This window comes from Aliivibrio sp. S2TY2 (assembly GCF_028765525.1).
Classification (GTDB): Bacteria; Pseudomonadota; Gammaproteobacteria; order Enterobacterales; family Vibrionaceae; genus Aliivibrio; species Aliivibrio finisterrensis_A.
Genome location: NZ_JARACS010000007.1, coordinates 115,344 through 173,014, shown reverse-complemented (window position 1 = coordinate 173,014; position 57,671 = coordinate 115,344). Strand labels below are relative to the sequence as shown.

Here is a 57,671-nt window from a genome sequence, read left to right as displayed (position 1 = left end):
ATCGCCAACAGCAACCATGATCTCAGTTACTTCAACTTCATCACCGCCGATATCTGGAACGTTTACTTCTTTCTCAACAGATACTGCTGGAGCCGCTGCAACTGGTGCTGCTACCGCTTGAGGAGCTGCAGCAGGTGCTGAACCTGCAACTTCAAAGATCATCACAAGAGAACCAGTAGATACTGAATCACCAGAAGCGATTTTGATTTCTTTCACTGTACCAGCGAATGGCGCAGGTACTTCCATCGATGCTTTGTCGCCTTCAACAGTTAAAAGAGATTGCTCTTCTTCTACTGTATCGCCAACAGCAACCATGATTTCAGTTACTTCAACTTCATCACCGCCGATATCTGGAACGTGAACTTCTTTAAGCTCGGCAACTGATGCAGCAGCAGGAGCAGCTACTGGAGCCGCTTCAACTACTGGAGCAGCAGGTGCCGCAGCACCCTCTGCTTCAAAGAGCATGATAAGAGAACCTGTTGTTACTGAATCGCCTTCAGAGATTTTTATCTCTTTAACGATACCCGCTTGAGACGCAGGAACTTCCATTGAAGCTTTATCGCCTTCAACAGTGATCAGTGACTGCTCTTCTTCAACTCGGTCACCGACCTTAACTAGAATCTCAGTTACTTCAACCTCATCTGCACCGATGTCAGGTACATTAATTTCGATTGTCATTGTTTGTTTCCTTAATTAATGGAAGTCTTATGCGTATTGCGGGTTAGTTTTTTCTGTGTCGATATTGAATTTAGCAATAGCTTCTGTAACAACAGATTTCTCAATATCACCACGTTTCACTAATTCAGTTAGAGCAGCAACAACTACGTAGCCTGCGTTAACTTCGAAGTGACGACGTAGGTTCTCACGGCTGTCTGAACGACCAAAACCATCAGTACCAAGTACTTTGTAAGATTCAGTTGGCATAAATGCACGTACTTGTTCAGCGTAGTTCTTCATGTAATCTGTCGCAGCGATTGCTGGTTCGTTACCAAGAACAGTTGTGATGTACGGTACTTTCGCTTCTGCTTCTGGGTGTAGCATGTTGTAACGCTCTGCATCTTGACCGTCACGAGTTAGTTCGTTGAACGATGTTACAGAGAATATATCAGACGCTACGCCGTACTCTTCACTTAGGATTTGTGCCGCTTTACGTACTTCGTTCATGATAGTACCAGAGCTCATTAACTGAACTTTAGCTTTAGCACCAGCGTGAGATTCAAGCTTGTAGATACCTTTACGGATGCCTTCTTCTGCGCCTTCTGGCATTGCTGGCATTGCGTAGTTTTCATTCATTACTGTTAGGTAGTAGTAAATGTTTTCTTGGTTCTCACCATACATACGACGGATACCGTCTTGCATGATTACCGCTAGCTCGTAAGCAAACGTTGGGTCATAAGAAATACAGTTAGGAACTGTGTTTGCCATGATGTGTGAGTGACCATCTTCGTGTTGTAGACCTTCACCGTTTAGCGTTGTACGACCAGCAGTAGCACCTAATAGGAAACCACGTGCTTGTTGGTCACCCGCTAACCATGCCATGTCACCAATACGTTGGAAACCGAACATTGAGTAGTAGATGTAGAATGGGATCATTGGAAGATCGTTAGTGCTGTATGATGTTGCAGCAGCAACCCAAGACGCCATTGAACCTAATTCGTTGATACCTTCTTGAAGAACTTGGCCTGATGTTGCTTCTTTGTAGTAAGAAACAATGCCTTTATCTTCAGGAGTGTATGCCTGACCGTGTGGATTGTAGATACCAATCTGACGGAACAGACCTTCCATACCGAATGTACGCGCTTCATCACAGATGATAGGAACAATGTTTTTACCGATGTTCTTATTTTTCAGTAGGATATTTAACGTACGAACGTAAGCCATCGTTGTAGAGATGTCACGTTTTTGCTCACCTAGTAGGGGAGCAAACTCTTCAAGTTCAGGCACTTTAAATTCTTGAGTGAACTTAGGTAGACGCTTAGGCGTGTAACCTTGTAGTGCTTTACGACGAGCGTGTAAGTATTCGTATTCAGCAGAACCTTCTTCTAGTTTTAAGTAAGGAAGTTCAGCTACTTTCTCATCAGAAAGAATGTCTTGTAGACCTAGACGATCACGTAGGTATTGTACGTGAGTCATGTCCATTTTCTTAACACCGTGTGCGATGTTTTTGCCTTCTGCAGCATCACCCATGCCGTAACCTTTAACTGTTTTAGCTAGGATTACTGTAGGTTTACCACCTGTTTCTTTTGCATTATTAAATGCAGCAAACAGTTTAGAAGAATCATGACCACCACGCTTCAATTCGAAGATTTGATCGTCAGTCATGTCAGCGACTAATGCAGCTGTTTCTGGGTACTTACCAAAGAAGTGCTCACGTACGTATGCGCCATCTTTAGATTTAAATGTTTGGTAGTCACCATCGATAGTTTCATTCATTAGTTGAAGAAGCTTACCAGTCGTGTCTTTAGCTAGTAGAGAATCCCAGTTGCTACCCCAGATAACTTTAACAACGTTCCAACCTGCGCCTTTGAATAGACCTTCAAGTTCTTGGATGATGCTACCGTTACCCATTACTGGGCCGTCTAGACGCTGTAGGTTACAGTTGATTAGGAAACATAGGTTGTCCAGTTTTTCACGCGCAGCGAAAGAAATTGCACCACGAGATTCTGGCTCATCCATCTCACCATCACCTAAGAAAGCGTATACACGTTGAGCTGAAGTGTCTTTAAGACCACGACCATCAAGGTACTTAAGGAAACGCGCTTGATAGATAGCAGAAATTGGACCAAGACCCATAGATACCGTAGGGAACTGCCAGAATTCAGGCATTAGTTTAGGGTGCGGGTATGAAGGAATACCTTTACCATCAACTTCTTGACGGAAGTTATCCAGTTGCTCTTCAGTTAAGCGGCCTTCAACGAATGCACGAGAGTAGATACCTGGAGAGATATGACCTTGGTAATAAACTAAATCACCACCATCTTTCTCATTAGGAGCTCGGAAGAAGTGGTTGAAACATACTTCGTAGAATGCAGCAGCAGATTGGTAAGATGCCATGTGGCCACCTAGATCCAAATCTTTCTTAGAAGCACGTAGAACGATCATGATAGCGTTCCAACGAATAATTGAACGGATACGACGCTCAAGAGTAACATCACCTGGGTACGCAGGTTCTTGCGTTGCAGGGATGGTATTGATGTAGTTAGTATTGATACCTGTAGCCATATCAACACCATCTAAACGAGCTTTATCAAGAACTTGCTCTAATAGATACTGGGCGCGTTCAACACCCTCTTCACGTACAACTGACTCAAGTGCTTCTAACCAATCTTGAGTTTCTAGTGCATCAACGTCATGCTTCATGTCAGACATGCGAGCTATCCTTTTATTTGTTGGTTCAAATAGGGTGACAATGAAATGGACCGAATTAATCCATATCATTACTTTGTTGAATTCGACGAAGCGAGCACTCTCTACGGCTCTCCTCTTTTGTCAATTCCAACAATGTTTCTTCAATATAAGCAAGATGTGAGTGCGACGCCAAACGAGCCTCTTCAGGCTTCCCTGACACTATCGCTTCTACAATCTCCGCTCTATGCTCTCTTACCTTTTCTACCACCGATTCACGACGATTTAATAGGGTAAAATTTTGTAATACATTTTGTTCAAGCAAAGGCTCCAGGCTACGTACCATGTGAAGTAATACCACATTGTGCGCTGATTCTGTCACCGTTATAAGATAGTTCATAACAGCGGAAGCTTCCGCTTTAATATCCCCATCTTGTTGTGCTTGCTGGATTAAATAATGTGACTCTTTAATCCGCTTAAAATCTTCGTCATTACCACGTAAAGCAGCGTAATAAGCTGAAATACCTTCCAGCGCATGGCGCGATTCGAGTAAATCAAATTGTGTTTCAGGATGCGTCGCTAATAAATCTAACAACGGCTCTGAAAAACTTTGCCATAAGCCCTTATTAACAAAAGTGCCACCACCTTGGCGACGAGTTAATAAATGCTTCGCTTCTAAACGTTGTATCGCCTCCCTAACTGAGGGGCGAGAGACATCAAACTGTTTCGCTAACTCTCTTTCTGCTGGTAATTTCTGACCTGGGGAAAGAGTTCCTTCTAAAATCAGCCGTTCAAGCTCTTGCTCGATTACATCAGACAGCTTTGGCTGACGTATCCTTTGATATGTCATCGTAGCTCGACCTAATTTAAGTTGATTACTTCTCACATTACCGTGAGTCATTCGTCACTTTAAATAATTGGTATTACCAATTTAATTTGAGAGGCAATTTATCATTAAAAAAGGGAATTTGTCTAGATAAAAGTTGATTTGAATCATGGAACAGAGTTGATTTACACCTTTAATTAACATTACGAAAACATGGTGTTTATAATTGGTATGACCAATTGGATTTTCACAATAAATAAAACCGCTTCAAAATTAAGAAAAAACAATAAAAAATCATACCGCTAACTCCTTCTATTTCCTTAACTTATGGTATTTATCCCAATTAAATGAAAGGCCAGGATCACTCTTTCTAAACGGGGCAATATACTGGTGACCTGTAATTCTTTCATCTCTTATCAATGGGTAAGCGCCTTGTAGCACGTTTGTTACGGCAGCCAGGCTTTCATATTGTTCTTGCGTGTATGCCGTAAAATCAGTGCCTTCTAACTCAATACCAATACTAAAATCATTACAACGTGAACGACCTGCAAATGAAGATGCCCCTGCATGCCAAGCCCTTGCATTAAATGGGACAAATTGAATGACGCTACCATCTCGTCTAATTAGGCAATGAGCTGATACTCTAAACTGATAAATAACGCTAAAGAATGGGTGTTCATTAGGATCTAACGTTCCTGTAAATAACTGCTCTATATACGGCCCGCCAAATTGCCCTGGTGGCAAACTGATATTATGGACAACCAATAATGAAATATCTTTATCATCAGGACGCTCGTCATAAAATGGTGAGACGACATGATTTGCTTCATTAAGCCAATGATCTGTTGATAAAGTGAATATCATCATTTATTCCCGTTCAAATTAAACTAATCTTTGTATCTTATGATGAAATTCTGCTCTAGCGCGAGTATTATTGTCGCCATAATCCTATTTCACACATTCAATGGACCTTACCATGATCAAAACCCATGATAGCGCCTCTCGCCTTGAGTATTTAAAACAACAGCTTCCCGCAGAAATCACTCGTGCGGTTTCTGACACATTACGTGAGGATTTAGGCGGTACATTAGAGGTAAGTACAGATATCACAGCAAGTTTAATCGCTGAAGATACGCACTCTGTAGCGACCATCATCACTCGTGAACATGGTGTGTTTTGTGGAAAAATGTGGGCCGATGAAGTCTTTAAACAACTAGGCGGTACCGTTTCTATTGAATGGCATGTAGAAGATGGTGATAAGGTAGAGCCAAACCAAACGCTTTGTACGTTAACAGGCCCAGCTCGCACACTATTAACCGGTGAGCGTAATGCAATGAACTTTATTCAAACCCTATCTGGGTGCTCAACCGTAACAGCAACCTACGCTGAAAAAATTGCACACACCAAATGCCGCCTGCTTGATACTCGTAAAACCATTCCGGGTTTACGCAGTGCATTAAAATATGCTGTCGCTTGTGGCGGTGGTTTCAATCACCGTATTGGCGTATTTGATGCCTACTTAATTAAAGAGAATCACATCATCGCGTGTGGCGGAATTGAAAAAGCGATTTCAACAGCAAAAGAACTTAACCCTGGTAAACCAGTAGAAGTGGAAACTGAAAGTTTAGAAGAACTGCAACAAGCGATTAATGCAGGGGCTGACATTATCATGCTCGATAACTTCACCACTGACATGATGCGTGAAGCAGTAAAAATTAACGCTGGTCGTGCCGCACTAGAAAACTCTGGTAATGTCACTTTAGATACGATTGCTGAGTTTGCAGAAACAGGGGTTGATTACATCTCTGTTGGCGCACTAACAAAACACCTTAAAGCCATGGATTTATCGATGCGTTTTAAGTAAATAGTCGTATTATCAATAAACAAAAAGTCAGCAACTTGCTGGCTTTTTTTTATTACACAATCCCCCTCTTATATCTTTGATATTATTCACATAATTAACAACTCACCCAACAAGTTGAATAAATGTATTTAAATTAAGACTTGCGATCGGAAGCAAGGTTTAATTTATAACTTTTTGAAGTGAATCGTATTTGATTTTTTACGTTTACATTCATCACATTACAAACTTGTTACTCACTCGAAAGCCTCTCTTTTCTTTCTATCATATATCTCTATTCGTTTTACTATTTTACCCATTAAATAAAACATGAATCATCCCTGATTCATCTTGGAGAGAAATATGAAAAAGCGTCAAGGACAGAAAGGCTTTACCCTAATTGAATTAATGATTGTAGTTGCTGTAATTGGGGTGTTGTCAGCAATTGCTGTTCCGCAATATCAAAATTACGTTAAAAAATCTGAATTAGGGGCAGCTCTAGCAACAATAACCGCTTTAAAAGTAAATGTAGAAGATAGCATTGCAACCAATGGTCAGTTCCCTACAGTTGCTACTGGTGATATGGCTTCCAAATTAGGAGCATCAACAACAATTCTTGGTGTTTTAAGCACTGAAACAGGCGCTACAAGCTCTGCCGGACAAATAATCATAACTTTGGGTTCAGAAACTCAAAACAGTTCTCAAAAGTTAGCAATATCTAGAAATGATACAGGTTCTTGGAAATGTGTAACGGATATTGTTTCTTCTGCATCAGCAACATTTCCGAAAGGCTGTATTAATGGAAACATCTTACCATAATGCACACCAACCTTGCCTCTATCTTGCGTCAAGCTGAGTTAATCAGCGCGACGCAAGAAAGCAGCATCATAGAGTCAGTTAAAGCAGAAACGTACACCGTGCCTTCTGCTCTTTTAGCTCAGGGGATCTTTACTCCTGATGAACTGGTCAGTCACCTTGCTCAAATCTTTGGGCTTGAGGTGATCAATGTGACCCAATTTGATTACGCTGCCACTTGTCAAAAACTGGGGCTTCGCGATCTCATTACTCGTTACCAAGCCCTTCCTGTCAGTTATGACAATTGCACCATTCGTCTTGCTGTTGCCGATCCTAGTATTGCGCAAATAGAAGATGATTTTCGCTTTACCAGCGGAAAGCAAATTGAATTAATGCTTGCCGAACAAGGGCAGATCCAAGCTGCTATTCGTCGTGTCTACGGCGTTGGATTATCTGCAAGCAATAGCCAACATAAAGAGATAACTCAAGATGAGCTAGCTTCACTGGTTGATGTGTCACTTGATGAGATAAGCGCCACAGAAGATCTCAGCCAAGACGATGCCCCTGTCACTCGTTTTATTAACCAAATTTTATTAGAAGCGGTCCGAAAAGGGGTTTCAGATATTCATTTTGAGCCCTACGAAGAAAGCTACCGTGTGCGTTTTCGTTGCGATGGGATCTTAGTAGAGAACAGCTCACCCTCTTCACATTTAAGTCGCCGTCTTTCTGCTCGCTTAAAGATCATGGCTAAACTTGATATTGCAGAGCGCCGCTTACCACAAGATGGTCGTATAAAGCTCAAATTGAATAATGACATATCCATCGATATGCGTGTCTCTTCACTTCCCACGCTATGGGGAGAAAAAATTGTTTTACGTCTGCTAGATAGCAGCGCAGCAAGTTTAGATATTGATAAATTAGGCTACAGCGACAAACAAAAAGAGCTTTATCTTAACGCATTAAAACGCCCCCAAGGGATGATATTAATGACTGGTCCTACAGGCAGCGGCAAAACCGTCTCTCTCTACTCTGGTTTAAACATTTTAAATACCACCGAAAAAAACATATCCACCGCTGAAGATCCGGTTGAGATTAATCTTAATGGGGTAAACCAAGTACAAGTCGCACCTAAAATCGGTTTTACTTTTGCCCATGCCTTACGCTCTTTTTTACGACAAGATCCAGACATCGTCATGGTAGGGGAAATTAGAGATCTTGAAACAGCAGAAATCGCAGTAAAAGCAGCCCAAACAGGACACTTAGTGCTGTCTACCTTACACACTAATTCCGCAGCAGAAACCGTCGTTCGCTTAGGCAATATGGGAATAGAGAACTTCAACCTTGCCTCTTCTCTTAGCTTAATTATCGCCCAACGCTTAGCAAGAAGACTTTGCCCTCACTGTAAAGAGATTGACAACCTCAGCTCAGAAACAAGAGAAGAGTATGGAATCGATTTATTAAGTACTGTTTTTAAAGCTCGGCTTGAGGGCTGTAATGAATGTACTCATGGGTACTCAGGCCGTATTGGTATTTATGAAGTTATGCCTTTCACTCGAGAACTGTCTATTGCGATCCTTAAAGGAGCAACGGTAAGACAAATAGAACAAATCGCGGTTAACCAAGGCATGGATAATCTTGCAACCTCAGGCATAAAACGTCTTGAAGATGGCACGACAAGCTTACAAGAGCTTACTCGTGTTCTTTACTTTTAATTCTTAAGTAAGTCATTTCTCATGCTAAAACAAAAAACAAAAATAAAAACGCAGACCCTACATAATTTCCAATGGCGTGGCATCAATAACACGGGGAAAAAAGTATCAGGGAAATTACTTGCCCTTACCGAAATAGAAGTCAGGGCAAAGCTCAATGAGCAAAGCATTCAAATAAAGAAAATTAAAAAGCGCAGAATTTCTAGCTTAGAAAAAATGAAACACACCGTTAAACGAAAAGACATCACCCTTTTCACTCGCCAGTTAGCGACAATGCTTAGTGCGGGTGTTCCTATCGTTCAATCATTGCAACTCATCGCTGAAAACAATATTAAAGCTGAAATGAAATCCATACTCAATCAAGTCTGTTTATCAATAGAGGCGGGAACTCAACTTTCAAAAGCACTCGCTACCAGTTGCTCTCATTTTGATTCTTTTTATATTGATTTAGTCGCGACAGGAGAAGAGACAGGCAGTTTATCGCACGCCTTTTCTCGTTTAGCGGAATACCGAGAAAAGAGTGAAGCATTACGAGCAAAAGTCGTCAAAGCGATGATATACCCGACCATGGTTTTTTCTATCGCGATTGCGGTTACCGTTTTAATGCTGGTGTTTGTTATTCCAGAATTTGAGGCCATTTTTAAAGGGTTTGGCGCCGCACTGCCTTGGTTTACCCAGCAAGTTGTCAATGCTTCTCATTTTCTGCAAAATTATGGTTTTTGGATTATCTTAACCTTACTATTACTGACAGCCTCACTGCGTTTATTAAGCAAAAAATCTTATGCCTTTCGTCGGTTTATCAATCGACATTGTTTGCAGATCCCGATCATCGGTCCGGTACTGTCTAAAGCCGCTATCGCTAAATTTAGTCGAACATTAGCCACCAGTTTTAGTTCAGGATTGCCTATTTTGCATAGCTTACAAACCACCAGTAAAACCGCTGGAAACCTTTATTATCAAGAAGCCATACAATCAGTACAGCAGAATACCGCGGCAGGAATGCCCCTCTATTTAGCCATGCGCCACACCCAAGCCTTTCCTGAAATGGTATTGCAAATGGTCATGATTGGTGAAGAATCGGGAAAATTAGACGATATGTTGAACAAAGTAGCATTTGTATATGAAGATGATGTTGATAATACCGTTGATAATTTAGGAAAAATTCTTGAGCCCTTTATTATTCTCTTCTTAGGGATAATGATCGGTGGTTTAGTTGTATCAATGTACTTGCCTATCTTTAATCTAATGAGTGTGATTGGTTAAAAAATAAAGAGTAGAACCGTAAATAAAGACTCTTCACTACTTCATTTTTGGGAATTCTGATACCATCAGCCCTATATACTTAATCTCATTTTGGACGTCCTTTCATGGCTGTTTTTGATTACTACCCTTGGCTTTTTCCTCTCTTTGCTACTCTATTTGGTTTATTGGTTGGTAGCTTTCTCAATGTGGTGATTTATCGCCTCCCTATTATGATGGAGAGAGAGTGGAAAAAAGAGTGTATTGATTGCTTTCCGGACTTAACGTCAAAGAATAAGCCAGAGAAAACGGAAGAAACATTTAACTTAAGTGTTCCTCGTTCTCGTTGCCCAAAATGCAATACTCAAATTAAATTTTATGACAACATCCCTGTCATTAGCTGGTTATTATTAAGGGGTAAGTGCCGTCAATGCAGTAATCCGATCAGTTTTCGCTATCCTGCAATTGAATTACTCTCAGGAGCCATGTGCTTTACGGTTTCTTATCTATTTCCTTTTTCTTACTTTGCCATTGCCGCGGTTATATTTACCTTGGTGCTTATCGCCCTAACATTTATCGATATAGACACCATGCTACTGCCGGATCAAATCACTTTACCTTTATTATGGTCAGGTCTTTATTTAGCCTTAGTGGGTTGGAGTCCGGTAAGTTTAACCGATGCAGTCATTGGTGCGATGGCTGGCTACCTTATTTTATGGTCAATTTATTGGGGCTTTAAATTACTTACTGGCAAGGAAGGCATGGGATATGGGGACTTTAAATTACTCGCTGCACTTGGTGCTTGGCTCGGTTGGCAGCAATTGCCTTTAGTTGTTTTACTTTCTTCTGTTGTCGGTGCGATCATTGGTATTGCAATGTTAAGTGCTCAGAAGAAAGGGCTAGATAAAGCCATCCCATTCGGCCCTTACTTAGCCATTGCTGGTTGGATTTGCTTACTGTGGGGACAACAAATTGGACAATGGTATTTCACTACAATCTTAGGCTTTCCATTATGAGTTATGTCGTTGCTATTACCGGCGGAATTGGCAGTGGGAAAACCACGGTCGCCAATACTTTTCAAAACAATCACGGGATTTCTATTGTTGATGCCGATATCATTGCTCGTGAAGTCGTAGAACCAAATACCAAAGGCTTAATGTCGATTACAGAGCATTTTGGGCCGTCCATTTTATTACCAAACGGACAGTTAAATCGAGCAGAGCTAAGACAGCGTATTTTTTCAAATCCAACCGAGAAAGAATGGCTGAATAATTTACTTCATCCACTGATAAGAGAGCAAATGCAGCATCAGCTTTCATTATCAACCTCCTGCTACACCTTATTGGTTGTTCCGCTATTGGTTGAAAATCAATTGCAATATTTAGCAAATCGCGTGCTTGTTGTTGATGTTTTGGAGCAAACTCAAATTAATCGAACGGCAAATCGTGATAAAGTAAATATAGAACAAATTAAAGCGGTTCTTGCTTCACAGGCCTCACGAGAAGAGCGATTAGCCATTGCTGATGATGTAATCAAGAATGATCACACTATTTACGATTTAGACAGTGAAATAGCTCTGCTACATAATAAATATCTGTTATTGTCTCAAACATCTATAAATAAAGAACATTAATAACAACTATGAATGGATCAGCTATGCAAAGGTTTGAACACCCTTTAAATGAAAGGACTCGAATTTATTTACGAATTGAATCTCTATTTCGTAAACTTGGGCATTCTGCTGATCTAACTCAGCCATTTGAGTATCAAGTTTTCTTTAGTTCTCTTTTTAATATGCTTGATATTTTAGAGCAGGTGCAAGTCAAAGCCGAACTGGGTAAAGATTTAGAAAAACTTCGTCTGCAATATCGCGCTTGGATGGATATCGAAGGTGTTGACCAATCAGCGTTACTTTCTGTTTTAGAGCAAATTAGTCAGGTTCATTATAACCTAATGCAAACAACTCGACCTGGCCACTCTTTAAAAGAAGATCGCTTTCTATCTGCATTAAAACAACGATTTTTTATTCCAGGTGGCGATTGCTGCTTTGATTTACCTGCACTTCACCATTGGTTACACCTTCCTTTAGAAGTTCGTTGCCGAAATACACATAACTGGATGTCTCAATTACTTTCTCTCTCTGATGCGTTGTCATTATGGCTACGATTAACACGAGAAACCGCACGTTTCGAGCCACAAATTGCACGTAATGGCTTTATGCAAAGTGAGATGGAAAATGCAAACTTACTGCGCTTAGAAATACCTATTGAGCAAGGGGTTTATCCAATGATTTCTGGGCATAAGAGCCGTTTTGCGTTACGATTTATGTCTTTTGAAACCAATAAGAATTGCGAAAAAGACATTGAGTTTACGCTTGCTGTCTGTTGAGGAACCCATGTCAGAATCAAACAACATTCAACCAACTATTGTTAAATGCCCAACATGCCAAGCTGCTGTTACTTGGAACGAAGAAAGTCAATTTCGTCCTTTCTGTAGCAAAAAATGCCAAATGATTGATTTTGGTGAATGGGCTGATGAAGAAAAATCGATTCCTGGCGCTCCAGACATGTCAGATTCTGATGGTTGGTCTGAAGACCAATACTAATTCCAATAAAAAAGCGATCATCCGGATCGCTTTTTTTATATCGACTTAAACGATATGGCTTATGATTAACTAAACAGCTCAATGACTTTATTTAATACGGGTACATTCGCTTCAGGAAAATCATAGCCTTTAAGCTCTGAAATTGATACCCATAACCCTTCTTGCCCTTCTTTTCCATAAGGCAGATCCTCAAACTGGGTCACAGTGAAAAAATCAAAGTAGAGTGATTTATCAGGGTAATCGTGATTTAGCGATTCAAATAAATCGAGTTCTGTTGAGTTAATACCAATCTCTTCATACAACTCTCTAATAAGCGCCTGCTCTGCACTTTCACCAACTTCAACCTTACCACCAGGAAACTCCCAAAAGCCTCCTTTATGCGCTTTATCTGGGCGTTTAGTAATAAAGACTTGGTTCTTTTCTGCATTTAAAATGATTGCTGCAACTATATGTAATCGCTTCATGTATAGCCTTTCCTATCTCTATATCACGCTTATAAAAAAGCCGCTAAATGATAGCGGCTTTTATTTTTCAATTAATATCAATAACAGTAAGTATTAGCTAGATCTTACCGTGACATTGTTTGTATTTCTTACCAGAGCCGCATGGGCAAGGTTCATTTCGACCCACTTTGCGCTCATCTCGAACTACTGGTGTGTGGTTTTCATCTGACGATTCACCATCATCTAATTGGTTTTCAGCATTCTGGTGTTGAAGTTGCTGGCGACGAGCTGCTGCTTCTGCTTGTTGGCGACGCTGCTCTTCCATACGCTCTACATCTTCTTGTTGCTGCACGCGTACTTTACTTAAAATAGAGACAACATCATATTTTAACGTATCTAGCAGGCCTTCAAACAACTCAAACGACTCACGCTTGTACTCTTGTTTCGGGTTTTTCTGAGCGTAACCACGTAAATGAATACCTTGGCGTAGATGATCCATCGCAGCTAAGTGCTCTTTCCATAACCCATCAAGTGTTTGTAGCATAACTGCTTTTTCAAAGTTACGCAGAACCGATTCGCCTACTGACTCTTCTTTCTCTTTGTAAACTTGAATTGAAGCTTCAATGATCTTCTCACGTAAGTTATCTTCGTGAAGTTTATCATCGCTATCCAACCACTCTTGCAATGGAAGATCTAAATCAAAATCAGCACGTAGACGAGTCGTTAGACCTTCTACGTCCCACATTTCTTCAAGAGATTGAGGTGGAATATATTGACCAAATAACCCTTCAAGAACTTCTTGACGGTTATAACCGATCATTTCACTGATATCATCAACGTTCATTAACTCATCACGCAGTTCGTAAACGACTTTACGTTGATCGTTAGCAACATCATCGTATTCAAGTAATTGCTTACGAATGTCGAAGTTACGGCCTTCAACTTTACGCTGCGCGTTCTCAATTGCTTTTGTTACCCATGGATGTTCAATCGCTTCACCTTCTTCCATACCTAGCTTTTTCATCATGCTAGATACGCGATCCGATGCAAAGATACGCATTAAAGCATCTTCCATTGATAGATAAAAACGTGAAGAACCCGCATCACCTTGACGACCAGCACGACCACGTAATTGGTTATCAATACGGCGAGATTCATGACGCTCTGTACCAATAATATGAAGACCGCCAGCAGCAAGAACAGCGTCATGCGCTTCTTTCCATGTAGCCTTTAATGCTTTGATTTGCTCTTCTGTTGGATCTGACAGTTTTGCAACCTCTGCCTGCCAGCTACCACCTAAAACAATATCTGTACCACGACCAGCCATGTTAGTTGCAATAGTTACCGCACTTGATGTACCTGCATTTGCAACGATGTCTGCTTCTTTTTCATGGAATTTAGCATTAAGTACATTATGCTTAATTTTTGCTTTTTTCAGTGCATTTGAAAGCAGTTCTGATTTCTCGATTGAAACGGTACCAACAAGTACAGGTTGACCACGCTCAGAACAACCTTTGATATCTTCAATGATTGCAGCAAATTTCTCGGCTTCAGTCATGTAGACCAAATCACCCATATCATTACGTGCCATCGGACGGTTTGTTGGTATAACTACCGTATCTAGGCCGTAAATAGATTGGAATTCAAATGCTTCGGTATCAGCAGTACCTGTCATGCCTGACAGTTTATCGTACAGACGGAAGAAGTTTTGGAACGTAATAGAAGCCAATGTTTGGTTTTCGTTCTGAATTTTCACCCCTTCTTTTGCTTCAACAGCTTGGTGTAAACCTTCAGACCAACGACGACCCGGCATTGTACGGCCAGTATGTTCATCTACAATGATAACTTCATCGTCTTTTACGATGTAATCAACGTCTTTTTCAAATAACACATGCGCGCGTAAAGCGGCATTAATATGATGAAGTAGGCTAATGTTTGCTGGAGAGTACAGAGTATCTTCTTGCTCCATCAAGCCTGCATCTTTTAGAAGTTGCTCAACAAATTCTTGACCATTTTCTGTTAGGTGCGTTTGTTTTCCCTTTTCATCTAGCGTGTAGTGGCCTTCACCACGATATTCTTCGCTATCTTCTTCATCTTGTTTTACAAGTTGAGGAATTAGGGTGTTGATTCGTGTATATAATTCAGAGCTATCTTCAGCAGGACCTGAAATGATAAGAGGAGTACGAGCTTCATCGATTAAGATTGAATCCACTTCATCGACTACTGCAAAATAGCGCTCACGTTGAACACGGTCTTCCGCACGGAAAGCCATATTGTCACGTAGATAATCGAAACCAAACTCGTTATTTGTACCATATAAAATATCACATAAATACGCTTGCTTTTTCTCAGGTGGAGCCATGTTTGGTACGTTAACACCAACCGTCATTCCTAAGAATTCAAAAAGTTCACGGTTTGTTTCAGCATCACGCTTTGCAAGATAATCATTTACAGTAACAACATGAACACCTTTTCCTGTCAGTGCGTTCAAATAACATGGTAGTGTTGCTGTTAATGTTTTACCTTCACCAGTACGCATCTCTGCGATTTGGCTATTGTTTAGCACCATGCCACCAATCATTTGAACATCAAAATGGCGCATGCCATACAAACGTTTTGATGCTTCACGAACCGTTGCAAATGCTTCTGGTAGTAAATTGTCTAATTCTTCGCCTTGTTCTAGACGTGCACGGAACTCGATTGTTTTCGCTTTCAATTCTTCGTCTTGTAATGATTCGAATTGCGGCTCAAGCTTATTAATTTGATCTACGATTTTACGTAGTTTGCGTAATGTTCGATCATTACGGCTACCGATAACTTTTGTTAGAATTTTAGAAAACATGATTCCGTTGCTTCTCTTTATCTCTTGATCATTACTGATCGGTTTATTCTGAAATGTGAATCAATCGCCTAGAGAATGTACTCTAAGAAAAATACTTCTTTATATACTTATCTTATGGGGATCAGCCCTTGATTTTTCAAGGCCTACTCTGATTCTTGTGTTGCTAGTCATCATAAGTAATAATTAACAAAGTATAAGCGATATCGTTAAGCAATCCTAAGTTAAATCCGTAGAGTTTGATTTCAATTCTGAAAAATTCAGATCTAATTGGCATTTATGACTTTTTCTTTGATAAAACCCTATTAAATAACGCCCTTGTTGTGAGAATTCCTGATGATGCGAGACCACAGACCCCAACCTGCAAATGATTTTTTTAATAATACCCGCTTTAAAGATCTGCAAGAAAAAGCGATTATTTTATCTAAGCTGTCGCATGTACTAAAAGATGCGCTACCTAAAGGGTGTGAAGATCATTGCCGTGTGGCAAATTATCGCCAAGGATCTTTAGTGATCGAGGTATCGAGCAGCGTTTGGGCAACTCGGATTAATTATGAAAGAATCTCTATTTTATCGGCTTTTCGAAAACATGGTTTACCAGGGCTTTCTAACTTAGAAGTAAAGATCAACCCTGATCTCGCTCGATCTTTTGTCGGTGAAAAACCGGCCGTTTATAAATCAGAGAAACAAGCAAAACGCGAGCTATCTGCAGCGGCGGCAAGCGCATTAGAAATGGTCGCAGAAACTGCCTCTCCTAAATTAAAAAAACGCTTAGAAAGCCTAGCTGCATTAGCGAATAAGAAGTAAGAAGTAAGAAGTAAGAAGTAAGAAGTAAGAAGTAAGAAGTAAGAAGTAAGAATATATTAGATATAAAAAAGCCAAGCAAACTGCTTGGCTTTTTTAATTTGATGATGGTCTAGGCAAGTACCATTCCTGGCTGCATAAATGCAACAGGTGACTCTTGCTCATCTTCAATGGTTGTCCACTCCCATGCTTCTTGATCTGCAAGAACAGCACGAAGTAACTGATTATTCAGAGCATGACCTGATTTATAAGCGCTTAATTCACCCAAGATACTATGACCACACATATATAGGTCGCCTACAGCATCTAGAACTTTATGCGTTACAAATTCATTATCAAAACGTAACCCGTCTTCATTTAGAATACGGTAATCATCTAGTACGATTGCACAATCAAAACTACCACCTAAACATAGGTTTTGTGATTGTAAGTACTCAATATCACGCATAAACCCGAAAGTTCGAGCTCGAGAGATATCTTTGATGAACGATTGGCTTGAAAAATCAAACACTAATTTTTGATCATCAGAATCAATCGCAGGGTGATTGAAGTCAATAGTGAAATCTAAACGGAAGCCGTTATATGGACGAATTTCCGCCCACTTATCACCATCTTCAATGCGAACAGGTTTCTTAATACGAATGAATTTCTTCGCTGTATTAAGTTCTTCAATACCCGCAGATTGTAAAAGATAAACAAAAGGACTTGCGCTGCCATCCATAATAGGAATTTCAGGAGCATCAACTTCAATAACAACGTTATCAATGCCCATGCCTGCTAGTGCAGCATTTAAGTGCTCAACCGTTGAGATTCTTACGCCTTCATCATTAACTAACGCTGTACATAACATAGTATCGCGTACTGACTCTGGGTCCGCAGGGAAATCTACTGGTGGATTAAGGTCTGTACGACGATAAATAACACCTGTATTTGCAGCTGCTGGACGAAGAGTAAGCGTAACTTTACGGCCTGAGTGTAAACCCACGCCTGTCATTTGTACGATACTTTTCAGTGTACGTTGTCTGATCATATGCTCATCTCAACTATAAATATGCTTGATTTCAAACCAATTCTAAGAACTGGTCTGACATTTTAGCACACAAATTTCTATAAAACCAAATCGTTTGATGATTAATTAGTCAGCTTGACGTCGTAGAAACGCAGGGATATCCAAATAATCTTCTTTTTGATCTGGTTTAGCTTGTGCTGCACCCGCATTTTGTACACCAGCTGCTGGTGACGTTGATGATGCAGCAGGTTTAGTTGCTTGCACATTTTGTGCCGCTTTCTCTACTGTTGGTTCAACAACTGCGGCTTTTGGCTGTACAGGTGTTTGAACAACAGGTTGTGCTGCTGGTGCCGGTGTTGCCACTGGTTGAGCCGGTGCTGCTGCTTTATTTGTCACTAACGTGATTTCAGGCTTTTTTTCAGTGCCGATACCTGTAGCAACAACGGTAACACGGATCTCATCAGTCATATCAGGGTCAAGAGACGTACCAATAACTACCGTTGCGTTATCTGATGCGAATGCTTTAACTGTATTACCAACAGTTTCAAATTCATCAAGACGCATATCTAGACCAGCAGTGATGTTTACAAGAACGCCACGCGCACCAGCAAGATCGATATCTTCAAGTAATGGACTTGAAATCGCTTCTTCCGCTGCTTGTTCAGCACGATCTTCACCCACTGCGATACCACTACCCATCATTGCATGTCCCATTTCAGACATAACAGTGCGAACATCGGCGAAATCGACGTTGATCATACCAGGACGAGTAATCAGCTCAGCAATACCCTGAACCGCATTACGTAGAACATCATTCGCTTTTGCAAATGCTTCTAGTAAAGTGATGCCACGACCTAAAACTTTTAATAGCTTTTCGTTTGGAATCGTAATTAACGAGTCAACGTGTTTTGATAGCTCTTCAATGCCTTGCTCAGCAAAAGCAAGACGTTTACGGCCCTCAAAACTAAATGGTTTTGTAACAACAGCAACGGTTAGAATGTTTAGCTCTTTTGCTACTTCAGCAATAATTGGTGCCGCACCAGTACCAGTACCGCCACCCATACCCGCTGCGATAAATACCATATCGGCACCAGCAAGTACTTCTTTAAGTGCTTCACGATCTTCTAGAGCAGCATCACGACCTACTTGCGGGTTTGCACCAGCACCTAAGCCTTTTGTGATGTCTCCACCAATCTGAATTACTGTATTTACACTTGTCTTGCGAAGTGCTTGAGCATCAGTATTTACACTGATGAATTCAACCCCTTCAATTGACTCACGTACCATGTGCTCGATAGCATTACCGCCACCGCCACCTACACCAACAACTTTAATTACTGCGTCGTCGGACATTTCCATCATCGGCTCAAACATCTGTTCTCTCCGTTTCTTCCTGTTCGCTTCAGGTTAAAACTCTTTTAGTATCCAATTTTTAAATTTCTTTATTACGGTTGTGAAAGATTGGTGCTTACTTGGCACATAATCTTCATCGTCATGCAGCTGACTTTCTTTACCGTAATGTAAAAGTCCTACCGCTGTTGCTTGATAAGGTTCTTTTACATAATCAGTTAGGCCCGCAACCTCTAAAGGTTGACCTATCCTAACCTGAGTCTGGAAAACACGCTCAGCGCAATCTACCAAACCTTCAATCTGCGACCCACCACCAGTTAATACGATACCAGCAGCAAGGTGATGCTTTGTTCCTTCAGCGCGTAATTTATCTTGAATTGCAAGAATACGCTGGTTTACAAGGCCTAGCAGTTCAGAATACCTCGGTTCGATAACTTCCGCTAGCATTCTTCGCTGTAAACTTCTTGATGGTCGACCACCAACACTTGGAACATTGACCGTTTCATCACGATTAATGTGCTCACTAATGGCACAACCGTATTTAACTTTTAATTTTTCAGCATCGTTAAAAGGCGTACCAAAAGCATAAGCAATATCACTGGTTACTGCGTTACCGGCATAAGGAAGTACTTCAGCATGGCGCAATGAGCCATCAGTCCAAATGGCAATATCCATCGTACCTGCACCAATATCAACAACACAAACCCCAAGATCACGCTCATCTTCGGTAATAACAGCATTACTTGATGCTAATCCTGAGAATATAACATGCTCAACTTTCAAGCCACAACGCTCTACTGCTTTTACGATGTTACGCGCCATATCATTATGACAAGTAATAAGGTGAACACTTACTTCCATTCTCATTCCCGATAATCCAATAGGATTTCGAATGCCTTTTTGCACATCAATAGAGAACTCTTGAGGTATCACATGCAAGGTGCGTTGTTCATCACCAATCTTTACTGATTTTGCTGTATGAATAACACTGTCCATGTCATCTTGAGTTACTTCTTCTTCAGAAATAGACCCCATTCCTTTCTCTATTTGGCTGGCTATATGCTTACCAGATAAAGAAATAAACACGGAGGTAATGGTGCATTCAGCCATCAATTCGGCTTGATCAATCGCTCTTTGAACCGATTTGACTACCGATTCAAGATCGTTCACACCACCTTTATCCATTCCTCTTGAGGGACATGAACCAGAGCCAATAACGCTCACTTGGCCATCAGGTAAAACTTCACCAACTAACGCTGATACTTTGTTTGTACCGATATCTAAACCAACAATAATACTGCCTTCTGGCGTTTTACTCATGTCAATTCTCTTCTTTAATCTTCAACATCATCAGGCTTCCACCCAACGGCAGCACCTGTATCGTAACGAAGATCTATATAATCTATCGAATTCTTTTTATTTGTTAATTGCTTATATAGAGCAACAAAACGATTGACTCTTTCTTCTCTGGCATCACGACCAAGCTCTAGTCGTATACCGTTATCTAAAACAACTTGCCAAGACAATCTGTCTGTCAATGCGACGCTGCGAACCGTAATATTTAACGGGGCAAATTGCTTTTGTAACTGATGCCAAAAGGCAAGCACTTCTTTACTGCTCGTTTCTGGTCCAAATAAAGCGGGTTTTGGCTCTAATAAATCGCTCATTGGCGCATTAAATACAACGCCCTCAGGATTAACAATAACGCTGTTATTCCAAGTTGCTTCAGGTTGGTGCTCAACAACGAACACTTTAATCGTTTCAGGCCACTGCTTACGAACAGAAACTTGGGCGATCCAAGGCAAAGACAATAATGCATCTTGCAATTTATTCACATCTTGGGTCATAAACGTCCCAATAGAATCCATTGAATCAATGGCTTCTCGAATATCATCTGCCGTAATGTGTTTTAATTGACCTTGAATAATCATATGAGATAAAGGCAATCTGTCTTCATCTGTCATCCAACTCACTGTTGAGATAACAAGCCATAATGAAATAATTACGACTAAAGAAAGAAAGAGCCCACCAGGAAGGTGTTTTCTTAATTTTTCTTTATCAAATGAAGTATTCATTTTGATCGTCTTAATCATATTCTTTCACAACAGAGCCAATATATAACGCCATCTACAATAAACTAAACCAATTTATTATACTTTAATGGCGATAAAACAAATTTCATCTAATAAGTATAGGGCTCAAAGTCCCTCTATCCCAACTTCTAATAGGATATTATTAATACAATAAGGATTCTATCTCATTATTCGTATTTTTATTAGAAGTTCTAACTAATTAAACAATAATTATCCAAACTCACGCATAGTTTCAATATTTAATTTCATTGAAGCTAATTGCTTTGCTAATTTACCTACATCTCCAGCACCTTGAGTAAGCACGAGATCACCTTCTTGGATCACATTTGCCAACACTGGAGGTAATGCATCAATATTTGGTACAAAGATAGGATCAATTTTTCCTCGACCACGAATGGTTCGGCACAGTGATCTTCCATCTGCCCCTGCTATTGGGGTTTCACCAGCAGAATACACATCAAGCATGATTAATACGTCAACATTATCCAATACATTGGCAAAATCATCATATAAATCACGAGTTCGGCTATAACGGTGCGGTTGAAAAATCATAACAAGGCGCTTTTCAGCCCAGCCAGCACGCGCTGCTTTAATCGTTACATCAACTTCTGTCGGATGGTGACCATAATCATCCACTAACATTGCCGAGCCATTACCTGTTTCGAACTCTCCAAGTTGGTCAAAACGACGCCCTGCACCTTCGAAGTTTAAAAGTGCAGATAGAATCGCTTCATCTTCTACTTCTTCTTCTGTTGCTACGGCAATAGCTGCGGTTGCATTCAGCGCATTATGCTTACCTGGAATGTTTAAAATAATATCTAAATCAGTACGATCTTTTCTCTGTACCGTAAAGAAACTCTGCTGACCAACTTGACGATAATTAATTAAACGCACATCAGCATCTTCTGAAAAACCATAGGTAATCACTTGACGACTGACTCGCGGTAATAACTCTCTAACCACATTATCGTCAATGCACATTACCGCTTGACCATAGAATGGTAAGTTATGAAGAAAATCAATAAACGTTTGTTTTAATACTTCAAAGTCACCACCATAAGTATCCATGTGGTCAGCTTCAATATTGGTAACAATACTTACCATAGGTTGTAAGTGTAAGAATGACGCGTCACTCTCATCCGCTTCTGCAATTAAGAATCGACTAGAACCTAAGCGTGCATTTGTACCTGCATTTTTCACCAAGCCGCCATTTACAAACGTTGGATCTAACCCTGCTTCTGAATAAATCTGCGTGGTTAATGCTGTTGTTGTCGTTTTTCCGTGCGTACCTGCAACCGCAATACCGTGACGGTAGCGCATAAGTTCCGCTAACATTTCAGCACGACGGATAACAGGGATACGATGTTCTTTTGCTGCAACAATTTCAGGGTTCGTTGGATCAATTGCTGTAGATACAACCACTACACTGGCTTTTTCTACATTACTTGCTTGATGTCCAAAAAAGATCGTCGCTCCTTTTTGAGCTAGACGAACCGTAACTGTATTCTCAGCCATATCTGAACCGCTAATGTTATAGCCTTCGTTTAGAAGTACTTCAGCAATACCACTCATGCCCGCACCGCCAATGCCGACAAAGTGAATGCATTCAACTCGGCGCATTTCAGGGATCATGGTTCTAATTTCAGCTAATTGCAGTTTCTGATCTTTTATCATTCTAAATCTCAATTCTTTTATTTTGCGAGGTCTTTAATCGCATTGGCAACACGTACATCGGCGTCAATAATCGCAGCCTTACGTGCATTACATGCCATTTCTACTAATTCTTTTCGTTCTAAACCGTTCAGTGTATCAACCAAACCTTGAACTGTTAAATCTTGTTGTTCAATCATTTGCGCTGCGCCACACTGTACGAGATGATCTGCGTTTAATGCTTGTTGGCGATCTTTATGCATAAAAGGAATAAATACAGAACCAACCCCAGCTGCCGAAACTTCAGATACCGTTAATGCACCCGAACGACAAACTAATACATCAGCCCATGCGTAAGCTTCTGCTACATCATCAATGAACTCTGTCACTTTAGCATCTGAAATACCGCTATCCTTATAAGCTTGATTTACAGTTTCTTGATTACCTTTACCTGCTTGATGCCAAATTTCAATAGCATGATTTAGCTGGGGTAACGCTTCTGGTAAGGTTGTATTTAGAATGCGAGCACCTTGACTTCCCCCCATCACTAACAAACGAATAGGGCCAGATCGCTCTGCAAATCTTTCTTTTGGATGAGGCAATTGGCATACATCTTCACGTACAGGATTTCCGACGACCTCAGCATTTGGGAATGCTCCTGGAAACGCCTGAAAAACCCGTTTTGCAATTTTAGATAACCATTGATTGGTTAACCCTGCAACGGCATTTTGTTCATGCAATACCACTGGAATGCCAGATAACCATGCAGCAATACCACCTGGTCCACTTACATAGCCACCCATGCCAAGAACAACATCAGGCTGCCACGCTTTAATGTGTTTTTTTGCTTGAGAAATTGCACCTAAAATCTGAAACGGTGCGGCAAGCAATTTTTTTATACCTTGCCCACGCAACCCTTTTACTTTAATAAAGTCGATTTCAATACCATGTTTTGGTACTAAATCCGCCTCCATTCTGTCTTCTGTTCCTAGCCAACGAATTTCCCAACCTTCACTTTGAAGTTGCTTCGCTACGGCTAAACCAGGAAACACGTGCCCACCAGTCCCACCAGCCATCACTAATAAACGTTTATTTTTGTTCTTCATTTTCGCTCCGTGGAGGCTCGTTTTCTAAAAAGACCCGACATTCATGATCAATTCGAATAAGCAGCGACACCGCTATCGACATAATAATTAAACTGGAACCACCATAACTGATGAGTGGCAACGTTAACCCTTTGGTTGGAACAATACCCGCCGCTGCACCTACGTTTACCAAAGTCTGGAAAGCAAACCAAATACCAATACCAAAAGCTAAGAATCCACCAAAACGCTGGTCATGCTGCAAGCATTTACGTCCAATAACTAACGCTTTTAGTACTAACGCAAAAATTAATACTAAAACAAGAGTAACACCTACAAACCCTAATTCTTCTGCAATAACCGCAAAAACAAAGTCAGTATGCGCTTCTGGTAAGTACTCTAGCTTCTGAATTGAGTTACCAAGACCTTCCCCAAACCAACCTCCTCGCCCAAAAGCCATCAGAGATTGAGTCAGCTGATAACCACTACCAAATGGATCTTGCCACGGGTCTAAAAAAGAGGTGACACGACGCATACGATAAGGTTCTGCAATGATCAAAACAATCACTAACGAAATACCACTCATTACAAGTGCGATAAATTGCCATAACTTAGCTCCAGCAATAAATAACATTCCAATGGTAGTAACAAACATTACAATTGTTGTTCCTAAATCAGGTTGCAATAGTAAGAAGAAAGCAAGACCGATAAGAACAACTAAAGGCTTTACAAAGCCTTTAAAGCTATCGCGAACTTCGCCGTGACGACGTACTAAGTAACCAGAGATAAAGACAAATAAAGACAGTTTTGCAACCTCTGCGGGTTGTAAGTTAAAAATGCCTAAAGGCAGCCAACGAGCGGCACCATTTACAGATTTACCCACCACTAAAACAGCGGCCAATAATGCAAATGAAATAAACAGTAGCAACATACTGTATTTCAACCAATCATCCAGTTTAATGCGTAATACTACTGATGAGGCACCAAGCGCTAAACATACAAATAACATATGTCGCATCATAAAATGAAATGGCTGATCCGTTAAACGCGTACTAATAGGAAAAGAGGCTGAACCAACCATTACCAATCCAGTAAGCATCAAACCAAGTGCAATCCAAACCAACTGACGATCAAACATGACTTTAGGTGATGGAGTTAAACACCAGTCTTGAACTGGAGATGCCCATTGTTTAATACGATCAATTATCAAAATTAACTCTCAGCTGAATACTGTTTTGCTAGTTGAGTGAAAGCATCACCTCTAGCCATGAAATTTGCGTACTGATCAAAACTTGCACACGCAGGAGAAAGCATCACCATATCGCCTGCATTTAGTGTTGGAAAAAGGGATGCTAATGCTTCATCCATAGTTTGGAATAAGCCAGAGCGTGGATCTAATGGAATAAATTGGGGACCATCTTCTCCAAAACAATACATCATTAAATCAAGCACTTTTAATACCGGAGAGAGCTCTGAAAAATCAGCACCTTTACCAACGCCACCAACCAATAGGTGCAGCTTTCCATCTATGTTTAAACCAGATAATGCGGCTAACGTACTTGCCACATTGGTCGCCTTTGAATCATTAACCCAACGAATACCGCCATTATCAGCGACAACCTGACATCTATGTGTCAATCCATTGTAAGTTCTTAATGTATCGAGTGTAGATTTAATATTAATGCCCACGGCATCAAGTAAAGCGATAGCGACTAAGGCGTTTGCTATGTTATGTTTTCCAACTAACCCTAATTCACTCGCTGCAATAATTGGCGCTGAGTCTTTTGCCAAATACTCAATGCCATCTTTTTCAATGCAGCCATAATCACCTTGATCAAACCCAAAACTTTTTACTGTTTTTTCAACATCAGGGTAAGTTTGTTTATCGTCACGATTAACAATACCTACCTCTGCATGATCAAAGATACGCAGCTTAGCTTGACGATAATCAGCCATGCCTTGATAGCGGTCCATATGATCTTCAGATAAGTTCAAAAATGCAGCCGCTTTCAGTTTTAATGTAGAGGTTGTTTCAAGTTGGAAGCTCGAAAGCTCAAGAACATAAAGTTCTGCATCTTGCTCTAGTAAATCAAGAGCTGCAAAACCAATATTTCCACCAACGGCTGTTTTTACCCCAGCCGCTTTTGCCATTTCTCCGGTGAGATCAGTCACCGTACTTTTGCCATTAGAACCGGTGATTGCAATAACAGGTGCATTCACAGCCCAAGCAAATAACTCGATGTCACCAACAATTTGAATCCCTTTATCAATCGCAGGTATAAGTTGAGGTGAAGCTAAGGCGATTCCAGGGTTAGTAACAATCAGATCAGCATTAATCAGCCAATCTTGTTGCCACCCTCCTGAATGCAGTTCTACATTTTTAGGCAATTGGTCATGGCCTGGTGGTGTATCACGAGTATCAATCACTTTAATTGTTAACGCTTCAGGCTGTCTCAGTAAATGCTTAACAACAGACAAACCTGTCATGCCTAAGCCAACCACTACAACATTTTTCACACCACCAAAACCACTCATATTAACGTACCTTCAATGTCGCTAATGCGATAAGAACCAATAACATAGAAATAATCCAGAAACGCACAATAACGCGAGGCTCTGGCCAGCCTTTTAACTCATAATGGTGATGGATTGGTGCCATACGGAAGATACGCTGGCCACGTAGTTTATATGAACCTACTTGAAGAATTACCGATAAGGTTTCAACAACGAATACACCACCCATGATAACCAATAGGAACTCTTGACGAACTAACACCGCAATCGTACCTAATGCGCCACCAAGCGCTAATGAACCTACATCGCCCATAAATACTTGTGCTGGGTATGTGTTAAACCATAAGAAACCAAAACCTGCACCAACAATCGCAGCACACACAACCACCAATTCACTTGCTTGTGGGATGTGTGGAATATGTAAGTAATTCGCAAACTGTACATTACCAGTAGCCCATGCAATAAAGGCAAAACCAGCAGCAACGAATACCGTAGGCATGATAGCTAAACCATCAAGACCATCGGTTAAGTTCACCGCATTACTTGTACCCACAATAACAAAATAAGTCAGAAGGATATAAGCAAGGCCAAGTTGAGGCATTATTTCTTTAAAGAAAGGAACCACTAACTGTGTTGCAGCCGTATCTTTACCGTAAGCATATAAAGCAAAAGCAACCACTAACGCAATTGCTGACTGCCAAAAGTACTTCCAACGAGCAATCAAACCATCGGTGTTTTTACGAACAACTTTACGATAGTCATCAACAAAACCAACGGCGCCATAGCCTAACAATACAAACATCACTGCCCATACATAAGGGTTTGTCAGATCTGCCCACAAAAACACAGTCACCGTAATCGCAGTAAGAATCATGATACCGCCCATGGTTGGTGTACCACGTTTACTGAAATGCGATTCAGGACCGTCATCACGTACAACTTGACCGATTTGTAGGTTCTGTAACCATTTAATTAATTTCGGCCCCATCCAAAGAGAAATGGTTAATGCTGTGATAATACTTAAAATGGCTCTAAAGCTTAAATATTCAAATAGGCGGAAAAATGGAAAATATTGCTCTAGAAAATTGGATAACCAAATAATCATTATTGACACTCCTTAAGAGCAGAAACCACTTCGCTCATTCGTGAACTGTTGGCACCTTTAACTAGCACGGTAACCTCATTATGTTTAATAGATTGTAATTCTTTAAGTAAGTAGGCGTTCAAATCAGAACGCGTTTCAAAATGGCGGCCATTACATAGCTCACTGATCACTTTTGTGTCATCACCAAATGTCACTACTTGCTCAAATTGATATGGGGCAGCATATTCCCCAACTTCACGATGAAGTGCAAGGCTTTCTTCACCTAGCTCTGCCATATTACCTAAAACAAGCCAACGCTGGCCTTCGAACCCACCCAGTAAATCCACTGCAGCCTTCATTGCTGGAACACTGGCATTGTAAGTATCATCAATAACCTTCAAACCAGAGCCTAACGTTTCAACGGCTACGCGCCCTTTTACGCTACCCAACTGTTGTAGTCCTTGTTGAATATCATCTAGTGACACGTTAGCTTGAGTAGCTAAAGCCGCAGCAGCAACTGCATTGACTACATTATGCTTGCCAATAATGCCTAAAGAAACCTGAGTACTTCCTTGAGGTGTATTGATTTGAAAGCTTGGTTCACCCATGCCATTTATTTCAATATTTGAAGCATAAAAATCGGCACTAGAGTTACTCATAGCAAAACTAACGACTTGTTTACCTTCAAATAGCGAAGACCATTTTGGTAGGCCATTGCTATCTAAATTATAAATAGCGGTTCCGTTTTCTTGTAGCCCTTCAAAAATCTCACCCTTTGCTTTCGCTACCCCTTCAATTGAACCAAACCCTTCTAAATGCGCTGCCGCGATATTATTAACCAGAGCAACATTGGGTTGAGCTAATTGAGTTGTGTATGAGATTTCATTTTGATGATTTGCACCCAATTCGATAACGGCAAAATCATTACTTGGTTGAGAACGTAATAACGTTAACGGAACGCCGATCTCATTATTAAAGTTTCCAGCGGTTGCCAACACCTCACCAGTGCGAGTCAAAATAGAAGCGAGCATCTCTTTTACTGTGGTTTTGCCACAACTGCCTGTTAAGGCAAACGTAAAAGTATGACAAACCTGATGTACGTGTTTCGCCATTAAGCCTAGCGCTTTTTGCGTATCAGAAACAATCACCTGAGGAAGTGATGTATCAACTTCTTTTGATACAAGAAGCGCGGTGGAACCTTGCTCTTGTACTGCGGGAATAAAATCATGAGCATCAAAGCGTTCACCGATAAGAGCAACAAAAAGCCCTTGAGCCTCAATATGTCGGCTGTCTGTTGATACTGATGATATTTGACAATCCGTCCCAACTAAATGTCCATCACACGCTTTTGCTATTTCACTAAGTAACATCGTTATCATGCTTGTAACCCTAATAATTTTTGTGCCGTTTCACGATCTGAGTAATGAACGGTCTTATCGGCTAACACCTGATAATCTTCGTGACCTTTACCTGCGAGTAAAATGATATCGCTTTCATTCGCTTGAGATAGTGCGAACTGACAGGCTTCAAAACGATCATGAATAACATGTGCTGATTCTGGTGTTTTTAACCCAGCTAACATGTCATTAGTAATTAAACTCGGATCTTCTGAACGAGGGTTATCATCACTAAGAATAACCACATCCGCTTGTTTCTCAGCAATACTTGCCATCATTGGTCGTTTACCAGTATCTCTATCGCCACCACAGCCGAAAATACACCACAACTTACCTTCGCAGTGAACACGTAATGCTTGCAACGCTTTATCTAAAGCATCAGGCGTATGCGCGTAATCCACTACGACTTTGGCTTTATTATCTGCAGTAAACAGTTCCATTCTGCCAATAACCGCATTCAACTGAGGTGCTGTTTGAGCTAAAGCATTGATGTCATAACCAAGAGAAAGAAGTGTAGCGAAAGCAACGAGAATATTGCTTGCGTTAAATGCTCCAATTAAAGGCACTGAAAAAGCAACATTTCCCCAATCTGAAGAAACGGAAAGTTGAATGCCTTCGGTTGAATAAACAACCGATGTCGCAAATACCTTCTTACCAGAATGAAAAGATAGGCTTTCTTCATTTAAAGAAACGGCGACGGCATGAGGCATCTCTTTTAGCCATTGGCAACCCACTTGATCATCCGCATTGATGATTGAGTGTTTTGGTCTATGAGAAGTAAATAATAACTTTTTAGCTTCAGCATAATTTGCCATATCACCATGGTAATCAAGATGGTCACGGCTTAAGTTCGTAAATACGGCAGCATCAAAAGATAACGCATTAACACGCCCTTGAACTAAACCATGAGACGACACTTCTAATGCCGTCAGTTTAGCTCCGATATTTTCAAGCTCAGTCAGCGTTTGTTGGATTTCAATTGGACTACCTGTTGTATTCAAGGCAGGTTTAAGGTCCGACAATAAACCATTACCCGTAGTCCCCATCACAGCAGCTGGTCGATTTAATAAAGTCGTCCATTGCGCAATGATCTGAGAAATCGTCGTTTTACCATTAGTACCTGTAATACCGACGAGTTGCATGCTTCTCTTATCCGCTTGATAAAAAGCTCCTGCAATCGCACTTAACTTCGTATAAAGAGAATCAATATAGACAACAACAGCGTTATCAATAATCTTTACTGTACCAGTAATATTCTCTTCATCCGCGTCAGCAATAACCGCAACAGCACCTTGTTCAATTGCTGATGAAATAAATTGGCGACCATCCACTGCATGGCCTTTAATTGCTACAAATAAACAGCCAGGAGATACTTGGCGACTGTCCAATGTCATAGATGAAATTGCCACAGATTGATTTAACTCGCACCACGGCAACAGTAATTCAGATAACTGCATCATCACTTTCCTAATTCAATACATCGATATGTTTTACGGTACTTTCATCTGGCGCTACATTTAAAATTTGTAGTGCATCTTTCATTACTTGACCAAAGATCGGTGCCGCAACTTGACCAGCATAATACTCATCACCCTGCGGTTGGTTTACGATAGTGACGAGAGCGATTCGAGGGTTGCTTACTGGTGCTACACCCGCTGTCACCGTCATGTATTCATCACTGTAACCACCACGAACTGCTTTTCGTGAAGTACCTGTTTTTGCTGCAACTCGATATCCAGGAACAGCAGCTCTTGTTGCTGTGCCTCCTGGTTGAGTTACGGTTTCCATCATCTCTAATACGGCTTTCGCATGTTGACGGTTAACCACTTGCTTACCCGGAGTTGGACCGGTTGTTTTCAAAATTGAAAGCGGTCTATATTCGCCATAAGCACCTAATGTTGCATAGGCGTGTGCTAACTGAATTGGCGTAACAGAAAGACCATAGCCAAACGCTAGCGTCGCAATTTCAAAATCAGACCAACGACGACGGTCAGGGAAAATACCGGTAGCTTCACCGATTAAATTTAAACCAGATGGATCAGCAAGACCAACCGCCGCATACTCGGCTAATAATTCTTGTAATGGCATTCCCAACGCTAAATGCGCAACACCGATGTTACTTGATTTCTTCAAAATAGTGGTTAAATCCGCTTTACCCACTTTCGAGCTATCACGAACACGACTGCCGCCAATACGCATGATGCCATTGCCGGTATCAATGACCGTATCTAAGTTCGCTGTTCCACCATCTAAAGCGGCTAATACTACAAAAGGTTTTACCGTAGAGCCTGGTTCTAACGTATCGGTAATAACACGGTTACGCATTCTAAAGCTTTGTAACTGTTCACGATTATTCGGGTTGTAAGATGGTGCATTTACCATTGCAAGTACTTCACCCGTCTTAATATCGATCATAACAACTGAGCCAGACATTGCTCTAAAGTCAGATACCGCTTGTTTAATTGCGCGATAAGCTATCGCTTGTAAACGCTGATCGATACTTAGGGTTAATGGTTTACCTTCTTGCTTCTCTTTTAGAGAAATATTTTCAACCACGCGACCATAACGGTCTTTACGTACGGTTCTACGACCCGGTTCTCCCGTTAGCCAGCCATCATAACTGCGCTCTACCCCTTCCAAACCATGACTATCAATACCTGTTACACCAATAACATGCGCACTGATCTCACCACTTGGGTAATAACGACGTGATTCTGCTTTTAAGCCGATACCCGCTAATTTTAATTTACGAATATAAGCGGCAACCGCTGGAGATATTTGACGTTGAAGATAAATAAAACGACGTTTTTTGTTCTTCTCTATCTTAGATAATAATTCTTTTCGTTTTAGTCCTAAGACATCAGCAAGCGCATACCAACGCTCTACTTCAACTAAGCCACCAGCTTTATAAATTGCGACAGGATCAGCCCAAACCGCATCAACAGGAACACTTACAGCAAGCTGTTCATCATTACGATCTGAAATGATGCCACGAGCAGAAGGAAGGGCTTTAACACGAATAGAACGCATATCCCCTTGTTTAATAAGGTTATCTGGCTCAATCACTTGAATATAAGCTGCGCGGGCAATTAAGATTGCTAAAGCAAGAAAAACAAAGAAAACAATAACGCCAAAGCGCCACTGAATGAGAGTCGGCGGCGCTTTGGTTATGCGTTTATTATTTTTTTTTCTATTTGGTAATTTCATCGTAGTTTTATTATGACTTCTTTATCTGGCGCAGGGCGTTCCATATTCAGCTCCTCTACAGAGCGAGACTGAACTCGACTGTGCTCTGCAAGTGCACTTTCTTCTAAAATCAAATTACGCCATTCACCATCTAAAATATCTTTTTCAAGCAGCAAATTCTCTCTTTGTACTGCCATTTGACGGGTATTATGTGTTGCTAATACAACGCCTATCGCACTAATAAATATAAAGATTAATAGAATTGCATGAAGACGACCTACACCCAAAAGGTCTAGGCCAATCATCTTTGTTAAGCTAGATTGTGGAGGAGTTGATTGACTCATAAACGCTCAGCAATACGTAATACAGAGCTGCGAGAGCGAACATTTACATCCACTTCGCTTTTCGTTGGTTTAATCGCTTTACCAACCGCCTTCATTTTCGCGCTACCTAATGCTTTAATTTGCTCTTCAGTTAGTGGCAAACCATGAGGCACTTGAGGGCCTTTACTCTCTTTACGAATAAAATGCTTCACCATACGATCTTCAAGAGAGTGGAAACTGATCACCGATAAGCGTCCTTCTGGAGCGAGTACGTCTAATGCCCCTTTTAACGCAGTATCAATCTCATCTAATTCACTATTGATGTAAATTCGGAACGCTTGGAATGTACGTGTTGCAGGGTGTTTTTTCTCTTTGAAACTCTTAGGCGCAACCTCTGAGATCAATTTAGCTAATTGACTCGTACGTGTTAATGGTTCATTTTCTTCGTTTTCACGATAAGCAACGATGCCTTTAGCAATGCGCCATGCATGCTTGTCTTCGCCAAACTCACGAATAACCCATGTAATATCTTCAACATCAGCATCCAATAACCATTCAGATACTGGCATACCTGAGGTCGGATCCATTCGCATATCCAAAGGGCCATCTTTCATAAAACTGAAGCCACGATCGGCATCATCTAATTGCGGTGATGACACCCCTAAATCCAACAATACACCATCAATTTTTCCAACAAGATCAAGCTCTTCAGCATACTGTTTCAGGCCAGAGAAAGGTCCATGAATAATAGTAAACTTTGGATCCGTAATGGTTTTTGCTTCTGCGATGGCTTGAGGATCACGGTCAATACTGTACAAGCGGCCATTCTCACCCAGTTTTGATAAGATTTGACGGCTATGGCCTCCACGACCAAACGTACCATCGATATAGATACCATCAGGCTTGATAGCTAAGCCATCAATTGATTCATGAAGAAGAACGGATACGTGTTGGAATTGTTCAGACATAGTGAGTATTTACTACCGTGATTATGAAATAAGCGACTGAATTTTAGTTAGAAGTGTAAACTAAAAATACAGGGATGTGTGTCAAATTAGTGATAATTCTAAACCAATGTTGCAGAAAGCACAAAGCCCACCATAACACTACCGAAATAGTACTATGGTGGGCTAAGTTAGGAGCCGACATATAAGCCGGGTTCTGTCCCGCTTGCGCGGTGGTAACCATTCGTCTAGGCCTGCAATCGCTCACAGGCTCAAGCAATCTACCCGCCCCCAAACACGAGCAATGCTATGTGAGGGCCTATTTGATCTTGCTCCGGGTGGAGTTTACCTTGCAACGCACTATTACTAGACGCCCGGTGCGCTCTTACCGCACCCTTTCACCCTTACCTGTGCTTACTTCCTATCCCGAAGAATAAAGAAGATTAAGCCATCGGCGGTTTTCTCTCTGCTGCACTTGTCGTAGGCTTGCGCCCCCCAGGCGTTACCTGGCACCCTGCTCTATGGAGCCCGGACTTTCCTCCCCTCCATCAGTCTCCCGAAGGACATCAATGAAGCAGCGATTACCGAGTCAGCTCCTGAAGCGAATGATATAAGAGTCAGTAATAACTTACCACCCCTTTTTCACAATTCTCTTAATCTAAATGCTCTAAACCCCATTTATACAGTGCATTTTTCTTCACACCGTGAATTTCAGCGGCCATTGCTGCTGCTTTTTTAAGCGGAAGTTCTTTTACAAGAATAGATACAGAACGTGTTGCCTCAAATGGCAATTCATCTTTAACTTCACTTCTGAAGCCATGGATCAATAAAACCATCTCTCCACGCTTACGGTTATCGTCTTCTTTTATCCATTCAATTAGCTCACCTAATGGCGCGCCATAAATGGTTTCATAGGTTTTAGTTAGCTCACGAGCTAAAACCACTTGTCTTTCTGGCCCAAGAACCGTCAGCATATCTTCTAAAGAATCCATGATACGATGAGGAGATTCATAAAAAATACACGTACGTTCTGCTTGTGCTATTTCTTCAAACTTATCGCGACGCCCTTTACTTTTCGGAGGCAAAAAGCCTTCAAAACTGAAACGGTCAGAAGGTAAACCCGCCGCTGACAGTGCCGTAATCACCGCACATGCACCAGGTAACGGCACAACATTGACGTTCGCTTGACGACAACGGTTCACTAAATGGTATCCTGGATCACTAATTAACGGCGTTCCCGCATCTGAGACAAGTGCAATAGATTGACCTTGTTGTAATTTACTGATCAACAAGTCTGCTTTATGCTGTTCGTTATGATCATGTAGCGCAAATGTTTGACTAGAAATACCAAAGTGAGACAATAACTTGCCTGTATGGCGAGTATCTTCAGCGGCAATTAAGTCAACGGATTTTAACACTTCTAAAGCACGTTGCGTTATGTCGCCTAAATTACCGATTGGGGTAGGAACAATGTACAAAGTTGCAGTCTCTACCACAGATAAATTGTGTTCTGTCATTTGTTTACTATCTCTTCTGCGATTAATATAGGGAATATAGATAGACACCACTATAATCAAAATAATATTTTAGCTGTTCGGGTGATTCGCATCCATAGTAAAAACAGCCCTTTTAAGTAGGACCAGTATATTACCCATGGCAAATATGACCCTTAGAAAGAACAGTGTAACACGCCTGATTGCTCCTGTAGCCCTTGCTCTAACATTAGCAGCTTGTTCGAGTTCACCAAAAGCACCTGAACGTCTTGATATTACTCAAGCGCCAGTAGAAACCAGCTCTGCTTATATTTTAAAAGCCGATCAGCAACAAGGTACTCTTCAGGCTGATTTTTTAATCATGGCTTTAAAGGCATCTGTACAAGAACAAAATTTTGCACTTGCAACTAACCTATTAACACGACTCAAAGGTTTGCAATTATCACCAACTCAAACGGCCGAAATGCAGCTTAATCATGCAAAAATGCTAAAATCACAAAATAAATTTGATGAGGCTCTGCAAGTTCTGAATTTCGAAGCTTGGTGGAAAATTGAAGACAGCCAATGGGTTGAATACTACCAATTACGTTATGAGCTTCACCTATTTAATGGTGATAACCTCAATGCAGCAAGAGAATTAATTTCCCTTAATGCCTATACACCTGAAGACCAAAAACAACAACTTTGGTCCCAAGTGTGGACAAGTATTTCTTCATTTAACAGCACAAACCTTCAAGATATTAAATTAGATGAAAGTGAAACGACTCTTCACGGTTGGGTGCAATTAGCCACTTATTTAGACACACTAAAGCATTCACCAACACGATTACAAGAAGCCTTGAATGAATGGCTGCAAGCAAATCCAACACATCCTGCTGCGACTTATACACCACAAGAAGTGCTTGATATTCTAGCTCTCGAAATTGTTCGTCCTGATAACGTTGCTTTACTATTACCTTTAAGTGGCCGCTTTGGACCACAAGCCATACGCGTTCGTGATGGCTTTATAAATGGCATGATGGAAGATAAAGAACGTGGTGAGTTTACTAAATTTAAAGTAATTGATACAGGATCGGCTTCTATGGAAGAGATCATGGCGACGTTAACTCAAGAAGATATCCAATTTGTGGTTGGCCCTCTTCTGCGTAGTAAAATTGAAGAATTCCAATCATTAAATGAAACAAATATCGCTCAATTAGCGCTAAACATTCCCACAGAAGTAAATCCTGAGGAAAACAGCTGTTACTTTACGCTTTCTCCAGAACAAGAAGCAGAACAAGCTGCTATCCACCTATTTGAACAAGGACATAAACACCCCTTATTTCTTGCCCCACAAGGCACAATGGGTGAGCGTTTAAGCCAAGCCTTCAGCGATAAATGGTACCAATTAACGGCTAAGAAACCATCAATTAGCTATTTTGGTAAAAAGTCGCAATTACAACAAAAAGTAAACAGTGTGTTTGGTATTGAAAGCAGCCAAGCACGTATCTATCAAATGAACGCACTGGCTAAGATGGAGTTGGAATCACAACCTCGTAGCCGTCGTGATATTGATGCGGTTTACATGGTCGCAAAAAGCAGTGAATTAGTGCTTCTAAAGCCTTTCATCGATGTTGCGATTAACCCGGGGATCACACCACCTAAGCTATATGCAAGTTCTCGCAGTAACAGCGGTCGTCAAACTAAACTTGTCGAAATCAAAGGCATTGAATTTAGTGATATTCCATTACTGATAAAAGAAGACCATAAGTTCAAAGCGCAATACGATGAACTATGGCCAAAAAGCAGTAATGGTGAAACACGTCTTCATGCGTTAGGTATGGATGCTTATCAACTAATCGCTGAGCTACCACAAATGAAAGCGGTCGATAACTACCATATGCAAGGCAAAACGGGTGAACTCAGTATTAACCAACAGTGTGTTATTCAACGAGAAATGAGCTGGGCTATTCATGGAGAAGAAACAGAATAAGCGCGCTAAGGGTGAATATTATGAGTTGATGGCTAAACGTTATTTAGAACAACATCAACTCATCTTCATTCAACGCAATTTCCACTCTAAAACTGGAGAGCTCGATCTCATCATGCGAGATCGAGACACTTTCGTATTTGTAGAAGTAAAATATCGCACCACTTCAAATTACGGTTCTGCGCAAGAAATGGTAACATGGCAGAAACAGCGCAAATTACAACGAACCGCTCTCTTTTGGCTCATGAAAAATGGGCTCTCTGTTGAACATACATCTTTTAGATTTGATGTAGTTGCTATCCACTCTCAAGGTCAGGAAATCAACTGGATCAAAAATGCAATTGTTGAAGGGTAAACAATGCTAGAAAACATTAAAGAAAGCTTTACCGAAAGCATCCAAATCCAAATCGCAGCAGCGGAAGCGCTTCCTGATCACATCATGCATGCCTCTCAAGCCATGGTGGCAACCCTATTAAATGGCAACAAAATTTTATGCTGTGGTAATGGTGGGTCAGCGTCTAACGCTCAACAGTTTGCTTCATGTTTATTAAACCGTTTTGAAACTGAACGCCCAAGCCTACCAGCAATGGCACTAACGGCTGACACTTCAACGCTGACAGCAATTGCAAATGACTACAATTATGATGAAATTTTCTCTAAACAAGTAAGAGCCCTAGGCCAACCTGGAGATATATTGCTTGCTATCTCCACCAGTGGAAACAGTCAAGATATTCTAAAAGCAATGGAAGCTGCGGTAAGCCGTGATATGACCATCATTGCGTTAACTGGGATGGATGGTGGTGTGATGGCTGGTCTATTAGGTGAATCTGATGTTGAGATTAGAATTCCATCTCACCGTGTCGCACGCATTCAAGAGGTTCACCTTTTAACCTTACATTGTATTTGTGATTTGGTTGATCAGGTTCTTTTCCCACAGCATTCTGAGTAATTATAGATGAAGTTAATTAAATTAAGCGCATTGCTCCTTTCTGCCGTCTTACTTCAAGGCTGTGCCGGTTTATTCATTGCAGGAGCGGCAACTACAGCTTCAGTAGTGACAGACAATAGAACAATGAAAGAGCAATTGACGGATAAGAATATTTCATTAGAAGCAACAGGCTTAGCCAACAAGGCTCCTTATCAATATAATATGCGAGTCAGTGCCGTAACCTATAACGGAAAAACCCTTTTAATGGGGCAGGCGAAAAATAATCAACTTAATCAAGATTTTGAAAAACAAATTAAAAGCTTAAATGGTGTTAATACCGTTTATAATCAAATCCGTGTTCGTCCTTTATTAACCTTTACTCAAATAAATAACGATAGCTGGATAACCACAAAAGTGAAATCTTCACTTCTCGCAAAATCAGAGCTAAATGGAATAAAGATCAGTGTCTTCACTGAAGCTCAAGAGGTCTTTCTTGTTGGGTTTGTGACTGAAGAACAGGGAAATATTGCAGCAGAAGTTGCTCGTAATATCAAAGGGGTTAAAGAGGTAATTAAAGCCTTTGAATACGGCCAAGGTGGCAGTGTAGAAAAAGAGTAATTATTATACCAATCGTAGTAAATAACAGATCATCCTAGCTGGTTAAAACTCTCGATAACTGCGTTGAAATTTTTGATTGTAGAATAACTACTTATCAAAAAATTTCGCCTTGTTCTCAAGCATTTTACCTTCGCTATTATTGTTCTCTTACTTACTGTCATTGGTATCATATAGTTCAATAACAAAAAGCCTGCAATCTATGCAGGCTTTTTTAATTTAAAGCTGTAGTGGAAAAGCTATTTAACCACTCGTAAGCTTGGGCGACCCGTTGGACGTGGTGGCTCAGGCTTATCATCAGACGATGAATCTTCTTCTGAAGTAGATACTAAATCTTCCTCAAAGATCCCCTCTTCTGAGCTTAATTCGTACGCTTCTTCTGGTTCAAACATAGTTCCAGCGCCGTTTTCACGTGCATAGATAGCTTGAATCGCATAGAGCGGTAAAATTAGCGAGTGAGGACGACCACCAAAGCGAGCATTAAATGTCACCGCTTCATTACCCATTTCTAAATTACCAACAGAGTGTGGTGCTACGTTTAAAACGATTTGACCATCTTGAACAAACTCTTCTGGAACTCGCACACCATTCATTGTTGCATCAACAACAAGATGTGGTGTTAACTCGTTATCTACAATCCATTCATAAAATGCACGTAACAAGTATGGGCGACGGGGCATCATTGAGCTAATATCCATTAGTTCGTTAGACGCAGTTCACGCTCAGCTTCAGTTAATGAAGCTAGGAATGAATCACGTTCAAATACACGGTTCATGTAGATCTTAAGTTCTTTAGCACCAGGGCCTGATAATTCAATACCCATAGATGGTAAACGCCATAATAACGGGGCTAAGTAACAATCCACTAAGCTAAACTCATCACTCATGAAGTATGTGTATTCAGCGAAGATTGGACCTAACATTAGAAGGTCATTACGCAGTTTTGCGCGTGCTGCTTCAGATTCTTCAAAAGATCCTTTCGCAACTTTCTCTGCTAATGAATACCAGTTAGTTTCAACACGGTGCATCATTAGACGACTGTTACCACGAGCAACAGGGTAAACAGGCATCAATGGCGGATGAGGGAAACGCTCATCTAAATATTCCATGATGATATTAGAGTTGTATAAAGCAAGCTCACGATCAACAAGTGTTGGTACAGTTTTGTAAGGGTTTAATTCTACAAGTTCTGCTGGTAAGTTGGATGGATCAACCAATTCAACTTCAACACTTACTCCTTTCTCAGCCAGTACGATGCGTACTTGGTGACTGTACATGTCAGAAGCGTCTGAAAAAAGCGTCATTACTGAGCGTTTGTTGGCAGCAACAGCCATTGAGCCCTCCGGTATTTATCTAGGAGCAAAAAGCACCGAATTTAGGTGCCTGTCAGCTATCTATTTAGTATGAAATAGTAGTGACACAAAAACAATGGAGGCTAAGCCTCCATTGCGTACAATTAACGATCTAGAATATCATGATTAGTGGACATCGCGCCAATATTCTTTCTTAAGCAAGTAAGAAACAAAAGCAAATATCACTAAAAAGCCCATAACCCACCAACCTAAGCGATGACGCTCAAGTTGAACAGGGTCACCTGAATACTCTAAAAAGTTAACCAAATCACGAACGGCTGCATCATATTCACCTGAACTTAATTCGCCGGTACCATCAGATTCAACACCAACAACGACTTTATGCTCCACACCATCAACCATGGTTGTCTCATAAATCGGAGTTGTAACACCTTGAAGTTCCTGTAATACATGAGGCATACCAACACTTGGGAATACCATATTGTTCACACCAAATGGACGCGTTGGATCGGCATAGAATGTACGTAAGTAAGTGTATAACCAATCAGTACCACGTACACGAGCAACCAGTGTTAAGTCTGGTGGCGGCGCACCGAACCAATTCGCTGCTTGTTTTTCAGGAATCGCATTTTCCATCAAATCACCAATTTTGGCGTTTGGATCAAAAACAAGATTATCCATCATAAGATCAACCGGAATACCTAGATCTTCAGCAACACGGCCATAACGTTGATACTGAGTTGAATGACAACCAGCACAGTAGTTCATGAATAATTTCGCACCATTTTGTAGCGATGCTTGATCACGAATGTCGTTATTCGCACTATCTAGTGGAACCTTTGCACCTGCCGCCATTACCATTGATGGCAACAAAGCAAAAAGTACTAAAATCAACTTTCTCATTTGAATGTTACCCTCTCTGGCAGTGGTTTCGTCGCTTCGTTTTTACTATATACAAACAGCAGAACGAAGAACATAAAGTAAGTCAGACTGAAAATTTGTGCTAATAACGTATAAGTAGGCGTCGCAGGTAATGCCCCAAGAACACCAAGAGCAATAAAGCTAACAGTAAACTGTGCAATATTCAGTAAATGCAATTTACTACGGTAACGGTATGAACGAACTTTACAACGGTCGAACCAAGGAAGAAGGAATAGCACAACAATCGATGCACCCATAGCGACAACGCCTAATAACTTATCAGGAACCGCACGCAAGATTGCATAGAATGGCGTGAAGTACCAAACGGGAGCAATGTGTTCAGGAGTTTTCAATGGGTTTGCCGCTTCAAAGTTAGGCGGCTCAAGGAAGTATCCACCCATTTCAGGGTTAAAGAACAACACATAACAGAAGAAGAATAAGAAACCAGCTACACCAATCATATCTTTTACCGTTCCGTATGGATGGAAAGGCACCGAGTCAATAATGTTATATTTGCTCGTATAGTATTCATGGAATTTAAATTGTGTTTTATGCTCACCCTTGTCATCTTTTGCTTTTGGTATTTTCAACTCAATACCATCAGGGTTATTAGAACCCACTTCATGCAGAGCGAGTACATGTAATACTACTAATAGCAATAATACAATTGGGAGAGCAATAACGTGAAGCGCAAAGAAACGGTTCAGTGTCGCACCAGAGATCACGTAATCACCACGGATCCACAATGTTAAATCATCACCAATAACAGGAATTGCACCAAACAGTGAAATGATAACCTGAGCGCCCCAGTAAGACATTTGTCCCCATGGAAGTAAGTATCCCATGAACGCTTCAGCCATTAACACTAAGAAGATCAGCATACCAAATAGCCATAGCAATTCACGAGGCTTCTGATAAGAACCGTAAATTAAGCCACGGAACATGTGCAGATAAATAACAACAAAAAAGGCTGACGCACCTGTAGAGTGCATATAGCGAAGTAGCCAACCATAATCAACATCACGCATGATGTATTCAACAGAGGCAAATGCACCCTCACCAGAAGGAACATAGTTCATTGTTAGCCAGATACCAGTAACGATCTGGTTAACTAAAACCAACATAGCTAATGAGCCAAAGAAATACCAAAAGTTAAAGTTTTTTGGCATTGGGTATTCAGATAAATGCTTTTTATACGCATTCATCGCAGGTAGACGTTTTTCTACCCAATCGAGTAACGGTTGCATTAGGCTTCCCCTCCTTCATCAACCCCAACTAGGATACGCGTATCACTAAGGTACATATGTTTAGGAACCACTAGGTTCAATGGCGCAGGCACCCCTTGGAATACTCGACCAGCCATATCAAATTTAGAGCCATGGCACGGACAGAAGAAACCAGAGTTAACCCCTTCAACTTGTTCACTAAAACTGTCAGGTAAATAGGTAGGTGAACAGCCAAGGTGAGTACAAATACCAACGGCTAAAAATATTTCAGGCTTAATCGAACGATATGCATTCTGAGCGTACACAGGTTGCTGCTCTTCGCCTGAAGATGGGTCTCGAAGTTGACCATCGATTTCAGTCAATGATTGTAAAAGTGCTTCTGAACGGCGTACAACCCATACAGGTTTACCTCGCCACTCAACACGAACCATCTGCCCATCCTCGAGCTTACTGATATCGACTTCAACCGGTGCACCTGCAGCTTTCGCTCTTGCACTCGGATTCCAAGATTTAATAAAAGGTACGGCCACCGCCACAGCTCCTAAACCACCAACAACCGCAGTTGTTGCTGTTAAGAAACGGCGTCGACCATTACTCACTGGCGCATTGCTCATCCAACTTTCTCCCATGTGCTCTTTATGTAGTTTTTATTATGTCCATACATTGTCGAGCTACGGCTAACTTCAATGGTGTGATACAACAGGATTTAGATGTTATAAATTCTTAAAATAACCACAGAATTTGTTCATATATTATTATGCTGTTGTTTTTACCCATAAATGATAAAGAAAACCTTACTTTTTGACAAGGTAAAGCTACTTTTTTGCAACATTTGTGAAGTGGGTAGACTTTTTATGATGAGAAGGGAGAAAAGATAAGAAAAGTAGAAGGAATACAAGCTGTGAAGAGTATTTCACCTCACAAAAACAACAAAAGCCCAGCATAAATGCTGAGCTTTTGAACACAATATCCAAGTGGCTCTGAAAACAAAGCCACTGGTAAGCGTAATATTAACGCTTAGAGAATTGTGGTTTACGACGTGCTTTACGTAGACCAACTTTCTTACGCTCAACGCAACGAGCGTCACGCGTAACATAGCCAGCTGCACGTAGTGCAGGACGTAGTGATTCATCGTATTGCATAAGAGCGCGTGTGATACCGTGACGGATCGCACCAGCTTGACCAGAAATACCACCACCAGAAACAGTGATGAATAGGTCTAGTTTATCAGTCATTTCAACTAGCTCTAGAGGTTGGTTAACAACCATACGTGCTGTTGGACGACCGAAGTAAACTTCAAGGCTACGCTTGTTGATTACGATGTTGCCAGTACCCGGTTTGATAAAAACACGAGCTGCTGAGCTTTTACGGCGACCAGTGCCGTAGTATTGATTCTCTGCCATTGCCATAATCCCCGATTAAATGTCTAGTACTTGTGGTTGTTGAGCAGTGTGGTTATGCTCAGCGCCAGCGTAAACTTTAAGTTTACGGTACATAGCACGACCAAGAGGACCACGTGGAAGCATACCTTTAACAGCTAATTCAATAACCATTTCAGGTTTACGATCGATCAGTTTCTCGAAAGAAATAGATTTTAGACCGCCAGGGAATTCAGTGTGACGGTAGTAGATTTTACCAGCCGCTTTATTACCTGTTACGCGTACTTTCTCTGCGTTGATAACGATGATGTAATCACCAGTATCTACGTGAGGAGTGTATTCTGCTTTATGCTTGCCACGTAGGCGAGATGCGATTTCAGTTGCGATACGACCAAGAGTTTTACCTTCAGCGTCTACAACATACCAGTCACGCTTTACAGCGGCTGGTTTAGCAACGAAAGTTTTCATGCTAATGATACCCGTTATTAAATAATTTCACTGATTAGGAGCTTTCGCTCCCACTGTATATTTTTGAGCCCAGTCATCACCCCTTCGAGTGGTTGGCACTCTTGGCAATTACGCCAGTACAGTAACGGTGGGTCGGAGGATTATAGTGAAGCGTGAAGAAAAAATCACCTTTTTTTTGAAGATATTTCACATATTATGAAAAAACAGCAAAAAAAATGAAATTTGACTCTCATCACACCAAATCTCCGCTATAAATTATAAAAATATAGGAGGTAATGATTAAGATAAATGTTCTTTTGCTAAGTATTCGTGGCTTTGCATTTCAACTAGACGAGACTGACAACGTTTAAATTCAAACGTTAAACGCCCTTTTTCATAAATAGCAGCTAAATCAACTTCTGCTGAGATGATCAATTTGACGTTTCGTTCATAAAACTCATCAACCATGGCAATAAAGCGACGAGCAGCATCATCATTAAGCTCCCCCATGATTTTTACATTAGACAACAAAACCGTGTGATATAAACGCGAAAGCTCAATGTAATCGTGCTGGCTACGTGCACTCTCACACAGTGATTCAAAATCAAAATGAACCACACCATCCCCTTCCGCTTTTACTTCTAGTTGCCGATGATTTATCTCAATGGTTTTTGCCTTGTATTCACTTTCTGAGGTCAGCTTGTCAAAATACATTTTCATGTTATTTTCCGCTTTCGCATCTAATGGAAAATGAAAAATTTCAGCTTGCTCTAACGTTCTTAATCGATAATCAATGCCACTGTCGACATTAACAATGTCACAATGCGCTTCTATTAATGCGATAGCAGGAAGAAAGCGTGCTCGCTGCAAACCATTACGGTACAGGTTATGTGGTTCAATATTTGATGTTGCGACTAAAGCAATCCCACGCTCAAATAAAGCTTCTAATAAAGTAGCCAGAATCATTGCATCTGTTATATCTGAGACAAAAAACTCATCAAAACAAATAATGTCTGTCTCTTGTTTGAATTTATCAGCAACAATAAGTAAAGGATCAGGCTGTTGTTTTAGTTCACCCAGTTCATCATGCACTCGTTGCATAAAACGATGAAAATGAACACGCATTTTTCTTTCTGTAGGTAATGCATCATAAAAGGTATCGACTAAATAAGTTTTACCACGGCCTACTCCGCCCCAAAAATAAAGTCCTTTTTCAGGCACGAGTTTTTGTGGCTCGTTTTTTTTAAAAAATCGTTTCCAAGACTTTTTTATTGGTGTTTGAGGAACTTTTAATTCTAAAAACCGTCGATATAAATCATCAAGATGTTCTACAGCATTTTGTTGAGCGCTATCATGCATAAACCCCTCTTGATTGAGGTCTTGCTGATATTTTTCTAATGGTGTCATCACTTTTAATCTTTTCTTTTGTTGATTGACTCCCTTCATAGTAGCATGTTCTCAACTCACACTATGAGTGGGCTAACTCACAGTTATACCAATCTGAATATGCAGTTAATAAGATTAGTATTAAGTCGACCCATATTAATAAAAACGGTAAGGAGTACTTCATGGCGTGGACATACGCTTTAATTGGCTTAGCTATTGGTATCACCATTGGCTTTATGATTTCTCGTTTTACAGTTCCTAGTATCAAAGATCAAAAATCATTAAAACAAGATTTAGAAAAATCTAAGTATGAGTTGGAACAGTATCGTCAAGAGTTGGTGGACCATTTCGCGACAAGTGCCACCATGCTAGAAGCATTAGCAAAAGATTTTAATAAAATGTATGACCACATGGCGTCAACATCTAAAGAATTAATGCCAAACTTGCCAGAGCAAGATAATCCATTCTCAGCTCGCTTGGATGAGATGACTCTTTCACCAGAGTTAAATAAAAAAATGGCTCATGTAAAAGATGAAATTAATAGCCCACCAAAAGACTATGCGAATGGTGCAAGTGGCTTATTAAAAGATGAACCACTTAGCGATGTAAGCGCAAAAAAAGAAGATAAAATCGCTTAAAATTTGCATTTACTATGAACTTTTATAAAGGCTTTTGAGTCGAATAAGTACACTTTGTTTAACTAAGAGTACATTATCGATGAAAAAGCCTTTGCTTGTTTTAAGTGCTTTAACTTTAAGCATCAGTGCAATTCTTACCCCTATTCAATCTCAAGCGGCCTTACCCCTTGCGGTCAACTCTCAGCAACTGCCTAGCCTTGCACCTATGCTGGAAAAAATCACACCAGCAGTAGTCAGTATCTCCGTTTCTGGAACTCAAGTATCAAAACAACATATACCTGAGCAGTTTCGTTTCTTTTTAGGGCCAGACTTCCCTGCTGAACAAGTTCAAGAGCGACCATTTAGAGGTCTTGGTTCTGGTGTCATCGTTGATGCTAAAAAAGGCTATATCGTAACGAACCATCACGTTATTAACAGTGCGAAAGAAATCCTTGTTCAATTGCATGACGGTCGTGAATACACTGCTGAATTGATTGGCAGTGATGAAATGTCCGATATTGCTTTATTAAAGCTAGAAGAAGCCAAAAACCTAACTCAAATCCAATTAGCTGATTCTGATAATCTACGAGTTGGAGACTTTAGCGTTGCTATAGGTAACCCATTTGGTTTAGGGCAAACCGTGACCTCAGGCATTGTTTCAGCCCTTGGACGTAGTGGATTAAACCTCGATAATTTTGAAAACTTTATTCAAACCGATGCAGCAATCAACAGCGGCAACTCCGGTGGCGCACTGGTGAATTTGAATGGTGAACTTATTGGTATTAATACGGCTATTTTAGGACCTAATGGCGGTAATGTAGGGATTGGATTTGCTATTCCATCCAATATGGTTCGTAATTTATCAGAGCAAATTTTAGAATTTGGTCATGTAAAACGCGGCATACTTGGCGTTCAAGGTGGAGAGCTTACTGCTGAATTGGCAGAGGCCTTTGATTACGACACCAATCACGGTGCCTTTGTTAGTCAAGTAATACCAGACAGTGCAGCAGATAAAGCAGGAATTAAAGCGGGTGATATTCTTATATCGATTAACGGTAAAAAAATTCAAACCTTTGGTGAATTACGCGCTAAAGTCGCCACTCTAGGTGCGGGTAAAAAAGTGACCTTAGGGCTAATCCGTGATGGAAAAGAAAAAACCGTCACAGCGACACTGAAAGAAGCGGAACAAGTAAAAGCGAAAGCCGAAAAACTGCATGATGGTTTAAAAGGCGCCGAACTAGAAAATACATCCCATTCGGATCCTGTTAAAGGCGTGAAAATTAGCAGTATTCAAAAGGGATCTATGGCTCAACGTTATGGTTTACAAAAAGGAGATATCATTATTGGTATTAACCGAAGCCGCGTGACTAATTTACAACACTTTAGAAAGCTATTAGAAGATAAACCACCGGTACTTGCTCTTAATATTCAGCGTGGAGAGCAAACGCTTTACCTTGTGATTAAATAATTAAAGCCTAAAAAGAGAATAAGTGTTCAGGTGAGCGCTTATTCTCACATCTACTTTTTTTAAACGTTCAATGTTATCCTAGCCCACTATTTTATGATTTTTAAAGGTTAGGAAGGCAATGCTTTCATTCTTATTGCGCTCAGCTATTATCGGAACAGCGACCGCTGCCGTTCTGCTATTTGCATTCCCTAATCTTCGCTCATCCATTACGACAGAGCAACTTCAAACAAACCAAGCCCCACAGCAAATAAGTAATCAAATCTCATTTAATTATGCAGTTCGTCGAGCGGCACCTGCGGTTGTGAATATTTATAGCCGAAAATACAATAATGAAGACCGCCTTCGTTTAGATACAGAAGGTTTAGGTTCTGGCGTTATTGTAAGTGATAAAGGCTATATAATTACAAACTATCATGTGGTTGCCGATGCTGACCAAGTGATTGTAGCTCTGCAAGATGGCCGCTTATTTAACTCTCAGTTAATCGGTAAAGATAAGCGTACTGATTTAGCCGTATTACAAATTAAAGACACTAACCTTCCTGTTATCCCATTAAATCCAAGCTATCAAGCAGATATTGGTGATGTGGTTCTTGCTATCGGTAATCCCTATAACTTAGGACAAACCACCACGTTTGGTATTATTTCAGCAACTGGCCGCGCGGCATTAAGCTCTGATGGAACACAAGGTTTAATTCAAACCGACGCTGCAATTAATAGAGGCAACTCAGGTGGCGCCCTAGTGAATACACGGGGAGAGTTAGTTGGTATTAATACCGCCTCTTTCCAGCAGGCAACTGAGCTTGAAACCTATGGCATTTCATTTGCTATTCCTTATGCTCTGGCTGATAAAATCATGCGCCGCTTAATTGCAGATGGACAAGTTATTCGTGGTTATATAGGCATTGATGGCCGAGATATCAACCCGGCAATGGCTCGCTTAATGAATGCAGATAACATTAATGGTATTTTAGTTTTAGGCGTTGCACCAAATAGCCCGGCAGAAAAAGCTGGGATCATCACTCAAGATATTATTACGAGTATTGATGGGAAAAGTGTCATTAATCGACAAAATGTTACGGATATTGTGACCGAGTTACGTCCAGAAACTGAAGTCGATGTTGATATTATTCGTAAGGGCAAAGCGAAGACGATTAAAGTTACCATTGCTGAAGATCCTTCAAACTGATCAACTTCAATACTATCGACATAAAAAAATAGCGCATTCACCATGCGCTATTTTTATATCGAAAAACGACTAAGGTTATTCACTCTCTTCAGTTACCGTGCACTCACCATTAATATCAATGCGAGTCACTCGTTGCAGACCTCTTGGTAATAAGCTACCACGACGACCACGCTCACCACGGAAGTTATCTAAATCCGTAGGTTTCAAACCTAATTTACGCTTACCCGCATACAAAGTAATAGTTGCACCTTGAGGCAGTGGTAACAAGTGAGACAAGAACTCTTCACGAGACTTCGAACGCGCTGCTGGAATATTGATGATCTTATTCCCTTTACCTTTACCTAGTTGCGGTAAATCTTTGATAGGGAACAGAAGCATTCGGCCTTCATTGGTGATTGCTAAAATCTCATCATTGTCCAAATCTAACACCGTTTCTGGCGGCATAACTTGAGCATTTTCAGGTAGAGTTAGTAGCGCTTTACCATTCTTATTTTTAGACAGTAAGTCAGATCCCTTACAAACAAAACCATAACCCGCATCTGAACTGATTAGCCATGTTTGCTCTTCTTCTCCCATAACTACATGAGTAATTTGACTGCCAGCTGTGACATTCAAGCGACCCGTAATAGGCTCACCTTGGCTTCTTGCTGAAGGCAAAGTATGTGATTCCAATGCGTAACTTCGGCCGTTGCTACCCATAAATACCGCAGGAGCATTACTCTTACCACGAGCATGAGCTAGGTATTTATCACCCGACTTATAGTTTAAGGTTGTTGGGTCAACGTCATGCCCTTTCGCATGACGGATCCAACCTTTATCAGAAAGAACAACCGTAATCGTTTCGCTTGGAATTAAATCACGCTCGGTTAATGCTTTTGCTTCTTCACGCTCAACCAATGGAGAGCGACGATCATCACCAAACTTCTCAGCGTCCGCTAAGATTTCTTTCTTAATTAACGTATTTAGACGACGCTCAGAACCTAATAACGTCTCAATTTGATCTCGTTCTTTCGCTAACTCATCTTGCTCACCACGGATCTTAATTTCTTCCAGTTTTGCTAACTGGCGAAGTTTAATCTCTAAGATGGCTTCCGCTTGAATTTCAGTTAAATCAAAGCGTGTCATTAATTCGTGTTTTGGATCATCTTCGGTACGAATGATTTCGATAACTTCATCGATATTCAAATACGCAGCCAATAGACCATCTAAAATATGCAAACGTGCTAAGATTTTATCAAGACGATGCTGTAAACGCTTACGAACCGTCGTGCGACGGAATTCAATCCACTCATTAAGAATGCTAACTAAGCCTTTAACTTGCGGACGTAAATCCAAACCAATCATATTTAGGTTCACACGGAAGCTTTTTTCAAGATCCGTAGAAGCAAATAGGTGGTTCATTAACGGTTCAGCTTCAATGCGATTTGAGCGTGGAACAATCACGATACGCGTCGGGTTCTCATGATCTGACTCATCACGAAGATCGTCTACCATTGGTAGTTTCTTCGCTCGCATTTGACTTGCAATTTGTTCTAATAACTTACTGCCTGACACTTGGTGTGGTAATGCAGTAATAACGATATCGCTGCCTTCTTTATGCCACACTGCACGCATTTTAATGCTGCCACGACCAGTACGGTAGATCTTCTTAATATCGGTATGAGATGAAATAATTTCAGCTTCAGTTGGGTAATCAGGCCCCTGAATGAAATCCATAACTTGATCTAAATCTGCTTTTGGATTATCCAATAAATGCACCGTCGCATTCGCAACTTCACGCACATTATGAGGAGGAATATCCGTCGCCATACCAACCGCGATACCCATGATGCCATTCAGCAATATATGAGGAAGACGAGCAGGTAAGATCTTAGGCTCTTTCATCGTACCATCAAAGTTTGGCTGCCATTCAACCGTACCTTGGCTTATTTCACCAAGTAATACGTCAGCAAACTTCGATAATTTTGATTCGGTATAACGCATTGCGGCGAACGATTTCGGATCATCCGGCGCACCCCAGTTACCCTGACCATCTACCAATGGGTATCGGTAAGAGAAAGGCTGAGCCATTAGTACCATCGCTTCATAACACGCAGAGTCACCGTGTGGGTGGTATTTACCTAATACATCACCAACCGTACGTGCTGATTTTTTGTATTTTGCATTCGCAGATAAACCCAGCTCTGACATCGCATAAATAATACGACGTTGAACGGGTTTCAAACCATCACCAATATAAGGTAATGCGCGATCCATGATTACGTACATGGAGTAATTTAGATAAGCGTCTTCTGTAAACTTGCGCAGCGGCAGCTGTTCAACACCTTCCAAGGACATTTCTGAACTCATATATTATACCTCTGCCTGATCGCCATTAGATTGTAGCCAAGCACGACGATCGTCTGCACGTTTTTTACCTAAAAGCATATCCATCATTTCATTGGTTTGCTCATCATCATCAATGGTTAATTGCACCAAGCGACGAGTGTTTGGATCCATTGTCGTTTCACGAAGTTGAAGTGGGTTCATCTCACCCAACCCTTTAAATCGTTGCACGTTTATTTTTGCACGTTTATTACTTAAACGATCTAACACGCCTTCTTTTTCTGCTTCATCAAGGGCATAAAATACCTCTTTACCACAGTCAATACGATACAGTGGCGGCATGGCTACATAAACGTGTCCAGCACGAACTAAAGAAGAGAAGTGCTTCAGATATAGCGCACATAGAAGAGTCGCAATGTGAAGACCATCTGAATCGGCATCGGCAAGGATACATACTTTACCGTAACGTAACCCTGATAAATCATCTGAGTCAGGGTCAATGCCTAACGCAACAGAAATATTGTGAACTTCTTGAGATGCTAAAACTTGGTCTGCAGAGACTTCCCATGTATTTAGAATTTTACCACGCAGTGGCATTACCGCTTGGAATTCACGATCACGCGCTTGTTTGGCAGAGCCGCCCGCCGAGTCCCCTTCCACTAAGAAAAGTTCGGTACGAGCTAAATCTTGAATTGAACAGTCTGTCAATTTACCAGGCAGTGTAGGGCCTGATGCAATCTTCTTACGGACGACTTTCTTAGCCGCTCGCATACGACGGTGTGCATTCGCAATACAAGCTTCGGCAATCAATTCTGCTATTTGTGGTTTTTCATTCAACCATAAGCTGAATGCATCTTTCACAACACCAGAAACAAATGCTGCACATTGACGTGAAGATAAACGCTCTTTAGTTTGGCCTGCAAATTGAGGATCTTGCATTTTAACCGACAAAACGTAAGCACAGCGATCCCAAATATCATCTGCTGTTAATTTAACGCCACGAGGAAGTAAGTTACGGAACTCACAGAATTCACGCATTGCATCTAAAAGTCCTTGGCGCATACCATTGACGTGCGTACCACCTTGAGCGGTAGGGATAAGGTTTACATAGCTTTCAGAAACAAGCTCTCCGCCTTCAGGTAACCACGTTACGGCCCAGTCGGCAGCTTCGCCTTTACCTAAGAATGCGCCAGTAAATGGTTCTTCTGGTAATAATGTATAACCCGCAACACCTTCTAAAAGATAATCTTTAAGGCCATCTTCATAACACCAGTTATGCTCTTTATCGTTAACTTTATCTTTAAAAACAATTTCTAAGCCAGGGCAAAGTACTGCTTTCGCTTTTAAATTATTAATCAGACGGCTAACCGAGAATTTTGCTGAATCAAAATAGCTTGTATCAGGCCAAAAATGAACACTGGTACCGCGATTACGGCGACCACAAGTGCCCGTTACCGTTAAGTCCGATACTTTTTCACCGTGTTCAAACGCAATTTCATATATTTGACCATCACGACGGACAGTAACTTCGACGCGTTTTGAAAGGGCGTTTACAACAGAGATACCAACCCCATGCAAGCCGCCTGAGAATTCGTAGTTTTTACCTGAGAATTTACCACCCGCGTGTAACTTACATAAAATAAGTTCAACGCCTGATACTTTTTCTACTGGATGGATATCAACAGGCATACCACGCCCATCATCAATAACTTCAAGTGATTGATCGGCATGTAAAATTACTTCAACTTTTTTCGCGTGTCCGGCTAACGCTTCATCAACACTGTTATCAATAACTTCTTGGCCCAAATGGTTTGGGCGAACAGTGTCGGTATACATACCAGGACGGCGACGAACGGGCTCAAGGCCATTTAGAACCTCAATGGCTCCTGCATTATATTGTTCAGTCATATCTCGGAAGGCTTCTTAAAATTTGTCACATAGTCTGAAAGGGAGAGAGGAAAGTCAAGCAAACGCCCCTATTCCACTCTAAATATGTGGCTTTGTATTAAAGATTGTATAGATACTGTGTCTCTATCGTAGAGAAACGGTAACTATAAATTTAGAAATTGAATAATTTGTTCAGGGTAACGCTCAAAATCAACAAAACTGTGGTCGCCGTCTTTTTCTATTGTTTGCTTACAGGCTGAATATTTGTCTACCGCTTGTCGATAATCAAGCACTTCATCGCCTTCTTGCTGTAATAACCACAAAGAGCTCGGGGTATCAATCAAATCAACACGCAATGAAAAGAGTTCTTTCATGTGTTTTTCTTCAAGGAAGTACTCTTCTTGTGTATACGGGTTCACTTGAGTTCCTAAATAATCCTCAAGCAACTCATAAGGCTTCACGGCTGGATTAACTAACACCGCTTTTAATCCATAGCGATGGTTTAACCATGTTGATAAATACCCGCCTAGCGAACTGCCTACTAAACCTATTTGGTAGTCAGTTTGGTACTTTTCGACCAGTTGAGTTAAATACTGAGCGGCTTCTTTTGGATAAGAAGGTAATCGAGGTGTTATCACTTTAATGTCTGGACGTTGCGCTTCACAATAACGAGTCATGACTTGCGCTTTATGGGATAACGGTGAGCTGTTAAACCCATGAATATATAAGAGTAAGCTTGGCTTTTTCACTTAATAGCCTCCAGCATTACTGTCAGCAGAAAAATCACAATTCTCTAAACGGTGTACTTGCGTCTCAATTCTTCCATCAGGCAGTAAATCCAACGTTCTCCAGCCTGGTGCTTGTGAGTCTAAGGCAAAATCATCTGAATCTGGAAGAAATTGTACACACGTTGAAGGCGTTGCAAGTAAACGGGCACCATTAACAATACGGTCAAGTTCTTGGTGAATATGGCCACATACAATGCCACTGACATTGTCATGCTGACCAACGACACTCCAAAATTCATCATTGTCTTTTAACTGATGCTGATCAAGCCATGCACTACCCGCAGGCAGTGGGTGATGATGTAATAGCACCAAGGAATGACGGTCTGGATTTTGGGATAACACGCTATCAAGTAAAGCTAATTGCTCTTTTGATAATGCCCCATGAGGCACGCCTACCACTTGGCTATCCAGAATAATTAGTTGCCAGTGCTGACCTATAAATAAATGTTCACAAGCTTGGATTTGAGAGGATGGCAGTACTCCCCCCATACTAGGTTTATAGTCATGATTACCTGGTAACCAATAACATGGCTTTACTAATGGCTTAATTCCATCAACAAAATGTTGATATGACGACACGGTATGATCTTGAGAGATGTCACCCGTTGCAATTATCGCATCAAAATTTGGCGTACGCTGTTGCACCTGTTCAACAACAGTTTGAAAACTTTTTAATGTAGGTACACCAAGAAGCGCCCCATCTTCAGGCGCAAACAAATGCGTATCTGTTATCTGTAACAACCGAATTGGGCCGTTTTCGTTATTTAGTAATGTTTCCGAGAGCAAAATAGCTACAACCTTTTAATTCTTTTCTAAAAAAATGGGCTCTTGGCTTATCCCATTTTTCAAACAAAACGTTAGCCAGTCACTTAAAAACTGGTTTAATTGATGCTTTTCATCTTTTTGAAGCATCTTCCCATTTGGGTAATCGTATTTCGCTTTAATGTAGGCAAGTTGCTGGCTCGCACACACCTCTGCAACTCTCGCATCATGATAAAGCCTTACTGTTAACTTCGGAAGTGGATAAATTGGTTTCTCATCTATCTGATAAACTTCAACTAATGTTGTATATACTGTCACTTCTAAAACTTTGATCTGATACTGTTGCTGACAAACTTGATAACGAGTTAGTGCACCTATTTTTTCATTCTTTGGTAAAAGTGACACCAATTTAGCGTAGTTAGTTTCATACACCCTCATCAAACTTGCTAAATCTACATGGTATTTACGCATGTTATTGCGTGTTCCACTGTGATCGTAAGCGCGAAACATTTAATTCTAACCACTGAAGCGCAATAATTGAGGCAGCATTCTCAATTATGCCACGAGTCACTAATGCGTAAGCCTCTTCTCTGGTCACAACATGAACCCGAATGTCTTCATTTTCTTCTTCTAAGCCATGAATACCAACCGCTTTAGAGGCATCAACACAACCGACAAATACATCTAGTTGTTCTGTGCAGCCACCAGAAGAGGGGTAAAAATGAGAGATTTTCTCTAAATGAGAAACGTCAATACCGGCTTCTTCGTTGGCTTCTCGAATGGCTACCTGCTCTGCGGTTTGATCTTTATCTATCATTCCAGCAACGATCTCATACTGCCAAGGAGAATCAGATTCTAGTGCACCAACTCGAATTTGCTCTATTAACACGACACTATCGCTTATCGGATCATAAGGCAGTAACGCTACAGCATGCCCGCGCTCAAACAACTCCCTTTCGATTATCTCGCTCCAACCACCCTGAAATAGTTGATGGCGAAAGCTCACTTTTGTCATTTTGAAAAAGCCATTGTAGAGCGATGCTTTCGACAAAATATCAACATCACCTGAACTAAATTGGCTTTCTAATTGTGTTTTTGATGATGAATTCATTTTGCTCTCCGCATTTTGTGGCTCAGTTTTATCACTCATTGAAGACGGCAACAATTTTTTAACTCAACTTTTTTGATAATGCTTACATTTTTTTTAGATGCTTTCCACATTATTAAGATACCAGAAGTCGATAAAACGTAAAAAAACGTAATCTTTACAGCCAGAGTGCTGAGAGTTAAGGTACACTCTATGTACTATATTATATAAAACAATTTTTGCAGGACAAACCACCATGAGAAAACTGCTTCCACTCTTAATTGGAATGGCATTAGGTAGTTTCAGCTCTTTAGCTGCTGCCGATGACCTTGCGCAAGTATACAATCAAGCTAAAGAAAATGATCCTCAACTTCTAAGAGCTGCTGCGACTAAAGATGCCGCTTTTGAAGCAGTGAATTCATCTCAAAGTTCGTTATTACCACAAATTAATTTAACTGCGGGCTACAATATGACCCGTAGTAACTACGATTCTAATGAGCAAGATGTATTAAACGCAGGTATTTCACTATCCCAAGAACTATACCAACGTTCTAGCTGGGTAAGCTTAGATATCTCTGAGAAAAGTGCTCGCCAAGCTGATTCTGCGTATGCAGCAGAACAACAAGGCGTAATTTTGCGTGTTGCTCAAGCATACTTTGATGTATTACGCGCTAACGACAACCTTGAATTTGTTCGTGCAGAAAAAGCAGCGGTTGGTCGCCAACTTGAGCAAACAAAACAACGTTTTGATGTGGGTTTATCTGCAATTACCGATGTTCATGACGCACAAGCACAATACGACAGCGTATTAGCAAATGAAGTATTAACAGAAAACCAATTAGTAAACAGCTATGAAGATCTTCGTGTTATTACTGGTCAAGGCCACACAAAACTCAGTGTATTAGATACTGAGCGCTTCTCTGCTAGCCCTTCAGCACAAAGCTCTGACAGCCTAATTGATGAAGCACAACAAAAGAACTTAAGCCTATTAGCTGCTCGTATCAGCGCTGATGTTGCAAAAGATAATATCTCTCTAGCAAGCTCTGGTCACATGCCATCACTGACTTTTGATGCATCTTACGGCTACACAGATATTTCAGGAACAAATTCTCCACGAACTGATTATGATTCTAATGATTTAAAAGCTGGTATTAATTTAGTTGTGCCTATTTATACTGGTGGTAACACGAGTTCATTAACGAGCCAAGCTGAATTCCAATACGTTGCAGCAAGCCAAGACTTAGAAGCGACTTACCGTGATGTGACGAAAAATGTTCGTGCATTTAACAACAACATCAATGCGTCAATTGGTGCATTAAAAGCGTACGAGCAAACGGTAATCTCGGCAAAATCAGCATTAGAAGCAACAGAAGCAGGTTTTGATGTTGGTACACGTACTATTGTTGATGTATTAGATTCAACGCGTCGTTTGTATGATGCAAACCGTAACCTAGCAAACGCTCGTTACGACTACATCTTAAGTGTCCTTCAGCTAAAACAAGCGGTTGGTACATTAAGCGAGCAAGACATCATGGATATTAACGCGGGTTTAAAAGCAAACAAAACCACGCAAGCTAAATAATCCAATACCCATCGTATACATTTTATGATGGGTATAGCACAAACAAAAAAGCCACATTACTATAATGTGGCTTTTCTTTTATGCATTACGGATGATATTAACCGCGACCGCCTTTAATTGCTTCAATGATGCCTGTTGTTGAACAACCATCTTCAAAGTTTAATACTTTCACTTCACCGCCAGCAGCAATCACTTCTGCACCACCCGCAATGTCTTCGATTGCGTAGTCACCACCTTTTACAAGTAAGGTTGGCAATACTTCAGAAATAAGACGCTGAGGTGTATCTTCAGAGAAAGGAACAACCCAATCAACCGCACCTAGCCCTGCTAATACCGCCATACGACGATCTGTTGGGTTGATAGGACGACCAGGGCCCTTCAGGCGCTGTACTGATTCGTTAGTGTTAACCGCTACAATCAGGCGATCGCCTAATTCTGCTGCGTGGTTTAGATAAGAAACATGACCTGCATGTAAAATATCAAAACAACCATTGGTCATTACTACTCTTTCACCACGATCACGAGCTTGTTTTACCGCATTAACCAAAGCATCTTCACTGATAATTCCAAAACCAGAATCTTGGCTACCGTGAATCGCTTCTGCCAGTTCAATGGTTGATAGCGTCGATGTACCCAGTTTACCAACAACTACACCTGCAGCTGCATTCGCTAATGCACACGCTTCATCAAGTGGTTTGCCTGTTGATACTGATGCAGCTAAAACAGAAATAACCGTATCGCCAGCACCCGTTACATCAAATACTTCGCGAGCTTGAGTAGGCAAATGTAATGGCTCCATATTACGACGAAGTAATGTCATACCATGCTCACTACGCGTAACAAGTAACGCTTCAAAATCAAATTCTTCGATAATCTGTTGGCCTTTGGCAACCAAATCGTCTTCGTCTTTTACTTTGCCAACAACCGTTTCAAATTCAAGCATGTTTGGTGTTAATAATGTTGCACCACGGTAACGTTCAAAATCGGCGCCTTTAGGGTCGATAAATACAGGAACATTCACTTTGCGTGCTTCTTGGATCATTAACTGAACGTGCTCTAATGCCCCTTTTGCATAATCAGATAATACAACCGCTTTTACTTTTGATAACGTAGCTTGCATACGACTGATTAAAGGCTCAGCAGGAACATCATGGAAGCTTTCTTCGAAATCCAAACGGATAAGCTGTTGACCACGGCTCATCACTCGTAGTTTGGT

The 57,671-nt window shown here is 40.9% G+C and carries 53 protein-coding genes and 1 other RNA gene (2 of these 54 cut by a window edge); 17 read left to right on the top strand and 37 right to left on the bottom strand.

What is annotated here, in order from left to right; genetic code table 11:
• From aceF to ampD, 4 genes are all read right to left on the bottom strand, one after another.
• Positions 1–678 carry the 5' portion of a pyruvate dehydrogenase complex dihydrolipoyllysine-residue acetyltransferase gene (gene aceF / locus PVK63_RS12785; protein WP_130087754.1) on the bottom strand. It extends 1,200 nt beyond the left edge of the window, so 678 of the gene's 1,878 nt are visible here — the first part of the coding sequence; the start codon lies at positions 676–678; its stop codon lies off the left edge, out of view.
• 27 nt (positions 679–705) lie between these two features.
• Positions 706–3,369, bottom strand: coding sequence for a pyruvate dehydrogenase (acetyl-transferring), homodimeric type (gene aceE / locus PVK63_RS12780; protein ID WP_130087755.1), 2,664 nt, complete (start codon positions 3,367–3,369; stop codon positions 706–708).
• A 55-nt stretch (positions 3,370–3,424) separates the two neighbouring features.
• A complete protein-coding gene (gene pdhR / locus PVK63_RS12775; RefSeq protein WP_130047198.1) occupies positions 3,425–4,195 on the bottom strand; it encodes a pyruvate dehydrogenase complex transcriptional repressor PdhR in 771 nt (256 codons plus the stop codon).
• A gap of 288 nt (positions 4,196–4,483) precedes the next feature.
• Positions 4,484–5,035 (bottom strand): 1,6-anhydro-N-acetylmuramyl-L-alanine amidase AmpD, encoded by a 552-nt coding sequence (gene ampD / locus PVK63_RS12770; RefSeq protein ID WP_130087810.1) that lies wholly within the window; start codon positions 5,033–5,035, stop codon positions 4,484–4,486.
• A gap of 112 nt (positions 5,036–5,147) precedes the next feature.
• On the opposite strand from ampD, the gene nadC reads away from it, so the two are divergent.
• The 8 genes from nadC to yacG all read left to right on the top strand — a co-directional run bounded on the left by nadC (position 5,148) and on the right by yacG (position 12,359).
• Positions 5,148–6,035 carry a carboxylating nicotinate-nucleotide diphosphorylase gene (gene nadC / locus PVK63_RS12765; RefSeq protein WP_130087756.1) on the top strand — a complete coding sequence of 296 codons (888 nt, stop codon included), beginning with the start codon at positions 5,148–5,150 and terminating at the stop codon, positions 6,033–6,035.
• Positions 6,036–6,374: 339 nt separating this feature from the next.
• Positions 6,375–6,830 (top strand): pilin, encoded by a 456-nt coding sequence (locus tag PVK63_RS12760; RefSeq protein ID WP_130087757.1) that lies wholly within the window; start codon positions 6,375–6,377, stop codon positions 6,828–6,830.
• The gene (gene pilB, locus PVK63_RS12755; RefSeq protein WP_130087758.1) at positions 6,830–8,518 is read left to right on the top strand and encodes a type IV-A pilus assembly ATPase PilB; all 1,689 of its coding nucleotides are present in this window, start codon (positions 6,830–6,832) and stop codon (positions 8,516–8,518) included. The genes PVK63_RS12760 and pilB overlap by 1 nt, the downstream gene beginning before the upstream one ends.
• Positions 8,519–8,539: 21 nt before the next feature.
• Positions 8,540–9,778, top strand: a complete 1,239-nt coding sequence (locus PVK63_RS12750; protein ID WP_130087759.1) for a type II secretion system F family protein — start codon at positions 8,540–8,542, stop codon at positions 9,776–9,778.
• A gap of 104 nt (positions 9,779–9,882) precedes the next feature.
• A complete protein-coding gene (locus tag PVK63_RS12745) occupies positions 9,883–10,770 on the top strand; it encodes a prepilin peptidase (RefSeq protein ID WP_130087760.1) in 888 nt (295 codons plus the stop codon).
• Positions 10,767–11,387 (top strand): dephospho-CoA kinase, encoded by a 621-nt coding sequence (gene coaE, locus PVK63_RS12740; protein ID WP_130047119.1) that lies wholly within the window; start codon positions 10,767–10,769, stop codon positions 11,385–11,387. Before PVK63_RS12745 ends, coaE begins: the two co-directional genes overlap by 4 nt.
• 8 nt (positions 11,388–11,395) lie before the next feature.
• Complete coding sequence (gene zapD, locus PVK63_RS12735; protein ID WP_130087761.1) at positions 11,396–12,142, top strand: cell division protein ZapD; 747 nt, start codon at positions 11,396–11,398, stop codon at positions 12,140–12,142.
• Between the two features lie 7 nt (positions 12,143–12,149).
• Positions 12,150–12,359 (top strand): DNA gyrase inhibitor YacG, encoded by a 210-nt coding sequence (gene yacG / locus PVK63_RS12730; RefSeq protein ID WP_130043980.1) that lies wholly within the window; start codon positions 12,150–12,152, stop codon positions 12,357–12,359.
• Between the two features lie 65 nt (positions 12,360–12,424).
• Here yacG and mutT read toward each other — a convergent pair whose 3' ends face one another.
• Both mutT and secA read right to left on the bottom strand, forming a co-directional pair.
• Positions 12,425–12,823 (bottom strand): 8-oxo-dGTP diphosphatase MutT, encoded by a 399-nt coding sequence (gene mutT, locus PVK63_RS12725; RefSeq protein ID WP_130047121.1) that lies wholly within the window; start codon positions 12,821–12,823, stop codon positions 12,425–12,427.
• Between the two features lie 97 nt (positions 12,824–12,920).
• Positions 12,921–15,644 (bottom strand): preprotein translocase subunit SecA, encoded by a 2,724-nt coding sequence (gene secA, locus PVK63_RS12720; RefSeq protein WP_130087762.1) that lies wholly within the window; start codon positions 15,642–15,644, stop codon positions 12,921–12,923.
• A gap of 333 nt (positions 15,645–15,977) precedes the next feature.
• Here secA and PVK63_RS12715 point away from each other — a divergent pair, with 333 nt between their 5' ends.
• Entirely contained in the window at positions 15,978–16,448 is a 471-nt protein-coding gene (locus PVK63_RS12715) for a DUF721 domain-containing protein (protein WP_242504740.1), read from the top strand.
• Between the two features lie 109 nt (positions 16,449–16,557).
• On the opposite strand, the gene lpxC is transcribed toward PVK63_RS12715, so the two are convergent.
• The 16 genes from lpxC to rsmI all read right to left on the bottom strand — a co-directional run bounded on the left by lpxC (position 16,558) and on the right by rsmI (position 34,594).
• On the bottom strand, positions 16,558–17,475 hold the full coding sequence (gene lpxC, locus PVK63_RS12710) for a UDP-3-O-acyl-N-acetylglucosamine deacetylase (protein ID WP_130043977.1): 918 nt from the start codon (positions 17,473–17,475) through the stop codon (positions 16,558–16,560).
• 105 nt (positions 17,476–17,580) lie between these two features.
• Complete coding sequence (ftsZ, locus tag PVK63_RS12705) at positions 17,581–18,828, bottom strand: cell division protein FtsZ (RefSeq protein ID WP_130087763.1); 1,248 nt, start codon at positions 18,826–18,828, stop codon at positions 17,581–17,583.
• A gap of 33 nt (positions 18,829–18,861) precedes the next feature.
• The gene (ftsA, locus tag PVK63_RS12700; RefSeq protein ID WP_130043975.1) at positions 18,862–20,124 is read right to left on the bottom strand and encodes a cell division protein FtsA; all 1,263 of its coding nucleotides are present in this window, start codon (positions 20,122–20,124) and stop codon (positions 18,862–18,864) included.
• A gap of 14 nt (positions 20,125–20,138) precedes the next feature.
• Complete coding sequence (locus PVK63_RS12695; protein ID WP_242504741.1) at positions 20,139–20,879, bottom strand: cell division protein FtsQ/DivIB; 741 nt, start codon at positions 20,877–20,879, stop codon at positions 20,139–20,141.
• A gap of 228 nt (positions 20,880–21,107) precedes the next feature.
• Positions 21,108–22,571, bottom strand: a complete 1,464-nt coding sequence (gene murC / locus PVK63_RS12690; protein WP_130047125.1) for a UDP-N-acetylmuramate--L-alanine ligase — start codon at positions 22,569–22,571, stop codon at positions 21,108–21,110.
• A gap of 17 nt (positions 22,572–22,588) precedes the next feature.
• Entirely contained in the window at positions 22,589–23,653 is a 1,065-nt protein-coding gene (murG, locus tag PVK63_RS12685; RefSeq protein WP_274440513.1) for an undecaprenyldiphospho-muramoylpentapeptide beta-N-acetylglucosaminyltransferase, read from the bottom strand.
• The gene (gene ftsW, locus PVK63_RS12680; protein WP_274440514.1) at positions 23,637–24,839 is read right to left on the bottom strand and encodes a cell division protein FtsW; all 1,203 of its coding nucleotides are present in this window, start codon (positions 24,837–24,839) and stop codon (positions 23,637–23,639) included. Before ftsW ends, murG begins: the two co-directional genes overlap by 17 nt.
• A 2-nt stretch (positions 24,840–24,841) precedes the next feature.
• The gene (murD, locus tag PVK63_RS12675; protein ID WP_274440515.1) at positions 24,842–26,164 is read right to left on the bottom strand and encodes a UDP-N-acetylmuramoyl-L-alanine--D-glutamate ligase; all 1,323 of its coding nucleotides are present in this window, start codon (positions 26,162–26,164) and stop codon (positions 24,842–24,844) included.
• Between the two features lies 1 nt (position 26,165).
• Complete coding sequence (gene mraY / locus PVK63_RS12670) at positions 26,166–27,248, bottom strand: phospho-N-acetylmuramoyl-pentapeptide-transferase (RefSeq protein WP_130043969.1); 1,083 nt, start codon at positions 27,246–27,248, stop codon at positions 26,166–26,168.
• A complete protein-coding gene (locus PVK63_RS12665) occupies positions 27,248–28,606 on the bottom strand; it encodes a UDP-N-acetylmuramoyl-tripeptide--D-alanyl-D-alanine ligase (protein ID WP_274440516.1) in 1,359 nt (452 codons plus the stop codon). The genes mraY and PVK63_RS12665 overlap by 1 nt, the downstream gene beginning before the upstream one ends.
• The gene (gene murE / locus PVK63_RS12660; protein WP_274440517.1) at positions 28,603–30,084 is read right to left on the bottom strand and encodes a UDP-N-acetylmuramoyl-L-alanyl-D-glutamate--2,6-diaminopimelate ligase; all 1,482 of its coding nucleotides are present in this window, start codon (positions 30,082–30,084) and stop codon (positions 28,603–28,605) included. Before murE ends, PVK63_RS12665 begins: the two co-directional genes overlap by 4 nt.
• 7 nt (positions 30,085–30,091) lie before the next feature.
• Entirely contained in the window at positions 30,092–31,831 is a 1,740-nt protein-coding gene (locus PVK63_RS12655) for a penicillin-binding transpeptidase domain-containing protein (RefSeq protein ID WP_130043966.1), read from the bottom strand.
• Positions 31,828–32,154, bottom strand: coding sequence for a cell division protein FtsL (ftsL, locus tag PVK63_RS12650; protein WP_130047132.1), 327 nt, complete (start codon positions 32,152–32,154; stop codon positions 31,828–31,830). Before ftsL ends, PVK63_RS12655 begins: the two co-directional genes overlap by 4 nt.
• A complete protein-coding gene (gene rsmH, locus PVK63_RS12645) occupies positions 32,151–33,101 on the bottom strand; it encodes a 16S rRNA (cytosine(1402)-N(4))-methyltransferase RsmH (RefSeq protein ID WP_130047133.1) in 951 nt (316 codons plus the stop codon). Before rsmH ends, ftsL begins: the two co-directional genes overlap by 4 nt.
• 166 nt (positions 33,102–33,267) lie before the next feature.
• An RNA gene (gene rnpB, locus PVK63_RS12640) (RNase P RNA component class A) lies at positions 33,268–33,674 on the bottom strand.
• Between the two features lie 56 nt (positions 33,675–33,730).
• Entirely contained in the window at positions 33,731–34,594 is an 864-nt protein-coding gene (rsmI, locus tag PVK63_RS12635) for a 16S rRNA (cytidine(1402)-2'-O)-methyltransferase (protein WP_165371217.1), read from the bottom strand.
• A gap of 136 nt (positions 34,595–34,730) precedes the next feature.
• Between rsmI and PVK63_RS12630 the strand changes: the two genes are divergently transcribed.
• From PVK63_RS12630 to PVK63_RS12615, 4 genes are read left to right on the top strand one after another with little or no spacing between them, the layout of a single operon-like run.
• Positions 34,731–36,542 (top strand): penicillin-binding protein activator, encoded by a 1,812-nt coding sequence (locus PVK63_RS12630; RefSeq protein ID WP_130087771.1) that lies wholly within the window; start codon positions 34,731–34,733, stop codon positions 36,540–36,542.
• Positions 36,523–36,894, top strand: a complete 372-nt coding sequence (locus PVK63_RS12625; protein WP_130043961.1) for a YraN family protein — start codon at positions 36,523–36,525, stop codon at positions 36,892–36,894. The genes PVK63_RS12630 and PVK63_RS12625 overlap by 20 nt, the downstream gene beginning before the upstream one ends.
• 3 nt (positions 36,895–36,897) lie before the next feature.
• On the top strand, positions 36,898–37,488 hold the full coding sequence (locus PVK63_RS12620) for a phosphoheptose isomerase (RefSeq protein WP_130043960.1): 591 nt from the start codon (positions 36,898–36,900) through the stop codon (positions 37,486–37,488).
• A gap of 6 nt (positions 37,489–37,494) precedes the next feature.
• Positions 37,495–38,085: a BON domain-containing protein gene (locus tag PVK63_RS12615; protein WP_130043959.1), complete on the top strand. Its 591-nt coding sequence runs from the start codon at positions 37,495–37,497 to the stop codon at positions 38,083–38,085.
• A gap of 236 nt (positions 38,086–38,321) precedes the next feature.
• On the opposite strand, the gene sspB is transcribed toward PVK63_RS12615, so the two are convergent.
• From sspB to zapE, 8 genes are all read right to left on the bottom strand, one after another.
• Positions 38,322–38,780 carry a ClpXP protease specificity-enhancing factor gene (sspB, locus tag PVK63_RS12610; protein WP_130087774.1) on the bottom strand — a complete coding sequence of 153 codons (459 nt, stop codon included), beginning with the start codon at positions 38,778–38,780 and terminating at the stop codon, positions 38,322–38,324.
• A complete protein-coding gene (gene sspA / locus PVK63_RS12605; protein WP_130043957.1) occupies positions 38,780–39,415 on the bottom strand; it encodes a stringent starvation protein SspA in 636 nt (211 codons plus the stop codon). The genes sspB and sspA overlap by 1 nt, the downstream gene beginning before the upstream one ends.
• 144 nt (positions 39,416–39,559) lie before the next feature.
• Complete coding sequence (locus PVK63_RS12600) at positions 39,560–40,297, bottom strand: cytochrome c1 (RefSeq protein ID WP_130047139.1); 738 nt, start codon at positions 40,295–40,297, stop codon at positions 39,560–39,562.
• Positions 40,294–41,562 carry a cytochrome b gene (locus PVK63_RS12595; protein ID WP_130043955.1) on the bottom strand — a complete coding sequence of 423 codons (1,269 nt, stop codon included), beginning with the start codon at positions 41,560–41,562 and terminating at the stop codon, positions 40,294–40,296. Before PVK63_RS12595 ends, PVK63_RS12600 begins: the two co-directional genes overlap by 4 nt.
• Entirely contained in the window at positions 41,562–42,155 is a 594-nt protein-coding gene (gene petA / locus PVK63_RS12590; protein ID WP_130043954.1) for a ubiquinol-cytochrome c reductase iron-sulfur subunit, read from the bottom strand. The genes PVK63_RS12595 and petA overlap by 1 nt, the downstream gene beginning before the upstream one ends.
• A gap of 396 nt (positions 42,156–42,551) precedes the next feature.
• Entirely contained in the window at positions 42,552–42,944 is a 393-nt protein-coding gene (rpsI, locus tag PVK63_RS12585) for a 30S ribosomal protein S9 (RefSeq protein WP_060994077.1), read from the bottom strand.
• A gap of 15 nt (positions 42,945–42,959) precedes the next feature.
• Entirely contained in the window at positions 42,960–43,388 is a 429-nt protein-coding gene (gene rplM, locus PVK63_RS12580) for a 50S ribosomal protein L13 (protein ID WP_130043953.1), read from the bottom strand.
• Positions 43,389–43,667: 279 nt separating this feature from the next.
• Positions 43,668–44,774, bottom strand: a complete 1,107-nt coding sequence (gene zapE, locus PVK63_RS12575; protein ID WP_274440551.1) for a cell division protein ZapE — start codon at positions 44,772–44,774, stop codon at positions 43,668–43,670.
• Positions 44,775–44,935: 161 nt separating this feature from the next.
• On the opposite strand from zapE, the gene zapG reads away from it, so the two are divergent.
• From zapG to degS, 3 genes are all read left to right on the top strand, one after another.
• Positions 44,936–45,391, top strand: a complete 456-nt coding sequence (zapG, locus tag PVK63_RS12570; RefSeq protein ID WP_130043951.1) for a Z-ring associated protein ZapG — start codon at positions 44,936–44,938, stop codon at positions 45,389–45,391.
• 79 nt (positions 45,392–45,470) lie between these two features.
• Positions 45,471–46,838, top strand: a complete 1,368-nt coding sequence (locus PVK63_RS12565; RefSeq protein ID WP_274440518.1) for a Do family serine endopeptidase — start codon at positions 45,471–45,473, stop codon at positions 46,836–46,838.
• Between the two features lie 118 nt (positions 46,839–46,956).
• Entirely contained in the window at positions 46,957–48,024 is a 1,068-nt protein-coding gene (gene degS, locus PVK63_RS12560) for an outer membrane-stress sensor serine endopeptidase DegS (RefSeq protein ID WP_130043949.1), read from the top strand.
• Between the two features lie 75 nt (positions 48,025–48,099).
• Here the strand turns inward: degS and parC are convergent, their stop codons facing one another.
• The 6 genes from parC to nudF form a co-directional block, all read right to left on the bottom strand.
• Positions 48,100–50,373, bottom strand: a complete 2,274-nt coding sequence (gene parC, locus PVK63_RS12555; RefSeq protein ID WP_274440519.1) for a DNA topoisomerase IV subunit A — start codon at positions 50,371–50,373, stop codon at positions 48,100–48,102.
• A gap of 3 nt (positions 50,374–50,376) precedes the next feature.
• Positions 50,377–52,257, bottom strand: coding sequence for a DNA topoisomerase IV subunit B (gene parE, locus PVK63_RS12550; RefSeq protein ID WP_274440520.1), 1,881 nt, complete (start codon positions 52,255–52,257; stop codon positions 50,377–50,379).
• A 143-nt stretch (positions 52,258–52,400) separates the two neighbouring features.
• Positions 52,401–52,985 carry an esterase YqiA gene (gene yqiA, locus PVK63_RS12545; RefSeq protein ID WP_130047143.1) on the bottom strand — a complete coding sequence of 195 codons (585 nt, stop codon included), beginning with the start codon at positions 52,983–52,985 and terminating at the stop codon, positions 52,401–52,403.
• Positions 52,986–53,810, bottom strand: a complete 825-nt coding sequence (gene cpdA / locus PVK63_RS12540) for a 3',5'-cyclic-AMP phosphodiesterase (protein ID WP_130047144.1) — start codon at positions 53,808–53,810, stop codon at positions 52,986–52,988.
• A gap of 15 nt (positions 53,811–53,825) precedes the next feature.
• Positions 53,826–54,257 carry a DUF1249 family protein gene (locus PVK63_RS12535; protein WP_165366821.1) on the bottom strand — a complete coding sequence of 144 codons (432 nt, stop codon included), beginning with the start codon at positions 54,255–54,257 and terminating at the stop codon, positions 53,826–53,828.
• 1 nt (position 54,258) lies between these two features.
• Positions 54,259–54,897, bottom strand: a complete 639-nt coding sequence (gene nudF / locus PVK63_RS12530) for an ADP-ribose diphosphatase (RefSeq protein ID WP_274440521.1) — start codon at positions 54,895–54,897, stop codon at positions 54,259–54,261.
• Positions 54,898–55,129: 232 nt separating this feature from the next.
• Here nudF and tolC point away from each other — a divergent pair, with 232 nt between their 5' ends.
• Positions 55,130–56,455, top strand: a complete 1,326-nt coding sequence (gene tolC, locus PVK63_RS12525; protein WP_130087780.1) for an outer membrane channel protein TolC — start codon at positions 55,130–55,132, stop codon at positions 56,453–56,455.
• Between the two features lie 97 nt (positions 56,456–56,552).
• On the opposite strand, the gene hldE is transcribed toward tolC, so the two are convergent.
• Positions 56,553–57,671 carry the 3' portion of a bifunctional D-glycero-beta-D-manno-heptose-7-phosphate kinase/D-glycero-beta-D-manno-heptose 1-phosphate adenylyltransferase HldE gene (gene hldE / locus PVK63_RS12520; protein WP_130043941.1) on the bottom strand. 312 nt of this gene lie beyond the right edge of the window, so 1,119 of the gene's 1,431 nt are visible here — the last part of the coding sequence; its start codon lies off the right edge, out of view — the gene reads right to left on this strand; it ends in the stop codon at positions 56,553–56,555.

Excerpts from the sequence above, each read along its gene's own strand:
- PVK63_RS12620 (WP_130043960.1), top strand. The coding sequence starts at position 36,898 with ATGCTAGAAAACATTAAAGAAAGCTTTACCGAAAGCATCCAAATCCAA.
- sspB (WP_130087774.1), bottom strand. The coding sequence starts at position 38,780 with ATGGATATTAGCTCAATGATGCCCCGTCGCCCATACTTGTTACGTGCA.
- PVK63_RS12630 (WP_130087771.1), top strand. The coding sequence starts at position 34,731 with ATGGCAAATATGACCCTTAGAAAGAACAGTGTAACACGCCTGATTGCT.
- murC (WP_130047125.1), bottom strand. The coding sequence starts at position 22,571 with ATGATAAAAGATCAGAAACTGCAATTAGCTGAAATTAGAACCATGATC.
- pilB (WP_130087758.1), top strand. The coding sequence starts at position 6,830 with ATGCACACCAACCTTGCCTCTATCTTGCGTCAAGCTGAGTTAATCAGC.
- PVK63_RS12600 (WP_130047139.1), bottom strand. The coding sequence starts at position 40,297 with ATGAGAAAGTTGATTTTAGTACTTTTTGCTTTGTTGCCATCAATGGTA.
- lpxC (WP_130043977.1), bottom strand. The coding sequence starts at position 17,475 with ATGATCAGACAACGTACACTGAAAAGTATCGTACAAATGACAGGCGTG.
- parE (WP_274440520.1), bottom strand. The coding sequence starts at position 52,257 with ATGACTGAACAATATAATGCAGGAGCCATTGAGGTTCTAAATGGCCTT.
- murG (WP_274440513.1), bottom strand. The coding sequence starts at position 23,653 with ATGAAGAACAAAAATAAACGTTTATTAGTGATGGCTGGTGGGACTGGT.
- murE (WP_274440517.1), bottom strand. The coding sequence starts at position 30,084 with ATGATGCAGTTATCTGAATTACTGTTGCCGTGGTGCGAGTTAAATCAA.
- nadC (WP_130087756.1), top strand. The coding sequence starts at position 5,148 with ATGATCAAAACCCATGATAGCGCCTCTCGCCTTGAGTATTTAAAACAA.
- mraY (WP_130043969.1), bottom strand. The coding sequence starts at position 27,248 with ATGATTATTTGGTTATCCAATTTTCTAGAGCAATATTTTCCATTTTTC.
- pdhR (WP_130047198.1), bottom strand. The coding sequence starts at position 4,195 with ATGACATATCAAAGGATACGTCAGCCAAAGCTGTCTGATGTAATCGAG.
- rsmH (WP_130047133.1), bottom strand. The coding sequence starts at position 33,101 with ATGTCTGAACAATTCCAACACGTATCCGTTCTTCTTCATGAATCAATT.
- PVK63_RS12750 (WP_130087759.1), top strand. The coding sequence starts at position 8,540 with ATGCTAAAACAAAAAACAAAAATAAAAACGCAGACCCTACATAATTTC.
- PVK63_RS12535 (WP_165366821.1), bottom strand. The coding sequence starts at position 54,257 with ATGCGTAAATACCATGTAGATTTAGCAAGTTTGATGAGGGTGTATGAA.
- degS (WP_130043949.1), top strand. The coding sequence starts at position 46,957 with ATGCTTTCATTCTTATTGCGCTCAGCTATTATCGGAACAGCGACCGCT.
- ftsA (WP_130043975.1), bottom strand. The coding sequence starts at position 20,124 with ATGAGTAAAACGCCAGAAGGCAGTATTATTGTTGGTTTAGATATCGGT.
- PVK63_RS12625 (WP_130043961.1), top strand. The coding sequence starts at position 36,523 with ATGGAGAAGAAACAGAATAAGCGCGCTAAGGGTGAATATTATGAGTTG.
- zapD (WP_130087761.1), top strand. The coding sequence starts at position 11,396 with ATGAATGGATCAGCTATGCAAAGGTTTGAACACCCTTTAAATGAAAGG.
- nudF (WP_274440521.1), bottom strand. The coding sequence starts at position 54,897 with ATGAATTCATCATCAAAAACACAATTAGAAAGCCAATTTAGTTCAGGT.
- coaE (WP_130047119.1), top strand. The coding sequence starts at position 10,767 with ATGAGTTATGTCGTTGCTATTACCGGCGGAATTGGCAGTGGGAAAACC.
- ftsZ (WP_130087763.1), bottom strand. The coding sequence starts at position 18,828 with ATGTTTGAGCCGATGATGGAAATGTCCGACGACGCAGTAATTAAAGTT.
- PVK63_RS12760 (WP_130087757.1), top strand. The coding sequence starts at position 6,375 with ATGAAAAAGCGTCAAGGACAGAAAGGCTTTACCCTAATTGAATTAATG.
- PVK63_RS12565 (WP_274440518.1), top strand. The coding sequence starts at position 45,471 with ATGAAAAAGCCTTTGCTTGTTTTAAGTGCTTTAACTTTAAGCATCAGT.
- petA (WP_130043954.1), bottom strand. The coding sequence starts at position 42,155 with ATGAGCAATGCGCCAGTGAGTAATGGTCGACGCCGTTTCTTAACAGCA.
- PVK63_RS12695 (WP_242504741.1), bottom strand. The coding sequence starts at position 20,879 with ATGAATACTTCATTTGATAAAGAAAAATTAAGAAAACACCTTCCTGGT.
- PVK63_RS12595 (WP_130043955.1), bottom strand. The coding sequence starts at position 41,562 with ATGCAACCGTTACTCGATTGGGTAGAAAAACGTCTACCTGCGATGAAT.
- zapE (WP_274440551.1), bottom strand. The coding sequence starts at position 44,774 with ATGACACCATTAGAAAAATATCAGCAAGACCTCAATCAAGAGGGGTTT.
- murD (WP_274440515.1), bottom strand. The coding sequence starts at position 26,164 with ATGAGTGGTTTTGGTGGTGTGAAAAATGTTGTAGTGGTTGGCTTAGGC.
- rpsI (WP_060994077.1), bottom strand. The coding sequence starts at position 42,944 with ATGGCAGAGAATCAATACTACGGCACTGGTCGCCGTAAAAGCTCAGCA.
- secA (WP_130087762.1), bottom strand. The coding sequence starts at position 15,644 with ATGTTTTCTAAAATTCTAACAAAAGTTATCGGTAGCCGTAATGATCGA.
- PVK63_RS12655 (WP_130043966.1), bottom strand. The coding sequence starts at position 31,831 with ATGAAATTACCAAATAGAAAAAAAAATAATAAACGCATAACCAAAGCG.
- PVK63_RS12665 (WP_274440516.1), bottom strand. The coding sequence starts at position 28,606 with ATGATAACGATGTTACTTAGTGAAATAGCAAAAGCGTGTGATGGACAT.
- yacG (WP_130043980.1), top strand. The coding sequence starts at position 12,150 with ATGTCAGAATCAAACAACATTCAACCAACTATTGTTAAATGCCCAACA.
- zapG (WP_130043951.1), top strand. The coding sequence starts at position 44,936 with ATGGCGTGGACATACGCTTTAATTGGCTTAGCTATTGGTATCACCATT.
- rplM (WP_130043953.1), bottom strand. The coding sequence starts at position 43,388 with ATGAAAACTTTCGTTGCTAAACCAGCCGCTGTAAAGCGTGACTGGTAT.
- rsmI (WP_165371217.1), bottom strand. The coding sequence starts at position 34,594 with ATGACAGAACACAATTTATCTGTGGTAGAGACTGCAACTTTGTACATT.
- parC (WP_274440519.1), bottom strand. The coding sequence starts at position 50,373 with ATGAGTTCAGAAATGTCCTTGGAAGGTGTTGAACAGCTGCCGCTGCGC.
- PVK63_RS12745 (WP_130087760.1), top strand. The coding sequence starts at position 9,883 with ATGGCTGTTTTTGATTACTACCCTTGGCTTTTTCCTCTCTTTGCTACT.
- sspA (WP_130043957.1), bottom strand. The coding sequence starts at position 39,415 with ATGGCTGTTGCTGCCAACAAACGCTCAGTAATGACGCTTTTTTCAGAC.
- PVK63_RS12615 (WP_130043959.1), top strand. The coding sequence starts at position 37,495 with ATGAAGTTAATTAAATTAAGCGCATTGCTCCTTTCTGCCGTCTTACTT.
- tolC (WP_130087780.1), top strand. The coding sequence starts at position 55,130 with ATGAGAAAACTGCTTCCACTCTTAATTGGAATGGCATTAGGTAGTTTC.
- mutT (WP_130047121.1), bottom strand. The coding sequence starts at position 12,823 with ATGAAGCGATTACATATAGTTGCAGCAATCATTTTAAATGCAGAAAAG.
- aceE (WP_130087755.1), bottom strand. The coding sequence starts at position 3,369 with ATGTCTGACATGAAGCATGACGTTGATGCACTAGAAACTCAAGATTGG.
- ftsL (WP_130047132.1), bottom strand. The coding sequence starts at position 32,154 with ATGAGTCAATCAACTCCTCCACAATCTAGCTTAACAAAGATGATTGGC.
- PVK63_RS12715 (WP_242504740.1), top strand. The coding sequence starts at position 15,978 with ATGATGCGAGACCACAGACCCCAACCTGCAAATGATTTTTTTAATAAT.
- ampD (WP_130087810.1), bottom strand. The coding sequence starts at position 5,035 with ATGATATTCACTTTATCAACAGATCATTGGCTTAATGAAGCAAATCAT.